The organism is Streptomyces morookaense (assembly GCF_013030945.1).
Classification (GTDB): domain Bacteria; phylum Actinomycetota; class Actinomycetes; order Streptomycetales; family Streptomycetaceae; genus Streptomyces; species Streptomyces morookaensis.
Genome location: NZ_JABBXF010000090.1, coordinates 1 through 48,854 on the forward strand (window position 1 = coordinate 1; position 48,854 = coordinate 48,854).

General features: G+C 71.5%; 48 protein-coding genes, 1 tRNA gene, 1 pseudogene and 1 riboswitch. Of the genes and pseudogenes, 22 read left to right on the forward strand and 28 right to left on the reverse strand.

Going from position 1 to position 48,854, the window contains the following annotated elements:
* The 3 genes from HG542_RS29235 to HG542_RS29245 form a co-directional block, all read left to right on the forward strand.
* Positions 1–157 (forward strand): TerD family protein (locus tag HG542_RS29235; RefSeq protein ID WP_171086682.1); only part of this gene is annotated, 157 nt, incomplete at its 5' end.
* A gap of 49 nt (positions 158–206) precedes the next feature.
* Positions 207–1,355, forward strand: a complete 1,149-nt coding sequence (locus HG542_RS29240; RefSeq protein ID WP_171086683.1) for a DUF475 domain-containing protein — start codon at positions 207–209, stop codon at positions 1,353–1,355.
* Positions 1,356–1,466: 111 nt separating this feature from the next.
* Complete coding sequence (locus tag HG542_RS29245) at positions 1,467–2,213, forward strand: TerD family protein (RefSeq protein ID WP_373313190.1); 747 nt, start codon at positions 1,467–1,469, stop codon at positions 2,211–2,213.
* A gap of 10 nt (positions 2,214–2,223) precedes the next feature.
* Here the strand turns inward: HG542_RS29245 and HG542_RS29250 are convergent, their stop codons facing one another.
* The gene (locus HG542_RS29250; RefSeq protein WP_171086686.1) at positions 2,224–2,934 is read right to left on the reverse strand and encodes a TerD family protein; all 711 of its coding nucleotides are present in this window, start codon (positions 2,932–2,934) and stop codon (positions 2,224–2,226) included.
* Between the two features lie 209 nt (positions 2,935–3,143).
* On the opposite strand from HG542_RS29250, the gene HG542_RS29255 reads away from it, so the two are divergent.
* The 4 genes from HG542_RS29255 to HG542_RS29270 all read left to right on the forward strand — a co-directional run bounded on the left by HG542_RS29255 (position 3,144) and on the right by HG542_RS29270 (position 8,280).
* Positions 3,144–4,304, forward strand: a complete 1,161-nt coding sequence (locus HG542_RS29255) for an HpcH/HpaI aldolase/citrate lyase family protein (protein ID WP_171086688.1) — start codon at positions 3,144–3,146, stop codon at positions 4,302–4,304.
* Positions 4,305–4,353: 49 nt separating this feature from the next.
* A complete protein-coding gene (locus HG542_RS29260; protein ID WP_373313191.1) occupies positions 4,354–6,747 on the forward strand; it encodes a phosphoribosyltransferase in 2,394 nt (797 codons plus the stop codon).
* Positions 6,744–7,541 carry an HAD family hydrolase gene (locus HG542_RS29265; RefSeq protein WP_308438085.1) on the forward strand — a complete coding sequence of 266 codons (798 nt, stop codon included), beginning with the start codon at positions 6,744–6,746 and terminating at the stop codon, positions 7,539–7,541. The genes HG542_RS29260 and HG542_RS29265 overlap by 4 nt, the downstream gene beginning before the upstream one ends.
* Before the next feature lie 70 nt (positions 7,542–7,611).
* Positions 7,612–8,280 carry an O-methyltransferase gene (locus tag HG542_RS29270; protein WP_171086690.1) on the forward strand — a complete coding sequence of 223 codons (669 nt, stop codon included), beginning with the start codon at positions 7,612–7,614 and terminating at the stop codon, positions 8,278–8,280.
* Between the two features lie 24 nt (positions 8,281–8,304).
* On the opposite strand, the gene HG542_RS29275 is transcribed toward HG542_RS29270, so the two are convergent.
* The 3 genes from HG542_RS29275 to HG542_RS29285 are packed head-to-tail and all read right to left on the reverse strand — an operon-like array spanning position 8,305 to position 10,760.
* Positions 8,305–8,514, reverse strand: coding sequence for an FmdB family zinc ribbon protein (locus HG542_RS29275; RefSeq protein WP_171086691.1), 210 nt, complete (start codon positions 8,512–8,514; stop codon positions 8,305–8,307).
* A 17-nt stretch (positions 8,515–8,531) separates the two neighbouring features.
* Positions 8,532–9,941, reverse strand: coding sequence for a coiled-coil domain-containing protein (locus HG542_RS29280; RefSeq protein WP_255316305.1), 1,410 nt, complete (start codon positions 9,939–9,941; stop codon positions 8,532–8,534).
* Between the two features lie 51 nt (positions 9,942–9,992).
* On the reverse strand, positions 9,993–10,760 hold the full coding sequence (locus HG542_RS29285; protein WP_229922825.1) for a DUF4097 family beta strand repeat-containing protein: 768 nt from the start codon (positions 10,758–10,760) through the stop codon (positions 9,993–9,995).
* 170 nt (positions 10,761–10,930) lie between these two features.
* Here HG542_RS29285 and HG542_RS29290 point away from each other — a divergent pair.
* From HG542_RS29290 to HG542_RS29300, 3 genes are all read left to right on the forward strand, one after another.
* Positions 10,931–11,005 (forward strand) — tRNA-Val (locus tag HG542_RS29290).
* A gap of 252 nt (positions 11,006–11,257) precedes the next feature.
* Positions 11,258–11,650 (forward strand): hypothetical protein, encoded by a 393-nt coding sequence (locus HG542_RS29295; protein WP_229922826.1) that lies wholly within the window; start codon positions 11,258–11,260, stop codon positions 11,648–11,650.
* 114 nt (positions 11,651–11,764) lie between these two features.
* Entirely contained in the window at positions 11,765–12,562 is a 798-nt protein-coding gene (locus tag HG542_RS29300) for a DUF6585 family protein (protein ID WP_171086698.1), read from the forward strand.
* On the opposite strand, the gene HG542_RS29305 is transcribed toward HG542_RS29300, so the two are convergent.
* The 3 genes and pseudogenes from HG542_RS29305 to HG542_RS29315 all read right to left on the reverse strand — a co-directional run bounded on the left by HG542_RS29305 (position 12,550) and on the right by HG542_RS29315 (position 14,409).
* Positions 12,550–12,753, reverse strand: a complete 204-nt coding sequence (locus tag HG542_RS29305; RefSeq protein ID WP_171086700.1) for a hypothetical protein — start codon at positions 12,751–12,753, stop codon at positions 12,550–12,552. The two genes, HG542_RS29300 and HG542_RS29305, sit on opposite strands and share 13 nt — an antisense overlap.
* Before the next feature lie 178 nt (positions 12,754–12,931).
* Positions 12,932–13,471, reverse strand: a pseudogene (locus HG542_RS29310) (RraA family protein); the annotation flags it as partial.
* A gap of 119 nt (positions 13,472–13,590) precedes the next feature.
* Entirely contained in the window at positions 13,591–14,409 is an 819-nt protein-coding gene (locus HG542_RS29315) for a class I SAM-dependent methyltransferase (RefSeq protein ID WP_171086701.1), read from the reverse strand.
* Positions 14,410–14,638: 229 nt separating this feature from the next.
* On the opposite strand from HG542_RS29315, the gene HG542_RS29320 reads away from it, so the two are divergent.
* Entirely contained in the window at positions 14,639–15,085 is a 447-nt protein-coding gene (locus HG542_RS29320) for a hypothetical protein (protein WP_171086703.1), read from the forward strand.
* A gap of 138 nt (positions 15,086–15,223) precedes the next feature.
* Here HG542_RS29320 and HG542_RS29325 read toward each other — a convergent pair whose 3' ends face one another.
* The 3 genes from HG542_RS29325 to HG542_RS29335 form a co-directional block, all read right to left on the reverse strand.
* Positions 15,224–15,901 (reverse strand): VC0807 family protein, encoded by a 678-nt coding sequence (locus HG542_RS29325; RefSeq protein ID WP_171086705.1) that lies wholly within the window; start codon positions 15,899–15,901, stop codon positions 15,224–15,226.
* 144 nt (positions 15,902–16,045) lie between these two features.
* Positions 16,046–17,602: an AMP-binding protein gene (locus HG542_RS29330; protein ID WP_171086707.1), complete on the reverse strand. Its 1,557-nt coding sequence runs from the start codon at positions 17,600–17,602 to the stop codon at positions 16,046–16,048.
* Positions 17,603–17,731: 129 nt separating this feature from the next.
* Positions 17,732–18,703 (reverse strand): LysR family transcriptional regulator, encoded by a 972-nt coding sequence (locus tag HG542_RS29335; RefSeq protein WP_171086710.1) that lies wholly within the window; start codon positions 18,701–18,703, stop codon positions 17,732–17,734.
* Between the two features lie 228 nt (positions 18,704–18,931).
* On the opposite strand from HG542_RS29335, the gene snpA reads away from it, so the two are divergent.
* Positions 18,932–19,606, forward strand: coding sequence for a snapalysin (gene snpA / locus HG542_RS29340; RefSeq protein ID WP_171086712.1), 675 nt, complete (start codon positions 18,932–18,934; stop codon positions 19,604–19,606).
* A 100-nt stretch (positions 19,607–19,706) separates the two neighbouring features.
* Here the strand turns inward: snpA and HG542_RS29345 are convergent, their stop codons facing one another.
* Positions 19,707–20,345, reverse strand: a complete 639-nt coding sequence (locus HG542_RS29345; protein WP_190076297.1) for a DedA family protein — start codon at positions 20,343–20,345, stop codon at positions 19,707–19,709.
* A 203-nt stretch (positions 20,346–20,548) separates the two neighbouring features.
* Positions 20,549–21,046 (reverse strand): DoxX family protein, encoded by a 498-nt coding sequence (locus HG542_RS29350; protein WP_171086716.1) that lies wholly within the window; start codon positions 21,044–21,046, stop codon positions 20,549–20,551.
* 339 nt (positions 21,047–21,385) lie between these two features.
* Between HG542_RS29350 and HG542_RS29355 the strand changes: the two genes are divergently transcribed.
* On the forward strand, positions 21,386–21,967 hold the full coding sequence (locus HG542_RS29355; RefSeq protein WP_171086718.1) for a TMEM165/GDT1 family protein: 582 nt from the start codon (positions 21,386–21,388) through the stop codon (positions 21,965–21,967).
* A 155-nt stretch (positions 21,968–22,122) separates the two neighbouring features.
* Here the strand turns inward: HG542_RS29355 and HG542_RS29360 are convergent, their stop codons facing one another.
* On the reverse strand, positions 22,123–22,776 hold the full coding sequence (locus HG542_RS29360; protein WP_171086721.1) for an HAD-IA family hydrolase: 654 nt from the start codon (positions 22,774–22,776) through the stop codon (positions 22,123–22,125).
* Between the two features lie 252 nt (positions 22,777–23,028).
* Here HG542_RS29360 and HG542_RS29365 point away from each other — a divergent pair, with 252 nt between their 5' ends.
* Positions 23,029–25,122, forward strand: coding sequence for an MDR family MFS transporter (locus tag HG542_RS29365; RefSeq protein ID WP_171086723.1), 2,094 nt, complete (start codon positions 23,029–23,031; stop codon positions 25,120–25,122).
* Here HG542_RS29365 and HG542_RS29370 read toward each other — a convergent pair.
* Positions 25,104–25,631, reverse strand: a complete 528-nt coding sequence (locus HG542_RS29370) for a GNAT family N-acetyltransferase (protein ID WP_171086778.1) — start codon at positions 25,629–25,631, stop codon at positions 25,104–25,106. The genes HG542_RS29365 and HG542_RS29370 overlap by 19 nt on opposite strands.
* A 53-nt stretch (positions 25,632–25,684) precedes the next feature.
* Between HG542_RS29370 and HG542_RS29375 the strand changes: the two genes are divergently transcribed.
* On the forward strand, positions 25,685–26,641 hold the full coding sequence (locus tag HG542_RS29375) for an aldo/keto reductase (protein WP_171086725.1): 957 nt from the start codon (positions 25,685–25,687) through the stop codon (positions 26,639–26,641).
* On the opposite strand, the gene HG542_RS29380 is transcribed toward HG542_RS29375, so the two are convergent.
* Both HG542_RS29380 and HG542_RS29385 read right to left on the reverse strand, forming a co-directional pair.
* Positions 26,580–27,626: an ArsR/SmtB family transcription factor gene (locus tag HG542_RS29380; RefSeq protein ID WP_171086727.1), complete on the reverse strand. Its 1,047-nt coding sequence runs from the start codon at positions 27,624–27,626 to the stop codon at positions 26,580–26,582. The two genes, HG542_RS29375 and HG542_RS29380, sit on opposite strands and share 62 nt — an antisense overlap.
* 156 nt (positions 27,627–27,782) lie before the next feature.
* Positions 27,783–28,109, reverse strand: a complete 327-nt coding sequence (locus HG542_RS29385; RefSeq protein WP_171086729.1) for an antibiotic biosynthesis monooxygenase family protein — start codon at positions 28,107–28,109, stop codon at positions 27,783–27,785.
* Positions 28,110–28,323: 214 nt separating this feature from the next.
* Between HG542_RS29385 and HG542_RS29390 the strand changes: the two genes are divergently transcribed.
* Entirely contained in the window at positions 28,324–30,291 is a 1,968-nt protein-coding gene (locus tag HG542_RS29390; protein WP_171086780.1) for a bifunctional glycosyltransferase 87/phosphatase PAP2 family protein, read from the forward strand.
* Positions 30,292–30,335: 44 nt separating this feature from the next.
* Here HG542_RS29390 and HG542_RS29395 read toward each other — a convergent pair whose 3' ends face one another.
* The 4 genes from HG542_RS29395 to HG542_RS29410 all read right to left on the reverse strand — a co-directional run bounded on the left by HG542_RS29395 (position 30,336) and on the right by HG542_RS29410 (position 33,477).
* Positions 30,336–31,013, reverse strand: a complete 678-nt coding sequence (locus HG542_RS29395) for a hypothetical protein (RefSeq protein WP_171086731.1) — start codon at positions 31,011–31,013, stop codon at positions 30,336–30,338.
* Entirely contained in the window at positions 31,010–31,450 is a 441-nt protein-coding gene (locus HG542_RS29400) for a DUF6114 domain-containing protein (RefSeq protein WP_171086732.1), read from the reverse strand. The genes HG542_RS29395 and HG542_RS29400 overlap by 4 nt, the downstream gene beginning before the upstream one ends.
* A 1-nt stretch (position 31,451) precedes the next feature.
* A complete protein-coding gene (locus HG542_RS29405) occupies positions 31,452–32,072 on the reverse strand; it encodes a DUF6230 family protein (protein ID WP_171086734.1) in 621 nt (206 codons plus the stop codon).
* Between the two features lie 169 nt (positions 32,073–32,241).
* On the reverse strand, positions 32,242–33,477 hold the full coding sequence (locus HG542_RS29410) for a cytochrome P450 (protein ID WP_171086736.1): 1,236 nt from the start codon (positions 33,475–33,477) through the stop codon (positions 32,242–32,244).
* Between the two features lie 238 nt (positions 33,478–33,715).
* On the opposite strand from HG542_RS29410, the gene HG542_RS29415 reads away from it, so the two are divergent.
* Positions 33,716–34,885, forward strand: a complete 1,170-nt coding sequence (locus HG542_RS29415) for a steroid 3-ketoacyl-CoA thiolase (protein ID WP_171086741.1) — start codon at positions 33,716–33,718, stop codon at positions 34,883–34,885.
* On the opposite strand, the gene HG542_RS29420 is transcribed toward HG542_RS29415, so the two are convergent.
* Genes HG542_RS29420 through HG542_RS29440 form a run of 5 tightly spaced genes read right to left on the reverse strand, consistent with a single transcriptional unit; the run spans position 34,869 to position 40,455 of the window.
* A complete protein-coding gene (locus HG542_RS29420) occupies positions 34,869–35,717 on the reverse strand; it encodes an ECF transporter S component (protein WP_171086742.1) in 849 nt (282 codons plus the stop codon). The genes HG542_RS29415 and HG542_RS29420 overlap by 17 nt on opposite strands.
* A gap of 59 nt (positions 35,718–35,776) precedes the next feature.
* Positions 35,777–37,444: an ABC transporter ATP-binding protein gene (locus tag HG542_RS29425; protein WP_171086748.1), complete on the reverse strand. Its 1,668-nt coding sequence runs from the start codon at positions 37,442–37,444 to the stop codon at positions 35,777–35,779.
* Positions 37,441–38,523 (reverse strand): CbiQ family ECF transporter T component, encoded by a 1,083-nt coding sequence (locus HG542_RS29430; RefSeq protein ID WP_171086750.1) that lies wholly within the window; start codon positions 38,521–38,523, stop codon positions 37,441–37,443. The genes HG542_RS29425 and HG542_RS29430 overlap by 4 nt, the downstream gene beginning before the upstream one ends.
* Positions 38,524–38,539: 16 nt before the next feature.
* The gene (locus HG542_RS29435) at positions 38,540–39,196 is read right to left on the reverse strand and encodes an SCO2322 family protein (RefSeq protein WP_171086752.1); all 657 of its coding nucleotides are present in this window, start codon (positions 39,194–39,196) and stop codon (positions 38,540–38,542) included.
* Between the two features lie 2 nt (positions 39,197–39,198).
* Positions 39,199–40,455: an SCO2321 family membrane protein gene (locus tag HG542_RS29440; RefSeq protein WP_171086754.1), complete on the reverse strand. Its 1,257-nt coding sequence runs from the start codon at positions 40,453–40,455 to the stop codon at positions 39,199–39,201.
* Between the two features lie 148 nt (positions 40,456–40,603).
* Positions 40,604–40,718, reverse strand: a riboswitch (cobalamin riboswitch).
* Positions 40,719–40,837: 119 nt separating this feature from the next.
* On the opposite strand from HG542_RS29440, the gene HG542_RS29445 reads away from it, so the two are divergent.
* From HG542_RS29445 to HG542_RS29455, 3 genes are all read left to right on the forward strand, one after another.
* Positions 40,838–42,286 carry an aldehyde dehydrogenase gene (locus tag HG542_RS29445; RefSeq protein WP_171086757.1) on the forward strand — a complete coding sequence of 483 codons (1,449 nt, stop codon included), beginning with the start codon at positions 40,838–40,840 and terminating at the stop codon, positions 42,284–42,286.
* 153 nt (positions 42,287–42,439) lie between these two features.
* Positions 42,440–42,877: a DUF6193 family natural product biosynthesis protein gene (locus HG542_RS29450; protein WP_229922827.1), complete on the forward strand. Its 438-nt coding sequence runs from the start codon at positions 42,440–42,442 to the stop codon at positions 42,875–42,877.
* A gap of 16 nt (positions 42,878–42,893) precedes the next feature.
* Positions 42,894–44,237 carry a DUF1266 domain-containing protein gene (locus HG542_RS29455; RefSeq protein ID WP_171086758.1) on the forward strand — a complete coding sequence of 448 codons (1,344 nt, stop codon included), beginning with the start codon at positions 42,894–42,896 and terminating at the stop codon, positions 44,235–44,237.
* Between the two features lie 118 nt (positions 44,238–44,355).
* On the opposite strand, the gene HG542_RS29460 is transcribed toward HG542_RS29455, so the two are convergent.
* Positions 44,356–44,601, reverse strand: a complete 246-nt coding sequence (locus HG542_RS29460; RefSeq protein ID WP_171086760.1) for a DUF7848 domain-containing protein — start codon at positions 44,599–44,601, stop codon at positions 44,356–44,358.
* A gap of 294 nt (positions 44,602–44,895) precedes the next feature.
* Between HG542_RS29460 and HG542_RS29465 the strand changes: the two genes are divergently transcribed.
* Complete coding sequence (locus tag HG542_RS29465) at positions 44,896–45,726, forward strand: helix-turn-helix domain-containing protein (RefSeq protein ID WP_171086762.1); 831 nt, start codon at positions 44,896–44,898, stop codon at positions 45,724–45,726.
* On the forward strand, positions 45,716–45,931 hold the full coding sequence (locus HG542_RS29470) for a DUF397 domain-containing protein (RefSeq protein ID WP_171086764.1): 216 nt from the start codon (positions 45,716–45,718) through the stop codon (positions 45,929–45,931). Before HG542_RS29465 ends, HG542_RS29470 begins: the two co-directional genes overlap by 11 nt.
* A 40-nt stretch (positions 45,932–45,971) precedes the next feature.
* On the opposite strand, the gene HG542_RS29475 is transcribed toward HG542_RS29470, so the two are convergent.
* Both HG542_RS29475 and HG542_RS29480 read right to left on the reverse strand, forming a co-directional pair.
* On the reverse strand, positions 45,972–46,412 hold the full coding sequence (locus HG542_RS29475; RefSeq protein ID WP_171086766.1) for an SMI1/KNR4 family protein: 441 nt from the start codon (positions 46,410–46,412) through the stop codon (positions 45,972–45,974).
* A 35-nt stretch (positions 46,413–46,447) separates the two neighbouring features.
* Positions 46,448–48,854: RHS repeat-associated core domain-containing protein (locus HG542_RS29480; RefSeq protein WP_218039089.1), on the reverse strand; the 2,407-nt coding region annotated here is incomplete at its 5' end.

Consider the following 48,854-nt stretch of genomic DNA (forward strand, 5'->3'; position numbering starts at 1 on the left):
CCGCTACGACCTCAGCGAGGACGCCTCCACCGAGACGGCCATGATCTTCGGCGAGGTCTACCGCTACGGCGGCGAATGGAAGTTCCGTGCGGTGGGCCAGGGGTACGCCTCCGGCCTGCGTGGCATCGCTCTAGACTTCGGGGTCAACGTTTCGTAAAGCCGCGTCCCGTCGCGGCTCCCCGAACAGCGAAGGATTGGGTCGACCAGTGCTCCTGAAAACCTTTGGTTGGTCGTTCGCCGTGACCGCGGCCGGACTGGCCCTGGCCGGCGTTCTCTGGGGGTGGCAGGGGCTGGCGGTCGTCGCGATCCTCTCCGTCCTGGAGATCTCGCTCTCGTTCGACAACGCGGTCATCAACGCCGGAATCCTCCGGAAGATGAACCCGTTCTGGCAGAAGATGTTCCTGACGCTGGGCATCCTCATCGCCGTCTTCGGCATGCGGCTGGTCTTCCCGGTCGTCATCGTGGCCATCACCGCCAAGCTGGGCCCCATCGAGGCCGTCAAGGTCGCCGTCCAGGACCACGACCGCTACGAGCAGCTGGTCACCAGCGCCCACCCGGCCATCGCGGCCTTCGGCGGCATGTTCCTGCTCATGATCTTCCTGGACTTCGTCTTCGAGGACCGGGACATCAAGTGGCTGGCCTGGCTGGAGAAGCCGCTGGCCAGACTCGGCAAGCTGGACACGCTGTCGATCGTCGTCTCCCTGGTCGCGCTGCTGATCGCCGCGACCACCGTCGCCACCTCGGTCCCCGTGCACGGCGGTTCCGGCACGGTCGACAAGACGGCGACGGTGCTGCTGGCCGGCGTCGGCGGCCTGGTGACCTACCTGATCGTCGGCGGCATCTCGGGCTTCTTCGAGGACCGCCTGGAGGATGAGGAAGAGGACGGCGAGGAGAACGAGGAGAACGGGGCCGCGCTGCCGCAGAAGAGCGGCGCATCGGTCGTCGGACTGGCCGGAAAAGCCGCCTTCTTCATGTTCTTGTACCTTGAAGTCATCGACGCCTCCTTCTCCTTCGACGGTGTCATCGGTGCGTTTGCCATCACCAACGACATCTTCGCGATGGCGCTCGGTCTCGGCATCGGTGCGATGTACATCCGCTCGTTGACGGTCTTCCTTGTCCGTAAGGGCACCCTTGACGACTACGTCTATCTCGAGCACGGCGCGCACTACGCGATCGGAGCGCTGGCCGTCATTCTGCTCATCACGATCAAGTACGAGATCAACGAGGTCGTCACGGGTCTCATCGGCGTCGTCCTGATCGGACTGGCGTTCTTCTCCTCGGTGTTGCGCAACCGCCGCGAGAGCGGCACGGGCAATGGCTCCGAAACCAAGGCGGAAGTCGCCACCGGGGTGTGACCCCGGCACATTTGAGGAACGTTTCCCCTGGAGGCGGCCGCGAGGAACACCTCGCGGCCGCCTCGCGGGTTCACGGCACGGTCACGCTACGGACGGTGGGGGTACAGCGCGATGACGATCCGGGAAATGCTCTTCGGAAACTGGGGGTACGGGGCCGCGCGACAGTTCGATGTCACCGGCACCGGGGCGGTGGAGCTCACCAAGCGCCACCACACGTTCTCGCTGACCAAGCAGGGGGCCGCCACGGGCAATCTGCGCGTCAACCTGTCCTGGCGGATGCGCACCTCGGACTTCATGGACGACCGGTCCACCTCGCTCGGCGCCGGACTGCGGCACCCGTTCCGCAAGTTCACACCCGAGGTGGTGGCGGCACAGGGACCGGCCGTGGTCAACGTCGACCTCGACCTCGCCTGTATGTATGAGCTCCAGGACGGCACGAAGGGGGTGGTGCAGCCGCTCGGCAACATACTGGGCAGCATCAACTCCCCGCCGTACATCCAGCTCAGCGGCGACGACCGGTTCGGCTCGGGCGCGGGTGAGGACATCTACATCAACATGGACCACCGCGAAGAGTTCAAGCGCCTGCTGATCTTCGTCTACATCTATGACGGCACACCGGCGTTCGACCGTACCCACGCCACGGTGACGCTGTATCCCGGCAACGGCCCCCAGCTCGAAATCGCACTCCACGAGCGCGCCCCGGAAGCCCGCTCGTGCGCCGTCGTCATGATCGAGAACCGTGGCGGCGACATCGTGGTCCGCCGCGAGATGAAGTACGTCTACGGCTTCCAGAGCGAACTGGACCGGCTGTACGGGTGGGGGCTGCAGTGGGGCAGGGGCTACAAGTCCAAGGTGTGAACGCCCCGGCTCACCGGGCCAGGAACTGCGGCCCCTGAGGCGGCAACCGGAACCCCGGCGCCGGCCCGGCCGGCGCCGGCGGGTACCCGTACCCCGCCCCCGGCGGATACGACGGCACCGGCACCGGCGGCTCCGCCACCGGCTCCGGGCCCCCCGCAGGGGCCGCGGCGTCGTCCACCGAGATGCCGAACTCGGTGGCGAGGCCCACCAGCCCGGACGCATACCCCTGCCCGAGCGCCCGGAACTTCCACCCCTCCCCGCGCCGGTACAGCTCGCCGCAGATCATGGCGGTCTCGTCGCCCGTCTCCGGCTGCACATCGAAGCGGGCGACGGGCTCGGCGGCCGCCTCCGGTCCGCCCGCGGCCATGTCGTACAGCAGCACGGACAGGTCCTTGACCAGTCCGAAGGGGCCGCCGTCCGCGGAGGCGGCCAGCACGACGCGTGTCACCGAGCCGTCGAGCGCGGGGAGGTCGGCCTCCAGCGAGTCCGTCATCCCTTCCACGAGCCGCTTCTTCGGCAGGTGCCGGACCAGGCCCGAGGGGTGCCGGGGCTGGTTGTAGAAGACGAAGTCCTCGTCCGAGCGGACCCGTCCCGCATCGCCCAGCAGCAGGGCGGAGGCGTCCACGTCGGGGACGCCCGGGCCGGGGGTCCAGCGCAGTACGGCCCGTATCGTCAGGGCGTCCAGCGGGATGTTCGACCCCTTCAGCATCGCGTGCGTCATGTCCGCAATCCTGCCTTCCTCCGCGGGCGACGGACAACGCAGGGGGTGTCGCGCGTCCCGCTGCTCCTACTCGACATGTTGACGCCGGTCAGGAGTTTTTCTGTTGCTTGGGGAACTCTTGACCACCCGCCGGACGTACGATAACCAGCCACACTCCGGGCCCGGCAGCACTCCCGGAGGCGTCGAGGCGTGGCCCAACGGGGAGACTGATGAGGCATTTCGACCACCTTGCGCCCACGGTGCGGAATGGGCTGTTCCATAAGGAGCCGTGCAGCTTCGACGCCGGCTCCCCGGCCCGCACCCTCGCGGTCGCCCTCGGTGCCACGCTCTACAGCCCCGCCACCCGCAGCACGCTCGCCGCGGACATCGTCAAGCAGGCGGAGCGCGGCGTGGTGTCCATGGTCCTGTGCCTGGAGGACTCCATCGGGGACGCCGAGGTCGCCGGGGCGGAGGAGAACCTCGTCCGGCAGCTGACCGCACTCGCGGACTCCACCCGTGATCTCCCGCTGCTGTTCGTCCGCGTCCGCGAGCCCGGCCAGATCACCGCCCTGATGCGGCGCCTCGGCCCGGCCGGGCGGCTGCTGTCCGGATTCGTTCTCCCCAAGTTCACCGAGGAACGCGGCCTGCCCTTCCTGGAGGCGCTCACCACCGCCGAAGCCGCCTGCGGACAGCGGCTGTTCGCCATGCCCGTCCTCGAATCGCCCGAACTGCTGCACCTGGAGACGCGTACGGAGACGCTCGGCGGCATCGCCCGCGCCGTCGAGAAGCACCGGGACCGCGTCCTGGCCCTCCGCCTCGGCGTCACCGACTTCTGCTCCGCCTACGGACTGCGCCGCGCGCCCGACATGACCGCGTACGACGTGCAGCTCGTCGCCTCCGTCATCGCCGACGTCGTCAACGTCCTCGGCCGCGCGGACGGCAGCGGCTTCACCGTCACCGGCCCGGTCTGGGAGTACTTCCCGCAGCCCCAGCGGATGTTCAAGCCCCAGCTGCGCCGCAGCCCCTTCGCCGGCTCCGCGGAGGCGCTGCGCGCCGCGCTGATCGAGCACGACATGGACGGCCTGCTGCGCGAGATCCAGCTCGACCGCGCCAACGGCCTGCAGGGCAAGACCTGTATCCACCCTTCCCACGTCGCCCCCGTGCACGCCCTCTCCGTCGTCAGCCACGAGGAGTTCAGCGACGCGCAGGACATCCTGCGGCCGGATCGCGACGGCGGCGGAGTGCTGCGCTCCGCGTATACGAACAAGATGAACGAAGTGAAGCCGCACCGGGCCTGGGCCGAGCGGACGATGCTGCGCGCCGAGGTGTTCGGCGTCGCGCGGGAGGACGTGGGCTTCGTGGAACTGCTGTCGGCGAGCGTGCGGACGTGAACGCGGACGTGAACGCGGACGGGACTCGGACGTGAAGGAGCAACGGAGCGTGGTGGACGTGTGGTCGGGCCAGTGGGTCACGGACCGGCTCGGGGTCGGCCTGGAAGGGGACCGGCAACTGCCGGAGCTGCTGGGCCTGGCCCTGCGCCGCAACCCCCGGCGGGCGCACCTGCTGGTCTCGAACGTGCTCGGCAAGCATGTACCGGCCTCGCCCGCGCGGGTGTACGGGGCCGGGCTCGATCTGGGCCGCCGGGTACGGGAGTTGCTGGGCGGGGCCGGTGCGGCGGGGGCGGTGGTGCTCGGCTATGCGGAGACGGCCACGGGCCTCGGCCACTCCGTCGCGGACGGCCTCGGCACCGCCCCGTACCTGCACTCCACGCGCCGCGCCGTGCGCGGGGTCCGCGCGGTCGGCGGCTTCGAGGAGGAGCACAGCCACGCGACGTCGCACCTGCTGCTGCCCGAGGACCCGGAACTGCTGGCGTGCGACGGCCCGTTGGTGCTCGTCGACGACGAGTTCTCGACGGGCCGCACGGTCCTGAACACCATCGCCGCACTGCACGAGCGCTTCCCCCGCGACCGGTACGTGGTCGTCGCCCTGGTCGACATGCGCACCGCGCAGGACCGCGCGCGGCTGGAGGAGTTCGCGGCGGACCTGGGCGCGCGCGTCGACGTCGTCGCGCTGGCGAGCGGGACGGTCCGGCTGCCGGAGGGTGTGCTGGAGCGGGGCCGGGAACTGGTCGCCCGGCACGACGACGCCCGCGCCGAGGACCCGCCCCGCCGCGGCGAGGTCTCCCGCGTCGGCCTGCAGTGGCCCCTCGGCCTCCCCGACGGAGGCCGCCACGGCTTCACCCCCGCCCACCGCGCCCGCCTGGAAGCCGCCCTTCCGGCCATGGCGGCCCGTATCCGCGAGGCCCTCCCGCCGGGGGCGCGGCGCGTACTCGTCCTCGGCAACGAGGAGTTGATGTACGCGCCCCTGCGCCTGGCCGTGGAACTGGAGCGGTCGGTGGACGGCGTGCGGTTCTCCACGACCACCCGGTCACCGGTCCTCCCCGTCGACGACCCCGGCTATGCGATCCGGTCGCGGATCACCTTCCCGGCCCACGACGCCCCCGACGGCGAGCGCTACGCGTACAACGTGGCCGGCGCCGGCTTCGACGCGATCGTCGCCGTCGTCGACTCGGCCGGCGACACCCCCGCCCTGCACGCCCCCGGCGGCCTGCCGGACCGCCTCGCCGCCCACACCCGGAAGGTCCTGCTCGCCGTGATCCCCTCGCACCGCGCCGCCGGCGAGCCCCTGCGCGGCCCCGCCTTCTCCTCCTACGACCCCGAGGACGTCGGCTGGCTGCTCCAGGACCTGTCCTCCGTGGCACTCGAAGCCCCCACCGAGGAACGGGAGGAGGCCATCCAGAGCGGCGGCGCCCACTACGCGGAGTCGCTGCCCGTCGAGTACCAGCCCAGCGCGCGCTACCAGGCGCTCTACCGCACCGCCCTCGACGCCTCCGCGGCCCGGATCGCCCGCGCGGTCGGCGTCGTCACCGAGACCGTCCTCGCGGAGCGCTCGCCCCGCCCCGTCCTCGTCTCCCTCGCCCGCGCGGGCACGCCCGTGGGCGTGCTGATGCGCCGCTGGGCCCGGTACGCGTACGGCCTGGACCTGCCGCACTACGCCGTCTCCATCGTCCGCGGCCGCGGCATCGACGCCAACGCGCTGCGCTGGCTGGCCGGCCGCTACGACCCGGCGGACGTCGTCTTCGTCGACGGCTGGACCGGCAAGGGCGCCATAACCCGCGAACTCGCCGAGGCGATCGAGGGGTTGGAGGGATGCGACGGCTTCGACCCGCGCCTCGCGGTCCTCGCCGACCCCGGCCACTGCGTGGCCACCTACGGCACGCGCGACGACTTCCTCATCCCGTCCGCCTGCCTCAACTCGACCGTCTCCGGCCTGGTCTCGCGCACGGTCCTGCGCTCCGACCTCGTCGGCCCCGGCGACTTCCACGGCGCCAAGTTCTACCGCGAGCTGGCCGGCGCCGACGTCTCGCGCTCGTTCCTCGACGCCGTCACCGCCCGCTTCCCCGAGGTCGCCGAGGACGTCGCCCTCGACGCCAAGCGCTTCGCCGCCGCCCCCGACCGCACCCCCACCTGGACCGGCTGGGCAGCCGTCGAGCGCATCAGCGAGGAATACGGCATCCACGACATCAACCTCGTCAAGCCGGGCGTCGGCGAGACGACCCGCGTCCTGCTGCGCCGCGTCCCCTGGAAGATCCTCGCCAGGCGCGGCGCGGGCGCCGACCTCGACCATGTGCGGCTGCTGGCGGAACAGCGCGGCGTCCCCGTCGAGGAGGTCGACGGCACCGACGGCCTGCCCTACAGCTGCGTCGGCCTCGTCCACCCCCGCTACACGCGCGGCGCCACCGGCGCGGACGGCAAGGCGGTGCCGACGCCGTGACGCCGGTACTGGTCGCCAGCGACCTCGACCGCACCCTCATCTACTCGGAGGCCGCGCTCGGCCTCGCCGACAGCACGTCGCCGCTGCTGTGCGTGGAGACGTACCGGGACAGACCGCTGTCGTACATGACGCACACGGCCGCCGGGCTGCTGGCCGGGGTGGCCCGTACGGCCGTCTTCGTCCCGACGACGACCCGCACACGGGAACAGTACGAACGCGTCCGACTGCCCGGCCCCGCACCGCGGTTCGCCGTCTGCGCGAACGGCGGGCAACCCCTCGTCGACGGCGAACCGGACGCCGGCTGGCACGCGGCGGTACGGCGGAGGCTGGCCGCCGAGTGCGCCACGCTGGCCGAGGTCCGTACGCGGCTGCTGCGCACCGCGGACCCGGCGTGGCTGCTCAAGGAGCGCGTGGCCGAGGACCTCTTCGCGTATCTCGTCGTGGAGCGCGGGCAGTTGCCGGACGCCTGGGTCGCGGACCTGGCGGAGTGGGCGGCACCGCGGGGCTGGACGGTGTCCCTGCAGGGCCGCAAGCTCTACGCCGTGCCGGAACCGCTCACCAAGAGCGCGGCCGTCGCCGAGGTCGCCCGCCGCACCGGCGCGGCCCGGGTGCTGGCCGCGGGCGACTCCCTGCTCGACGCCGACCTGCTGCTCGCGGCGGACCTCGCCTGGCGCCCCGGCCACGGCGAACTGGCCGACCTGGACTGGACGGCACCGCACGTCACGGCGCTGGCGGCGCGGGGTGTGACGGCGGGCGAGGAAATTGCGCGCGCCTTCGCCGCGGCGTGCACGTAATCTCGTGGGCGGCCTGCAGTCGTCAGCAGTTGTCAGCAGCCGCCAGCAGTCGTCACAACGAGGAGACGTCGTGCCCGAGTTGAAGAACGCCCCGCTCACGCCCGAGCTGTACGCGTACGTCCTGGCCCACAACCCGCCGCTGGACGCGGTGCAGCGCGACGTGGTCGACACCACCCATGCCTTGTTGCCGGACGTGGCGGTCAAGCAGGTCCCGCACGAGCAGGCAGCGCTGCTGGCCTTCCTGGTCCGCCTGACGGGCGCCCGGCAGCTGTTGGAAGTCGGCACCTTCACGGGCCTGTCGGCCCTGTCCATGGCGCAGGCGCTGCCGCCGGGCGAGGGCCGGCTGATCGCCCTCGACATCTCGGAGGAGTGGACGGCCCACGCCCGCCGGGCCTGGGCCGAGGCGGGCGTCGCGGACCGCATCGACCTGCGGATCGCGCCCGCCCTCGACTCCCTGCGGGCCATGCCGGCCGAGCCGCACCTGGACCTGGCGTTCCTGGACGCGGACAAGGGCGGCTACATCGCCTATTGGGACGAGATCGTCCCGCGGCTGCGGCCGGGCGGCCTGCTGGTGGTCGACAACGTCCTGTTCGGCGGCTCGGTCGTGGACCCGGCGGTGACGGACGGCCCGGGCGCGGCCGTCCGCGCGTTCAACGAACACGCGGCGAAGGACGGGCGGATGGAGAGCGTGATGCTGACCGTGGCCGACGGGGTGACGCTCGCGCGGCGGGTGGGGTAGCCGGGGCACGCCGCCCCGTCACCCCTACGGGGCGCAGCAGCCGCCCCCGCAGCAGCCGCCGCCTCCCGCCCGCGGAGCGGGCCCGGCGGTGCCGGTCACGGAAACGGTCGAGAGCAGCTTCACCGTGTCCTCGTGCCCGGCAGGGCACACGGCCGGGGCGGACGACTCGGCCATCGGCCGGTTCAGTTCAAACGTGTCACCGCACGCCTTGCACCGGTATTCATAACGAGGCATGCCCGCAGCATAAGGCGTCAGCGCCCCTGCCCCCGCTCGTCCCGGATCGCCTGCACCACCCCGGCCGCGACCTCGCGCACGGCCTCCGTCTCCGTGAGGAACCGCCACCAGTCCGGGTGCCGTCCCTCCAGCCCCGCGACCGCGCGCTCCAGCCGCTCGACCGCCGCGTCGAGCGGCCCGGCATGCCGCGGATCGGGCGTGCTGCGCCCGGCCATCGCCAGCCGCTGCGCGTCGCGCACGGCGAAACGGGTGCGCTCGACCTCCTTGCGGTGGTCGAAGGACACCTCGTCCAGCCGCCGCAGCCGCTCGCCGGCCGCGGACACGGCCTCGTCGGTGGTGCTCAGCAGCGCCCGCACCGTCGCCAGCCGGGCCGTCGCGTCCGCCCAGCGCTGCTCGTCCCGCGCCTCCTGCGCCTCGCGCAGCACCTGCTCGGCGCGGGCCACGGCCCGCTCGGCCTCGTCCGGCACCTGCTGCAGGTCCTGCCAGCACGCCGCGCTGTACCGGCGGCGCAGCTCGCTGAGGACGGGGCCGACGGCGCCCGCGCGCGTGGTGAGCGCCTGGGCGCGGGTGCGCAGCGAGACGAGCCGCTTGTCGATCTCCGCAGCCTTCTGCGGCAATTGACCGGCTTCGTCCTGGATGGCCGCGGCCTCGCGCAGCACACGCTCGGCACGCTCGACGGTCCCGCGTACACCGTGCTGCCCGGCGCCCTGGTTGAGCAGGGTCAGCTCGGGGGCGAGCGCGGCCAGCCGGGCGGCCAGGTCGTCGGCGCGCAGCCCCACGGCCCGTGCGGCGTCCAGCGCGTTGCTCGCGGCGAGCAGCCCCTGCCGGGCGCGCTCCACCGCCGGGGCGACCTGCGCCAGCTCGCTCTCGGCTCTCGCGAGCAGCGGCCCGAGACTCTGCCCGAACCGCTCCAGTTCGCCCTTGACGCGGACGAGCTCGTCCTTGGCCCGCGTCAGGTCGGCGCGGGCACGGGAGGCGGCGGAGGCGTCGAGGTCCTCCCGGTCGAGATCATGAGCATCGACGGCACCGATGTAGGAGTGCGACACCTCGTCGATCCGCTGCCCGAACGCCTCGAAGTCGGCGGCCGCCTTGCGGGCGGCGGGGGAGGAGTCCACCGCGGTGATCGTCTCGATGGAGATGCGGAGTTCGCGCTGGGCGGTGTCGAGCTCGTAGAACGCGGCGGCGGCCGCGTCCTTCGCGGCCTGGGCATCGGCACGCTGCGCCTCGCTGCTGCGGCCCCACCCCCAGCGGCGCGTGCCGCCGCCGGCGAAGGAGGCGAGGGCGAGGGCGGCGAGCGGAAGCGGGAGCAGCACGAGCGCGGCGGTCTCGCGAACGGACCGTCCTGCGTGCCGTATGGATTGCGCGAAGGTCGCCGTCACGTTGCCGTCTGCCCTCTCCGGTGAGTCTCCCCAGGCCCGAGGGGCCATTCTCCCACCTGCCCGGGAGGGGACGGCTCGGCCGGTGGCCGTGCCCGTGGCTCAGCCGGCGGTGACGGTGAGGTTCCCGTTGCTGCTGCGGGCGGTCACCGCGTGCGTGCTGGCGGCGTCGCGCGGGACGTCGACGCCGACGTGCCCGTTGCCCGCGTGCGCATCGACGTTGTAGGCGGCGCGGGGGAGGGCGATGCGGGTGGAACCGTTGCCGGTCCTCGTCTCGACCCGGTCGGGCACCTGCTGCAACCCGAGCCGGATGGACCCGTTGTCGCTGGTGACGGACACCTGACGGGAGCGGATGCCCTCTTCGGCGGTCACGCGCCCGTTGGACGTACCGACCTCCAGCCGCCCGGCGGTGTCGCGCACGTCGACGGACCCGTTGCCGGTACCGATCTTCAGATCACTGTCGAAGCCGCGGGCACGGACGGACCCGTTCTTCTCCTTGACGTGCACGGCGATCCCGCGCGGCACCTCGATCCGGTGCTTGGCGTCGCATCCCACACTGATCCCGCGACAGTGCAGCCGCAGCTTGAGGGTGTCCCCGTCCATGCTCCAGGTGACCCCCGCGGACCCGCCCACGGCCCACCCGTCGAACCACCGCGTCACCTTCACCTCCTTGCCGCTGCCGCTCCCGCCGACGAGCTCGATGGCGGAACTGTCGCTGTCCACGGTGAGCTCCTTCCCACTGAGGGCGAACGTCCGCTCCTCGGGCGCGGCATCGTCGGCACTGGCCCCGCACCCGCTGAGGGCGACACCGGTGATCAGAACACCACTGATCACGGTGGCGGTGCGGGTGGCGGCGGTGCGGGGAGACATGGGAACTCCGTTCGGGGGGCCTGACTGATGTCTTCGACCCTAGAAACGGGGGCCCGGGTAGTGGATCCGGTGCGCTACCGGGTTCGGGGTGGGGTTTTCCCCACCCCGAGGGGCCTTGATCAGGTTTGCCGGGGTGCGGGCCAGGCCATGTAGGCTGTCTGTTCGTGCGAGGGCGCATAGCTCAGCGGTAGAGCGCTGCTCTTACAAAGCAGATGTCGGCGGTTCGAATCCGTCTGTGCCCACCAGTGACGAAGCCCCGGAGCGATCATGCTTCGGGGCTTCTGACGAGCTCCGCCAGGACGAACGCATGTCCGTCGGCCGACCGAAGCCACGCACTGCTGCGGGTCGTCGTTGACCAGGGCATGGGACGACACAAACCAGGCAAGCCCCGCCGCCGACGGCACCCGGCCGCCTACACGCTCCGCCAACTGGAGCCGCCGGGCGGGGGATACGAGGAATGGATCCGCGTACCGCGCGGCACGGACGCTTCCCACGCTGTGAACGATCCCAAACTGACGGACGACGCCAGGGACATGATGGTGCGGATGGCCAGGCTCGGGCCGCTGTACGACTCCGAGCTGCCGATGTGCGCGCTCGACCTCGACGTCGCGATCGACACCGGCAGGCTGGGCCTGATCACGGGAGACGACAAAGGCGTTCTTGTGGCCGTCGAGGAAATCGCCGGCTGGTTCGGCAAGGTCGACGCCGAGGCCGACGTCCGCGAGTCCATCCACCGGCTCCACGCGCACGGTGCGATGCTCGTCGAGTTCCACGGAGACGTCCCGCTGCTGCGCATCGTGGCCGGGAAACCCGAAAGACCGGGCGAGCCCTGGATCTTCCACGGATCGCCCGAGAGCACGAGCCGGGACCAACTCACGCCCACATCCTGACCTGTTTCATGGCTATTTCATCGACAGCTGCCACCCTGCGCTCAATCTTCGATCGACGCAGGCCTGTTGCCGCCCATGGCGGGCCCTCGCCTGCCGCACAGAGGTACGGGGGACATGGCAGACTCGCCGGGGGAACAGGCCGCATCCGGCCAGGACGCATACGGACGGGCGATCCATGAGCTGGCGGGACGGGAAGGGCTCGGAGAACACCGGGCCGCCTACCCGTCGATCGCTCCGGCGCAGCGCCAGCACCTGGGCCGGGTCAGGGTCGCCGCCGCGGTCCTCGCGGCTCTGGCCGTGCTCTGTGTCGTGACCGGCCACCCCGCCCTGTTGATCATCTTGGGCGGCCCGCTCGTGGTGTGCCTGATAGCGATGGCGCGGTACGGCCGCGTGTCCGACCGCAACGAAGGGTCGCGGCTGGACCTGTACGAGCGGGGACTCACGATCGCCCACCGCGGCCACGTCCGGGCGGTCCGCTACACCGATACCGACGTTCTGCAGGACATCACCCGGCACACCTACAACGGCATGACCACCAGGATCAGTTACGCCTACACGGTGACCGACACGACAGGTGAACGCGTCATCCTCCGCGGCGGCTTCGCCGACCCCCACGAATGGGGACCGGCCATCCAACGAGCCGTCACCGTCGCACGCTTCCCCCAGGCCCTCGCCCAGCTCGCCGCCGGGCAACGGCTCGACTTCGGCCCTCTGTGGATGACGGCCTCGGGAATCGGCTCCGGCGGCAAGTCGGTGCCGTGGCAGCAGGTCGAGGAGATCACGGTGAAGGACGGCTACGTGAAGCTGCGCGTCGCCGGCCGCTGGAGCAGCCTCACGACCACGTCCGTACGTCTGATCCCGAACTTCTTCGTCTTCCGCGCCCTCGCGGACCGCCTCCGTCACAGCACCTGATCACGCTGCCGGCTCCGCCGCTCCCGGCACGTGATGCCGGGCACCGCCCAGTCCCGGAAGGTGCCCGGCGATACGAGCAGGCTGTACCGGGTCAGGGTCCGGGAGGCGATGACGGCGCTGGTGATTCCGACCGTACGGAAGTGGGTGTCGATGGCGGCCCGGCCCCGGACGCCGTGGATGCCGCGTTCCACGACGCCGGAAGGCAGTTGGACGACATCGAAGTGCAGGCCGACCTTGAGTGTGGCGTTCAGCCTCCTCGCCCACAGCTCGCGGGCATCGCCCGGGGGAAGCGTTCTTGTGCCCGATCGTGGCGCGTATGAAAGGCATGCGAGAAACCTGTCGTGCCCGGGGGCGACGAGTCCAGCGAATTCAGCCCTCGAAGCCGTTCGCCCGCAGGATGCCGTCGATACGGGCACGGTGCGCCGCCTCCCACACGTCCAGGGACTCCGCGGCCTCCTTCGCCAACTTCGCCCTGGCGTCCAGGAGTACCTGCTCCCGGCGGTCGCGCGGCACGACCACCACGCCCTCCTCGTCCGCCACGACAACGTCCCCGGCGTGCACCCGCACCCCGCCGCACCGCACCGGCACGTTGAACGGCTCCACGGCTGCCTTCGTGCCCGGGATCGGGATGACGCCCCTCGCGAAGACGGGGAAGCCCATCGCCCGGACCTCCGCGAGGTCGCGGATCACCCCGTCGGCCACGAACGCCGCAATTCCCCGGCGCTGCGCAACGGCGCACACATTGCCGCCGGCCAGCGCGTAGTCCATGTCCCCCGACTCGACGACGATGACCGAGCCGGGCTCCGCGCGGTGGATGGCCGCGTGCAGCATGAGGTTGTCGCCGCGAGGGCACCGCACGGTGAACGCCGGTCCGGCGACGCGCTGCGGTGACGGCCACAGCGGGCGGATGCTTCCTTCCGGTGCCCGTGCAAACTAGCAGCCGGCCCGATCACTTGAACACGTAAATGCGGGCGCAAGTCCTCACCCACACCGGCGTGTCGTGAAGATGTGCGTCGCCGGACACCCCCCTAACCCCCCGTCCGCGCCAGGAACAGGCGCGTCGTCGCGCCCAGCCCCACCCTGCCGCCCTGCGCATCCACCAGCGACGTCACCTCCGCGAACAGCGCCTCCCGTGTTCCGGGCGGCATGATGCGGTACGCGGAGTGCGAGGACAGCAGGTCCACGAAACCCCCGGTGGAGTGCTCGTGTGCCGATGTGTACGTCCGCTCCTCCACGTCCACGAAACCGTCCTCCGCCGCCAGTTCCTGCCGGACCCAGGAGTCGGGGCCGTCCGTGCGGGAGCAGACGAATTCGTCCGGGAACCTCTGCGCGAAGTGCTGCCGCTCGTGGGCAGCGGTCAGTTCGGCCCGGAGGGCGGTGTCCTTCACATGCCAGTCCGTCCAGAACAAGGCGATTGTCCCGCCCCGCTCCAGCGCCTCACCGGCCCGTGCCCAGCGCAGTTCCGGGGCGATCCAGTGCCACGCCTGCGCGGAGTACAGGAGGCCGTAACGGCGGTCCGGCTGCCAGGTCTCGAACTCTTCGGCCACGACCGTCACCGGCGCCCCCGCGCACTTGCGTTTCAGCAGTTCCGCCATGCGCGGGTCCGGCTCGATGCACGTCAGCGGTACGCCGCGGGCGGCGAAGGCCAGCGCGGCCTTGCCGGTCCCCGCGCCGACCTCCAGGGCGGGCGCCCCGCGCAGGTCCGCGAACACCAGGATGTCGTCGACGAGTTGGTCCGGGTAGGCGAGACGCGCAGCGTCGTACGTCTCGGCGACCTCGCCGAAACTGCGGCTGCGGCGCCGCCACTCGCCCGGCTGCTCGCTCTGCGGTGTCGACTCCTCGCTCATGAGGGCACCTTAGGGCGTGCCCCACGGGAGCGCGGCACCCGCGCACGTACACCCGCGCAGGCGAATGCGCACCCCCGTGCACCCGATTCGCACTTGCGGACGAGCAGTCCCCGCCGTATCGGACTTGGCGGCATCCGGCCCTTCTCCGCGCCGGGCGCAGCCCCGATGGTGGTGTGCGGGTCGGCGGCGTCCCGCCGCCGACCGAACCGAGTGAGAGGAAGTCGCGCGCATGCCTCCCATCCCGGTAAAGCCCGGTGTCTACCGGATCCACGCCCACATCATCGGCCCCGGCGCCCAGGTGACGGCCACGGAGCACGCCGTCAAGTACGGTGCGCCCATCATCACCGACCGCGCCAACCCGCTGCCGATCGAGCAGGAATGGGTCATCGAGCCGGCCCAGCCCGTGCCGGGCTCCCCGTATGTCATCCGGCTCGCCCTGCAGGAGCAGGCCGGGATCGTCCTCGCCGAGGACAAGCTCTGGGTGAACAACGTGCCACGCGAGGAATGGGCGAAGTTCACGTTCGAAACGGTCCTCGGCGGGGTCAAGATCCTGTCGGACAAGGGCCTCGCCCTGCGCGCGGGATACCGCGGTTCGCAGATCGAACTGGTGCCGCCCAAGCCCGACTTCCAGGAGACCTGGACGCTCGAGTTCATCCGTCCTCTCGACGGGGAGTGAGCGCGTAGCTCGTAGCTCGTAGCTCTTAGCACGTGGCACGTATCAAGTGGCCTGCCCGCCGGTCGCGGCGACCGGCGGGCAGGAGGCCTGCCTCCGGCGGGCATACGCCGTGGGCAGCCCCGGTGTGCGGCGTACCGCTCAGCCGGCCGTCGGCTCGGCGACGGGCGCCGCAGCGGCGGCCTTCGGCCGGGAGCGGCGCGCGTAGGTGATCGTCCAGAAGATCAGTGCGCCGGTGACGGCGTACGACAGCACCGAGTTCAGCGTCACCATCGAGGCCGTGTCGAGGGCATAGGACAGGGCGATGCGCAATGCCGCCTCGGCGACGTAGGCCAGTCCCCAGCCGATGGTGAGGTTCCGCTGTACGCAGCGGAACCCCTCGTACTGCCACAGGCCGTTCCACCAGGAGATGGCGGCCGGTGTGCCGTCGGTGGCGAATTTGCGGCCGAAATAGAACATCATCGGGCGCGGGGCGGCCAGGGAGGCCAGGCAGGCGATTCCGAAGATCCCGGTGACGAGCGAGTCCTTGACCAGGAGCAGCCGGGCCGACTGCGGACCGGCCAGAGTGACCACGATGGTCAGCGCCATGAACACCAGGCTGATGACCGCGAATTCATCCACCCGGCGATGCCAGGCCAGATGGACGCCGATGTCCACGACCGGCCACGCGGCGGAGGCGAGAAGTGCGGTGACCTCGCCGTATCCGGCCGAGGTCAGGTGGTTGTACGTCATGATCGGCGCAACGATGTTGAAGGCGATGGTCAGCGCCCAGCCGATTGCTGCGGTTCTGCCCTTGCGGGCAGGCGCCTGCTCCGACACGGAATTCCCCCGATGATCTTGAACGAGTGTCGGCTGGACAATAGCCAATTCCGGCCAGGTACGCGTACTTCCCCCGGCCGCCGGGGGGGGTACGCGTACCGGCCTCCACGAGAGGTTCGGCGACTCGGGGGCTGCCGTGAGGACTCAGGCCGACGCGGCCGCTTCCGCCTCCTGCCGCAGCCGCTTCTTGTCCGGCTTGCCCGCGTCCGTCAGCGGCAGCGCCTCCGTGAAGACGATGCTCGCGGGCACGTACATCGCGCCCCGCTCCTCCTGGACCAGCGCGCGCAGCTGCTCCGCGTCGACACCGCTGCCCGGTACCGGGACGACCACGGCGTGGACCTGCTCCATGCGGTCGGCGTCGCGGACGCCGAAGACCGCGCTCTGGAGCACCTCCGGGTGGGAGTTGAGGACGTCCTCCAGTTCGCTGGTGTACACATGGCCGCCGACCACGACGATCATGTCCTTGAGGCGGTCGACGACGGTGATGTAGCCCTCCTCGTCGACGAACCCGATGTCGCCGGTGTGCAGCCAGCCGTCCCGCAGCACCTCGGCGGTCAGTTCGGGCTGCTTCCAGTAGCCCTGCATGAGCCGCTCCGAGCGGATGCATATCTCGCCGTGCTCGCCGGCCGGCAGGTCGCGGCCGTCCTCGTCGCGGATCGCGACCTCGACGCCCTCCAGCGGCTTGCCCGCGGAGCGCAGGCGCTGCAGGTGGCGCGGGTGGTCCAGGTCGTGGTCCTCGGCGGTGAGGATGCTGATGCCGCCGGCCTCGTTCTGCCCGTAGAACTGCAGCAGTACGGGGCCGAAGCGGCGCACCGCGTCCGCGATGCGGGCCGGGGAGGACTGGCAGCCGCCGTAGGCGATGCAGCGGAGGCTGGAGGTGTCGGTGCGGTCGGCGTCCGGGTGGTCCATCAGCTGGTAGAGCAGCGGCGGCAGCAGGAAGAGGTCCGTGATGCGCTCGCGCTCGATGGCGGCGAGGACGGCCGCGGGGTCGAAGTCCTCCAGCAGGACGACGACGCCGCCCTCGCGCAGGGTGGCGTCGGCCATGTGCCCGGCGGCGTGGGCGAGGGTGGTGCAGACGAGCAGGCGGACGTCGGCGTTGTGCTCCATCGCGCGGAACGGGTTCTGCCCGAACGTGCTGCAGATGCCCTTGGGGTGGCCGGTCGTTCCGCCGGTGTGCCGGATGGTGCACACGTCGCCGGGGTGCGCCTGGTTGGGGAACGGCTCGGCGGATTCGCGGGCGGCCAGCTCCAGCAGGTCGGTGCCCGCGTCCGAAGGGCCGAGGACGAGCACGGACTTCACCGGGGCCAGGGCCGTGACCTCGGCGGCCCGTGCGGCCAGGCGCGGGTCGACGATCAGGGTGTGCGTCTCGACGTCGCGGACGATGGTGGCCTGGACGTCGGCGGACAGCTTGTTGTAGAGGTGGTTGACCTTGCAGCCGAGCAGGTTGGCCGCGTAGCGCGCGGCGATGATCTCGGGCAGGTTGCCGCTCAGCAGGGTGACCGTGTGCCCGCGGCGCAGGCCCTGGGCCACGAGGGCCCGGGTCATGCGGTAGACGAGGTCGCGGATTTCGCCCGCGGTGACGCGCCGGTCCCCGTGGATCAGGGCCTCGCGGCCGGGGTCGGAGCCGAGGGCGTCCAGGTTCTCCTCGACGTAGGTGCGGAAGGCCGGCGCGGTGTCCCCGCCGGTGCTCGTGCTGGGCATTGCGGATCCTCCAGTGAGGTTGCTCTAGGCAACCAGACTGTCGTGACTGTTTCGGCTTGAGCAACCCTGGTGCGTAACTTGTCGTGAAAGCTCCGGAAACTCGTCGGAAATGTGGCGGCCGGGAGCGCCTCACCGTCCCGTCGGCAGCGGGAGCAGGCCGCCACCCTGCTCCCGCAGCCATAAGCGGTATGTCTCGTTCCGCTCTGCCGCCTCCGCGTACGCCTCCATCAGGTCGCCGAACAGGGCGTCGAGTTCGCGCATCGGCAGCGCACCGCGCCGCGACGCCAGTGACAGCTGCGCCGTCAACGGGTCGCCGAGCAGCGGGCGGACGACCGTTCCGGCCTCCGGTGCCGCCGTCGGCTGGCAGCAGCGCACCGCCTCGCCGGAGGCGACCAGTTCGGCCGCCGTCGTGGTGTCGCGGACGTGGAGGATGCGGGGGGCCGTGCCGGCGGCCGTGAACGCGCGGTGCAGGGCCGTCGCCTCGTCGTCGGCCGCCGGGTCGGTGATCCAGTCGTCGCCGGCGAGTTCGCCCAGCGGCACCACCGGGCGCGCGGCCGCCGGGTGTCCGGCGGAGAGGGCGACGAAGCGCGGCTCGCAGGCGATGAGCACGCGGCGCTCGACCCCGGCCGGGACGGGCAGGGGGAAGCCGGTCGTCTCGTGGACCAGCGCGACGTCGAGCTGGTTCGTCGCCAGCAGCTGCAGCAGCACGCCGGAGGAGACGTCGATGTGGATCGTGGTGTCCGTCTCCGGCAGCCGCCGGTGGATGCGGTGCAGCCAACCGGTCACCGCGCGGCTGCCGATGCTGCCGATGCGTAACCGTGCGCCGCCGATGCCGAGGGCCGCGTCCCTGGCGGCGGTCACCAGGGCGCTCATCTCGGCGATGATGGGGCGGGCGCGGGCGAGGACGGAGTGGCCCAGGGGAGTGGGGCGGCTGCCGGTCCGGCCGCGGGTGAACAGCAGCCCGCCGATGCAGCTTTCGATGCGGTGGAGCTGGGTGGTGAGCGAGGGCTGGGTCATGCCCAGCTGCAGGGCGGCCTTGCGGACGCTGCCGGTGTCGGCGATGGCGCAAAGTGCACGGAGGTGCCTGACCTCAAGCTCCACGCAGGGAGCATAACTTCGCCTCGTACGTCACACCAGACACATAACAGAGGTGATGCGACTACGGAGCGCGAAGGTTAGGTGATGGGGCGGTGCTATGCCCAATTGGCATCATCCGCACCGGCGTTAACGCGTCACAGACTCAAGGGGAACAAGCGTTCACCCGTTGAACTCCGGTCGCCGGCCCACCCCGTGCGGCCCGGGGTTCTCGGCACGAATGGAGTCCCCCACATGAACCGCTCCACTGCAGTGCTCTCCGCCGCCCTCGGACTGGGTCTGGCGGCCGCCATGACGGCCGTGCCCGCCTCGGCGGCGACCACGGCACAGCCGGCCGCATCGGCGAAGTCCACGGCGTCCTCGCGGGCCGCGTACGTCGGCTCGGCCCGCGAACAGGCCGACACGAAGGCGTTCTTCGAGGCCGTGATGAAGTCCGCGAAGGCCAAGCAGGCCGCGTCGCCCGGCCTGCGCACCGTGACGGTGACCTACGACCCCAGCCAGGCGCCGAGTTTCCAGAACGAGATAGCCAACGCGGCGCAGATCTGGAACAGTTCCGTCCGCAACGTCCAGCTGAGAGCGGGCGGCAACGCCGACTTCAACTACTACGAGGGCAACGACTCGCGCGGCTCCTACGCCAGCACCGACGGCCACGGCCGCGGGTATGTCTTCCTGGACTACCAGCAGAACCAGGAGTACGACTCGACCCGTGTCACCGCGCACGAGACCGGTCACGTCCTCGGCCTGCCGGACCACTACTCGGGCCCGTGCAGCGAGCTGATGTCCGGCGGCGGCCCCGGCCCGTCCTGTACGAACCCGTACCCGAACGCCGCCGAGCGCAGCCGCGTGAACCAGCTCTGGGCGAACGGGCTGAAGTCCCTCGACCGGGACGTGTTCACCAAGGTCCGGTGAACGGGCGGCTCTTGGGACGGCCCTTGAGCGCGCACGCGTGATACGACAGCGGGCCGGCTCCGTCGATCGGAGCCGGCCCGCCGGCCGTTGTCGCGTGGGGTCACTGCGGCTGCGCTTCCGGTTCCTCCGGGCGCTTCATCAGGTACACCGCCCCCGCCCCCGCCGCGAACAGCGCCAGGACCGAGACCGCCGTGCCGAGCCAGGTCGCGCCGAGCCACATGCCGCCGAAGTAGCCCAGGCTCACGCTGTATGCGGCCCAGGTCACACCCGCCAGTGCGGACCACGGAAGGAACTCGGTCACCCTGCGGTGCATCACGCCCGCACCGAGGCTGACCACCGAGCGGCCGGCGGGTGCGAAGCGGGCCAGCACGACGAGCGGTCCGCCGCCGCGCAACAGGGCCGTGCCCAGCTTGGCCTGGGCCGCGGTGAGGCGGCGGGAACGGGCGATGGCGCGGTCGAAGCGGTCGCCGCCGCGCCAGGCGAGGCGGTAGGCGACCATGTCGCCGAGGACGGACGCGGTGGCCGCGCAGGCGATGAGCGCGAACATGTTGGGGAAGTCGGCGTGCCCGTGGGCCGCGTCACCCACCGCACCGGCGGCGGAACCCGCGGCCGTGGTGGCGGCGGTGATCACCAGGACCCCGCTCGGCAGCACCGGCAGGAAGACGTCCAGGAGGACGGACAGCCCGACGATCACGTATATCCATGGTGTGTCGGCCAAGGCCCCCAACTGCTCCAGCACGTCCTGATCTCCCGGTACGGTCCCCCGCCGCGACGTCGCAGGGGAGCGGCAGGGGCGGCCTTCACAACCGTACAGCGTACGCCTGAAGGAAACGGGAGATGTGCGCGGGACGCGTGATGTTCTTCGCATCCCGCGCCCGAAGGTGCACATCGGTCGTGCGCATCACATCAGTTGAGCGCACTGCGCCCCGGCCGGGGCGGCCGTCAGGCGGAGTTGCGCGCGGAGCGGCCGAAGAGGCGGTCCAGAGCGAACGCACCGGGGCCGGTGAAGACCAGCAGCAGGAAGGCCCAGCAGAACATCGCGGACGCCTCGCCGCCGTTCTGGATCGGCCACAGGGCCACCTTCTGGTGCACGTTGAAGTACGCGTAGGCCATGGAACCGGAGGCGATCAGCGCCGCGGTGCGGGTGCCGGCACCGAACAGGACGAGGACGCCGGCCACGAGCTGGATGACCGCCGCGTACCAGCCGGGCCAGGTGCCCGCCGGGATCGTGCCGCCGTGGGTGCCGGCCGCGCCGCCCAGGATGCCGAAGAGCGAGGCGGCGCCGTGGGTGGCGAAGAGCAGGCCGACGACGATGCGGAACAGCGACAGGACGTACGGGCGGGCCGCGTCGAGGCGTCCGGCGAGCGAGTCGGGCGCGGGGGCGGTGGCTGCGGCGCTGGTGGTGGCGGCCGGGGTGGTGGGGGTCGGTGTGGGGGGCATGAGCGGTGCTCCTCGTGCGACGGGGACGGAAAGCGGAGTACTTCAGGTTAGGGGCGCCTAAGAGTGCTTGCAAGTTCAAGTTCTTGATTTTCGGCACCGGCGCCGCGTCGCGTACCCTGAGGGGAGCAGAAGGGGAGTAGCTCTTCGCCGGAACGTCGACATACTGCCGGGCCTCGTGCCCGGCCGGCGCCCGGAGGCCGGTCGCTTGCGCTGTGCAGGCCCGGCCAGCGAGACCTTCGGCAGCAGTGTCCGTCCACGACGCTGCCGTGCCGAAGCGACCCCTGAACTCGTCGGTGCGGTACGACAGCGTCGCCCCTCCGACTCGAGGAAACCGCTCCTGTGTTCAGCTTCACCGTCGCCGCGCTGGTCTTCGGCGTGATCTTCCTGGCCGAACTTCCCGACAAAACCGCCCTGGCGTCCCTGATGCTCGGTACGCGCTACCGGGCCTCGTATGTCTTCGTCGGCGTCGCGGCCGCCTTCGCCGTGCATGTGGCCCTGGCCGTCGCGGCGGGCAGCCTGCTGACGCTGCTGCCGCAGCGGTTGCTCCAGGCCGTCGTCGGGGTGGCGTTCCTGGCGGGCGCCGCCGTGCTGCTGCTGAAGAAGGACGACGACGAGGAGGAGATCAGGAAGCCTGCGGACCAGTCCTTCTGGAAGGTGTCCGGGGCGGGCTTCATGCTGATCCTGGTCGCGGAGTTCGGCGACCTCACGCAGATCATGACGGCCAACCTGGCGGCGCGCTACAACGACCCGGTCTCGGTGGGCGTGGGCGCGACCCTGGGCCTGTGGGCGGTCGCCGGCGCGGGCATCGTGGGCGGCAAGGCGCTGATGCGGTACGTACCGCTGTCACTGATCACGAAGGTGGCGGCCCTGGTGATGCTGGCCCTGGCGGGCTTCAGCCTGTACGAGGCGGTGGCGGCCTAGGCGAGGCGCCCCGTAAGGGGCGCGGGGAACTGCGCGACCGGCCACAACCGGCCCGCAGCGGAAAAAGAATCCCCGCCCACCCGCTCGTCGGTCCCGAACCCCCGGAGGGGGTTCGCTGTGCGCGGACCGTCGAGCAGGCGGACGGGGAAGCCTGATCAGCCGACCGTCAGCACGATCTCGCCGTCCGCCCCGCGGGCGACGCCCACCTGCGTGAGGTCGGCCACGGCCACGTCCGGCGCATGCGCGGCAGCGCGCGGACCGATGCCCACGACTCGCATCCCGGCAGCCCGAGCGGCAGCGATCCCGGCCTCCGAGTCCTCGAAGGCCACGCACTCCCCAGGGGCGAAGCCCAGCTCGGCGGCCCCCTTCAGGAAGCCCTCGGGGTCCGGCTTGCTGGCGCTCACGGACTCCGCGGTGACGCGGACACCCGGCATCGGCAGGCCCGCCGCCCCCATCCGCGCCTGCGCCAGGCCGCTGTCCGCGGACGTGACCAGGGCGTGCGGGAGACCGGCGAGGGCGGCCATGAAGGCGGGCGCACCCGCCACCGGCACGACGCCGTCGACGTCGGCCGTCTCGGCCTCCAGCATGCGCCGGTTGTCGGCGTGGTTGAGCTCCATGGGGCGGTCCGGCAGCAGGACGGCCATGGTCGCGTAGCCCTGGCGGCCGTGGACGACCTTCATGACCTCGTCGGCGTCCAGACCGTGTTCCCCGGCCCAGCGGCGCCAGCAGCGCTCGACGACGGCGTCGGAGTTGACGATGGTCCCGTCCATGTCCAGCAGCAGTGCGCGGGCGGTGAGCGTGATGGTCATCCGAGGACTCCAGAGCGCGGGAGAAAGACAAGCGGCCCCGTCCGCCGGTCAGGGAGTGCGGGCGGGGCCACTTTGTTTCTCAAACATACAAAAAGCACCGCCAGAAACGCCAATGCCCCAGGTCGCAGCCGCTGCGAGGGCCCTTTCCGGAGCCGCCCGAACGGGTGTCCCGGCAGGCCGTACGGGCACTTCCGGCTCACGATGGAGCTTGACGGAACCCCGACCCCGGCCGCTCAACGGAGGGGAGTTCCCATGGCGCAGGACAAACCCGCACTCCCGCCCGAATCCGCCCCCGGCCCCGCCGCGGCCACCGCCCCCGGGGCCGTGCCCGGCGCGGGTCATGTGCAGCGCAGCGTGCCGGTCGCCATCGGCGCCCTGCTGCTGGGCATGCTGCTGGCGGCGCTCGACCAGACCATCGTCTCCACCGCGCTGCCCACGATCGTCAGCGACCTCGGCGGGCTGGAGCACCTGTCGTGGGTGGTCACGGCCTATCTGCTCGCCTCCACCGCCGCGACCCCGCTGTGGGGCAAGCTCGGCGACCAGTACGGGCGCAAGAAGCTCTTCCAGACCGCCATCGTCATCTTCCTCGTCGGCTCCGCCCTGTGCGGGGCCGCGCAGAACATGCTGGAGCTGATCGGCTTCCGCGCCCTGCAGGGCCTGGGCGGCGGCGGGCTGATCGTGCTGTCGATGGCGATCGTCGGCGACATCGTGCCGCCCCGCGACCGCGGCCGCTACCAGGGCCTGTTCGGTGCGGTCTTCGGCGGTACGAGCGTGCTCGGGCCGCTGCTCGGCGGGCTGTTCGTGGACCACCTCAGCTGGCGCTGGGTGTTCTACGTCAACCTGCCGGTCGGCGCCGTCGCGCTCGCCGTCATCGCCGCCGTGCTGCACATCCCCGTCCACCGCACCCCGCACCGCATCGACTACCTCGGCACCTTCCTCATCGCGGCCGTCGCCGTCTGCCTGGTGCTGATGACCTCGCTCGGCGGCACCACCTGGGCCTGGTCGTCCTGGCAGATCGTGTTCCTCGGTGTGCTCGGCGTGGCCCTGCTCGTCCCCTTCGTGCTCGTCGAGCGGCGCGCGGCCGAACCCGTCCTGCCGCTGGGCCTGTTCCGCAACCGCACCTTCGTGCTCTGCTCGGTCATCGGCTTCATCGTCGGCTTCGCGATGTTCGGCTCGATGACCTACCTGCCGACCTTCCTGCAGGTCGTCCACGGCGTCTCGCCGACCCTGTCCGGCGTGCACATGCTGCCGATGGTGGCCGGCATGCTCATCGCCTCCACCGGCTCCGGCCAGATCGTCAGCCGCACCGGCCGCTACCGCGTCTTCCCCATCGCCGGCACCGGCGTGATGACGATCGGCCTGCTCCTGCTGCACCAGCTCGAACCCGCCACCGGGACGGGCGAGATGAGCGTCTACTTCTTCGTCTTCGGCTTCGGGCTCGGCCTCGTCATGCAGGTGCTCGTGCTCGTCGTGCAGAACTCCGTCGACTACGCGAACCTGGGCGTCGCCACCTCCGGCGCCACCTTCTTCCGCTCCATCGGCGCCTCGTTCGGCGTCTCGGTCTTCGGCACGATCTTCTCCAACAAGCTCGGCCCCCGGATCGCCGCGGCCCTCGCCGGGGCCGCCCTGCCGCCCGGGCTCACCCCCGGCGCCCTGGCGGCCGACCCGCGGGCCGTGGGCCGGCTGCCGGCCGCGGAGCGCGCGAGCGTCCTCGGCGCCTACTCCCAGTCGATCACCGATGTCTTCGTCTACGCCGTGCCCCCCGCCCTCCTCGCCTTCGCCTTCGCCTGGCTGCTCCGGGAGGAGCCGCTGCGCAGCGCCGTCACCGCGCCGGAGGCCGGCGAGGTCGTCTCCAGCAACCCCGTCCAGCGTTCCTCGCACGACGAGGCCGCCCGCATGCTGTCGCTGCTCGGCAGCCGCGAGGGCCGCAGGCAGGTCTACGAGAAGATCACCGAACGCGCCGGGCTCGACCTGCTGCCCGCCGCGAGCTGGATGCTGCTGCGCATCAACCGCTACGGCTCCGCCGAACCGTCGCTGCTCGCCGAACGCGCGGGCATCCCGCTGCGTGTGGTCACCGAGGCCGGGCGCCAGCTGGAGATACGCGAACTGGTGCGGCGCGAGGGCGTGCTGCTCGTGCTCACCGAGGAGGGGAAGCGGCAGGCCGGACTGCTCTTCGACGCGCGCAAGGAGTCACTCGCCGAACTGCTCGGCGACTGGTGGACGCCGGACCGGCCCACCGACCTCAATGTGCTCGTCCGCGAACTCAGCGCCGAACTGTGCGGCTCCGACGCGGAACAGCCGCGCAACGGCGGCGAGTCCAGGCGGGATCACGACGCGCGGCCATGAACTCCCTCCAGCCGCTTGGTCATCCAGACCTCCGCGTATGCGCCGTCGTTGTGGGCGGGCGTCTCGCGGAAGTCCTGGCGCGCGTACAGCGCCCGCGCCTCCACCAGGTCCAGCCGGGTGTCCAGCACCATGCGCTCCGCGCCCCAGGAGCGGGCCAACTCCTCGGCCGCGCCCAGCAGGACGGGCCCGCCGCCCCGCCCGCGCTGCGCGGGCCGGACGAACATCCGCTTCACCTCGGCCGTTCGCGCGTCCAGCCGCCGCACCCCCACGCAGCCGGCCGGCCCGCCGTCGTACCGGCCCACCAGGAACACGCCCTGCGGCGGGACGAGATCGTCGCTGGGGTCCTCGGCCAGGTGCCGCTCGATCTCCTCCGGGGTGCACCGCCGGCCGTGGTGCAGCAGATACCAGCGGTCGGCGACGTCGACGAGGTACTCGCGCAGCAGCGCGGCCGATCCGGCGGAGCCGACGGGCTCCGGGGCGACGGTCCAGGAGGACGAGTTCGCGATCATGGTCATGGCGAGGATCGTCGCACGCGGCGCCCGCGCGAGGGAGGGGTACGGGCATGAGAACCAGGACCTTCCCGCCCACCGGACGCCCGCTCGGTGCCGTCGGCCTGGGCTGCTCCGCGCTGAGCCCCTGGATGTACGCCCGCCCCGACCTCGACGACACCGAGGCCGCCGCCCTCCTGCACACCGCCGTCGACCGCGGCGTCACCTGCCTCGACACCGCGGGCGTGTACGGCGAGGGCCACAACGAGAGCCTGATCGGCCGCGCCCTGTCCGCCCGGCGCCACGAGGTGTTCCTGGCCACCAAGGCCGGCTTCGTCGTGGACGACCTGGCCGCCATGACCCTGCACCGCGACGGCAGACCCGCACAGCTGCGCGCCGCCGTGGAGGCGAGCCTGCGCCGGCTCCGCACCGACACCGTGGACCTCTGCTACCTCCACCGCATCGACCCGGACGTCCCGCTGGAGGACAGCTGGGGCGCCCTGGCCGCACTGGTCCGGCAGGGCAAGATCGGCCACCTCGGCCTCTCGGACGTCCGGGTCCGCGACGCCGAACGGGCCCACCGCATCCACCCGGTCGCGGCGGTGCAGTCCGAACTCTCCCTGTGGGCCCGGCAGTCGATGCCCATCGTCCGCTGGTGCGCCCGCAACGGCGCGGTGTTCGCCCCGTACGCACCTCTGGGACGCGGCTTCCTCACCGGCACCATCACCCCGCGCACGGACTTCGCCCCCGGCGACGTCCGCGCCCGCCACCCCCGCTTCACGCGCCGCGCCCGCGCGGCCAACGAGCGCATCCTCACCGTCCTCCGCACGGTCGCGGCCCGCCACGCCGCGACGCCCGCCCAGATCGCCCTCGCCTGGACCCTCGCCCAGGGCCCGCACGTCATCCCCGTCCCCAGCACCACGCGGCTCCGCCACCTCCACGACAACATCGCCGCAGCGGCTCTCGACCTCACCGCCCAGGACCTCGCCGATCTGGGCGGGGCGCCTGCGGCGGTGGAGGACGCCTGCTGAACCGGTCGTCCGCCGCGGCGGCTTCGAGCAGGCCGATGCCGGCGGAGGTCGGCGTGTGCAGCATCGCGTTGCGGTGGCGCACCGCGGCCGTGAGCCCCGCCGAGCGCAGGACGGAGGCGTGTTCGCTGGCGCTGGCCGGGGCGATGCCGGTGCGGGCGGCGAGCTGGGTGGTGCTGCTGTTCGGGTGGGCGGCGATCGCGCACAGCACGGCGGCACGCGTCCGGCCGAGGAGCGCGGCCAGGGACGGGGGCAGTACGGCGCCCGGGAGCCGGGGCGCGGCCGTGGGGTGCTCGCCGTGGCGGACCGGGTAGGTCAGCCAGTGCTGCGCGCTGCACGGGTCCACGCCCACGACCGGTCTGTCGCCGTACAGCGTGGGGACCAACAGCAGCCCGCGACCGCCGAGTCGGACTTCCAGCTCGACGTGGAAGTCGACCTCGAGCACGGGAGGGCGCCAGCGGATACGGAGCGGGTCGAGGCCCGCCAGCAGGCTCTCGACACCGCCCGTGGCCAAGTGCTGGATCCGCAGCGCCCGATCGGCGCTCGCCAGCGAGTCGACGCGCGGCCAGTCGGCGCCTTCGTCCCGGTCATGGATGCGCACCAGCATGTCGAAGTACTGGTGCAGGGGCTCCGGTCCCGTTTCGTGGCGGAGCACCCAGTGCTGCTGGGTGAGGTCCGCCAAGTGCTTGCGGATCTGCATGTGGGATGTGGAGCGCAGCCGCTCCAGCGCCTCCCGGGGATGACCGCAGTCCACGGGCGACAGCACGAACGCGGGGAGGCGCCCCTTCCAGGGATGCCGGCCGACGAGCCTCAGGAGCGGGGCCGACAGCGGTTCGAACGGTTCGTCACGCCGGCTCCCGAGGCGGCGGGCACGGGCCGGCTGCCCCTTCGCCCAGGTCATCATGCCGAGCTCGACCAGGGGACGGGGCCCCTCGGCCAGGCGGGTGCGGGAGAGGTCGTCGGCCGTGAAGTGGATCCGTAGGGCCACGGATCGATTGTGGCCGGGTCCGGGACATTCGGACCACGCCGAATCAGGTCAACAGGGGTGGCCTGATCGGCAATTCTGGGGCGCGGGGGGTGATGCGGGGTTCCCCGCCTCTTACGGGGGTGGAGGCGGGGGACACCGGCCGGGACGCGGACTGCGTCAGCCCTGCTTGGGCCCCGCCTGCTGCACGACCTCGAACGACCACAGCGTGGAGTCCGCCGCAGCCGGCCGCTGCTTCGGGGCGCCCTCGCCGCCGCCCTGGTGGGCCGACCGCATCGGGCCCTCCATCCACGCCTTGAAGTCCTCCTCGCTGCGCCAGCGCGTGTAGACGAGGTACTTGTCGGTGCCCTCCAGGGGGCGCAGCAGTTCGAACCACTCGAAACCGTCGGAGTTCTCCACGACACCGGCCCGCGAGGCGAAGCGCTGCTCCAGGACCTCGCGCTGCTCGGCCGGGACGGTCAGGGCGTTGATCTTCACGATGCTCATGGGGCCATCCTGCCCCAGGGGTCTCGCGCGGTCGCCGCGGGGCACGGTGTCCGGGGATGACCCGCCTCCCCACCCGCGGACTCAGTAAGGTCTCACAGAGCGCGGCGAACTCGACGAAGACGACCGATCTGGGCGACCGGAGGAGCGGCGGAGCGTGGCGGAAGCAGAGCGGAGCGGGCTCGGGGGGCCGCTGGGCGCGGGCTCTCGCACCGGCATGGTGCTGGGGGTCCTCTGGGGGCTCGCCGGGCTGCTCGCCGTGCGGCAGGCCGCCGCCGTGCTGCGGCTCCCGCCCGAGCGGCGGTTCACCGACCTGGCGACCTGGATCGGCGACCACGGCGTGCTGCATGTGCGCGGCTCGCTCTACGACACCGACCGGTTCACCGGTACCCCGTTCGCCGGACTCGTCCTCAAACCGCTGAGCCGGGCCGCCGAACAGAGCCTCGGCATCGCCTGGACCTTCGGCACGCTGCTCCTCGTCGTCGCCCTCGCGCTCGTCGCCGCGCGCGCCGTGCCGCAGCCCGTCTCCCGGCGCACGGCGCTGCTCGCCGCGCCGGTGGCCGTCATCCTGGCCGTGCTCTCGCTGCCCGTGCGCAACACCTTCACACTCGGGCAGACCAGCATCATCCCCGTCCTGCTCGTCGTCCTCGCCTGCTGCCGGCCGCGCCTCGCGCAGGACGACGGGCCGGCCGCGGGCGTCCTCGTCGGGCTCGCCGCCGCCCTGCAGCCCGCCGTGCTGCTCTTCGCGCCGCTGCTCCGGTTCACAGGGCGGCGGCGCGCTGCTTTCGCCGGCGGTGCCACCTTCGCCGTCTGCACGGCCCTCGCCTGGGCGGCCCTGCCCGACGACTCGTGGGCCTACTGGGTGCACCACATCGCCGGCGCCGGCCTCGGCAGCCACCCCGACGGGCTCGCCAACCAGTCCCTGCACGGACTGCTGCTCCGCATCGGCCTGCGAGGCCCCGTCGAACTCGCGCTCTATGCACTGCTGTCCGCCGCCGTGACCGTCACCGGCCTCCGCCGCGCCGTGCGCTGCGCCCGGGACGGGCAGCTGCTGCTGGCCACCGCCCTCACCGGCTGCGTCGCCGTCGCCGTCTCGCCCACCGCCTGGCAGCACCAGCAGCTGTGGATCCTGCTCGCCGTCGTCGGCCGGGTCGGCCGGCGGCGCGCCGGCCGGCTGGTGTGGCCCGTGCTCGTCGTGCTCGTCATGACGCTCCCCAGCGCCGTCCTCGTGCCGCCGAACCCCGTGTTCGGGCCGCTCGGCGACAACGCCCCGCTGCTGGCCGCCCTGCTGGCCGCCTGCGCGGTGCCGTTCCTGTCGCGCGGCGCGGAGCTGTGGGAGCGGCCCGAGCCGACCCCGGTCGCCGAGCCGCAGCGCGGGCGCTGGTCCTGGGTGCCGCTGCTCGGCTTCTGGAAGCGCCCGCTCAACCGCCCCAACATGCTGCTGGAGCTGATGCTGATACGGGTCGGCTACTGGGCCTACTCCTACGTCCGCGCCCAGGCCCCCGACTCGCGCAGCCTGGCGGAGTCGCACGGCCGGCAGATACTCGGCATCGAGAGATTCCTGCACATGGACGTCGAGCACGCCTTCAACCACTTCGTGGCGGGCACCGACCGGCTCGCGGACGCCATGGACTACTACTACGGCACCTTCCACTTCATCGTGCCGGTGTCCCTGCTCGCCTTCCTCTACGTGCGCCGCCCCGCGCTCTACCGTTGGGGCCGCACGGCGCTGGCCCTCGCGACGCTGATGGCGCTCGCCGGCTTCTGGCTCTACCCGCTGGCCCCGCCGCGGCTGATGCCGGGCCTCGGCTTCATCGACACCGCCAACGGGCCGCAGGACCTGTCCCACCCCGACTTCGGGCCGCTGACGGAACTGTCCAACCAGTACGCGGCGATGCCCTCGCTGCACATCGGCTGGTCGCTGTGGTGCGGGATCGTGATCGCGGTGATCGCGCCGAAGCCGTGGATGAAGGCGGCGGGCATGCTCTACCCGCTGCTCACCTTTTCGGTGATCATCGGGACGGCCAACCACTATGTGCTGGACGCGTTGGGCGGGGTGCTGGTGGTTGCCTGCGGCTTCGGCATTCAGTACGTGCTGACCGGGCCCGGACGGCCTGCCCTTGCCGTGATTCCCGGGGCGCGGGGGCCGAGTGATCCCGTCGCGCCCGAGCCCGTTCGGGCCTGATGATGTCGCAGCCCCGCGCCCCTTTCAGGGCGCGGGGAAGGCCGTCAACTGCCCACCGTTATCTGCTGCGTCGCGTCCGTCGTGTCCGTCACGTCGTACGTCGCGTTGAAGACCGACGCCGTGGCGGCCGTCGGACAGCCGAAGCCGCCGCTGACGGTGACGGGTACGGAGGCGCCGCTGACGACCAGTTGCGACGGCGCGCCGTTGGTGAACGTCGCGCCGAAGGACGCGCTCCCGCCGGGTGCCGCGGTCACCGTGCAGTTGGCCAGGCCCGTGGTCTGCAGGACGAGGCCGCCCTGGGGGATGGTCATCGTGGCGGTGATCGGCGACCCGTTCTGCATCGAGATGCCCCAGGTGCCGGACGTGGTGACGGTGACGGTGACGCCGGGGATGCTGGCGCTGCAGTCGGAGTACGTGGGGGCGTTGACCGAACTGGCCACCGGACCTGCGGCGTTGGTGTTGCCCGGTGCCGCGGGTACCTGGTTGTTGGTGGTGGTGCCGTCGGGCTGGCTGGTGGAGGTGTTGCACGTGACGGTCACGGAGCCGGCCTGGAAGGTGGCCTGTCCGTTGAGCGTGGCGGCGAAGGAGTGTCCGGCGGGGGAGACGGTGGTGGACCCCGCGTCGGCCGGTCTGGCACCGGCCGACCCGGCCAGGCCGAGTGCGGCGAGAAGGGCGAGGCCGGCACCGGAGGCGACGAGCGGGCGCGCACTGCGGAGGGTCATCGGATCTCCTTGGATGGGGACGGTGGGTGCATGGGCGGTGCGGGCTCGCCCGCTTCCCGGTCCGCCGGGGTCCAGGCGAAGGTCATGGCCCCGCCGACGATGCCGAGGACGGTGCCGATCAGGAAGCCGCCGAGGTTGGACATCACCAGCGCGGCCGTGGCCATCAGGACGGTGAGCACCCCGGCGAGCGAGCGGTACTGCGGGGCGAACCAGGCCGTCAGGCCCATGACGACCATCACCAGGCCCATGAGGACCGAGGGGATGCCCGCGATGCCCTGCTCCAGCATGATCTTCAGCGGGGCCAGCGGGAGGACGCAGATCTCCGTGCCCGCGACGACGGTGACGAGGCCGCCCCAGAACGGGCGGCCCTTGCGCCACCGTCGCCACGTGGTCCAGGGGTGACGCCGGGCGGGGGATTCCGACGCGGACCCGGCCACGTCAGAAGCACTCCTTCCTGCCCAGGCCGATCTTCATATCGAGGCCGGACAGCTTGAACGTTCCTGCATTGGTCGCCCAGGCGGTCTGCCTGACGTCCGAGATCTCGATCCGCTTGGCCTGCTGGCCGAACGCGTCCTGCAGGCCCTGGGCGTTGGCCGGACCCTTGTTGAGGGTCGACGCGTCCCGGCCGATCTCGATGTCCTTGAACGACGCGTCGCCGGACATCTGGGTGGCGTCGATGAACAGGTTCTCGGCCTCGACCGGCTTGCTGCCCCCGCCCGCGGTGAGCTGCAGCGAGATGTCGCCGAGCATCGGCAGGGTGGTCACCACCGACTGGCACAGCGAATGGATCCTGGCGCTCTTGATGGCGGTGACCGCGACCGGCAGCAGCTTGCCGCGGGCGTTGCGGTCCACGCCGCCGTACTGGGCGAAGCCGTCGCCCTCCATGCTCTGGGCGCGGATCTTGAACTCCTGCCCGGAGACCGCGAACGAGGCCGCCAGGGCACCGTCGGCGAGGGCGACGGCCAGCGCGGCCGTGACGGCGAACCCGGGCACGGCCAGGACGGCGAATCTGCGCCACCTGACCTTGCCGGTCACCTGTCTTCCTTGATCGTCCTTCATGTTCGATTCCCCTCGGATGGGGTGGGGTTGGCGGTCGTGGGGTGCGCGTCGCATGCGCGGAAGGTGCCGCCCCGGAAGGTGTACCCGAGGGTAAGTCCGCCCTTATCGGCCTGACAAGGGGTCAGGTCCAGTCCAGATCAAGGGAGTTGTGGATCTTGGACGAGGGGCGTCATGGCTCGTACACCACCTGCAGTTCCTTGATCCCGTTCAGCCATGCCGAGCGCAGCCGCCGCGGCTCCCCGGCCGCGCGGATGTTCGGCACCGCGTCGGCGATCGCGCGGAAGACGAGGTCGATCTCCAGCACGGCCAGCGACTTGCCCAGGCAGAAGTGCGGGCCCCCGCCGCCGAAGCCCAGGTGGAAGTTGGGGTCGCGGGTGATGTCGAACTCCCCGGGGCGGTCGAACACCTCGGGGTCGTGATTGGCGGAGGCGTAGAAGAGGCCGACCCGCTGCCCCTCCCGGACGGTCACGTCCCCCAGCTGCACGTCGTGCGTCGCGGTGCGCTGGAAGGAGACGACCGGGGTGGCCCAGCGAACGATCTCCTCGGCCGCGGTCGCGGGGCGTTCGCGCCGGTAGAGCTCCCACTGGCCGGGGTGGGTGAGGAAGGCGTGCATGCCGTGGCTGATGGCGTTGCGGGTGGTCTCGTTGCCGGCGACGGCCAGCATCAGGACGAAGAAGCCGAACTCGTCGGAGCCGAGGCTCCCTTCGTCCTCCGCCGCCACCAGCCGGCTGACGATGTCCCGGGCGGGGCGGGCGGCGCGCGCGCCGGCCAGGTCCATCGCGTAGGAGATCAGCTCCATGGCGGCGAGGGCGCCGGTCTCCTCGGTGACGGCGAGCTCGGGGTCGTCGTAGGCGATCATCCGGTTCGACCAGTCGAAGATCTTCGCCCGGTCGTGCTGGGGGATGCCGATGAGCTCGGCGATGGCCTGCAGGGGCAGTTCGCAGGCGATGTCGGTGACGAAGTTCCCGCTGCCGCGCTCGCGGGCCGCCGCCACGATGGCGCGGGCCCGTTCCCGCAGGGCCGTCTCCAGGGCGCGGACCGCCCGCGGGGTGAAGCCGCGCTGCACGATCTGCCGGACGCGGGTGTGCTCGGGCGGGTCCATGTTGAGCATCATCAGCTTCTGCGCGTCGATCGCCTGCGGCGTGATGCCGGGGTGGAAGCGGATGACGGAGGTGTTGCGGGCGGAGGAGAAGTCCTCGGGCCGGGTGGAGACCTCCCGGACGTCCGCGTGCCGGGTCACCACCCAGTAGCCGTCGTCGCCGAAGCCCGCCAGGCCGTGCGGCTGGGCGTTCCACCACACCGGAGCGGTGCGCCGCAGCCGGGCGAACTCCGGGAGGGGGACGCGCCGCTGGTAGAGGTCGGGGTCGGTGAAGTCGAATCCGTCGGGCAGCGCCGGGCAGTCCATCGCGGTCACCTCGCAGTAGCTGACGGAGCGTCAGAAAGGTGTGCCGTGACCGTACTGACGGGCCCGGGGAGCGGCAAGGGAGACGACGCCGTCTGTTGCGCGGCAGGAGGCCTGCGCGACCCTTGCGTACCGGGGGTGGCAGTCATAAGACTGCGAGCGGGACGAGAAGACGAGAACACGTACTACTTCTGCTGCCGCGGGCACCGGGAAGCCCGCGGACACGAGGAGAGGGCGAGTCATGGCCGCGGAACCCGTCATCGTCGAAGCCGTACGCACCCCCATCGGCAGGCGCGGAGGGGCGCTCGCCAACCTCCACCCCGCCTACCTGCTGGGGGAGACCTACCGGGAAGTCCTCGCACGCACCGGCATCCAGCCCGACTGCGTCGAGCAGATCGTCGGCGGCACCGTCACCCACGCCGGCGAGCAGTCCATGAACCCCGCCCGCACCGCCTGGCTCGCCATGGGGCTGCCCTACGAGACCGCGGCCACCACCGTCGACTGCCAGTGCGGCTCCTCCCAGCAGGCGAGCCACCTCGTCGCCAACATGATCGCGAGCGGCGTGATCGACATCGGCCTCTCCTGCGGCGTCGAGGCCATGTCCCGCGTGCCGCTGGGCAGCGGCTCCCGGCACGGGCCCGGCAAGCCGTTCCCCGACGAGTGGAACGTCGACCTGCCCAACCAGTTCGAGGCCGCCGAGCGCATCGCCCGCAAGCGCGGCCTGACCCGCGAGCGCGTCGACGCCCTCGGCCTGCTCTCCCAGCAACGGGCCGCTCGCGCCTGGGCGGAGGAACGTTTCAAGCGGGAGACCTACGCGGTCCAGGTGCCCACCACGGAGGAGGAGCAGCACGCCGGGCAGGGCATGTGGCGCCTCGTCGACCGCGACGAGGGCCTGCGCGACACCAGCATGGAGGCGCTCGCCGGGCTCAAGCCCGTCATGCCCACCGCCGTCCACACCGCGGGCAACACCTCGCAGATATCCGACGGCGCCTGCGCCCTGTTATGGGCGTCCAAGCGCATGGCCCGCGCCCTGCGGCTGCGCCCCCGGGCCCGTATCGTCGCCCAGGCGCTCGTCGGCGCCGACCCGCACTTCCACCTGGACGGGCCGGTGGACGCGACGCGGGCCGTGCTGGGCAAGGCGGGGATGTCGCTGCGCGACATCGACCTCGTGGAGATCAACGAGGCGTTCGCCTCGGTGGTGCTCTCGTGGGCGCACGTCTTCGAGCAGGACCTGGAGAAGGTCAACGTCAACGGGGGCGCCATCGCCCTCGGTCATCCGGTCGGCGCGACCGGCGCCCGGCTGATCACCACCGCGCTGCACGAACTGGAACGCACGGACAAGGAGTTCGCCCTCATCGCGATGTGCGCGGGCGGCGCGCTCGCGACGGGGACGATCATTCAGCGGCTGTGAACCGTGCGGGCGCCTCGAACGCGGCCCGCCGGGTCGCCCGGCGCAGCGCCCTGAGGACGACCGGGCCCAGCGCGAGCGTAGCCGTCACCGTGACGAGCGCGCGCGGCAGGTCCCAGCCGAGGGACGTGGCCAGGCAATAGGCCGCGAAACGCGTCAGGTTGGCGGAGAGCGGGTCGCCGGGGACGAACGACACCCCGGAGGCGAGGGACCCGATGTACGGCCAGCCCTGGAGGTTCATCACGGTGCCGTAGAGGACGGACGCGACCGCCCCGTACGCGGCCAGCATCGCCGACTCCCGCCGCCCGCGCAGCCGGTCGGGCGCGGGCAGCAGGCCCGCGCCCATCGAGACCCAGCCCATGGCCAGCATCTGGAACGGCATCCACGGGCCGACCCCGCCGGTCAGCAGGGCCGACGCGAACATCGACAACGAGCCGAGGACGAACCCGAAGCCGGGGCCGAGGACGCGGCCGGAGAGCACCATCAGGAAGAACATCGGCTCGATGCCGGCCGTGCCGGCGCCGAGCGGCCGGAGCGCGGCCCCGGCCGCGGCGAGGACGCCGAGCATGGCGATGGCCTTCGCGTCCAGGCCGGAGTCGGCGATCGTCGCCATGACGACGGCGAGGAGGAGGGGGAGGAGGGCGGCGAAGAGCCAGGGGGCGTCACCGGAGTGCGCCAGCCCCGACGCCTGTGCGGCGAGCAGCGGCCATGCGAAGGCGGCGACGCCGACGGCGGAGACGAGGAGGAGCGCGGCCACCGATCGCGCGCCGAGCCGGATGGCTCGCGCTTGGCGGTCGGCCGGACCGGCCGGTTCGGCACCGCCGGTCACCTTCATCGTGGTTGCCCGGCGTTGCGGCGGAGGACAAGTGGCCTCAGGCCCCTCGGCGAACCCCTTCACGCCATCACCCCCAGCGCATCGCGCACCTGCGGCACCGTGAGCCACGGCTGCGGGGCCAGGATCTTCGACACCTGCGGGGCGAAGGACGGGGACGACACCACGACCTCCGCGGTCGGGCCGTCCGCCACGATCTCGCCCTCCGCCAGGATCAGGACGCGGTGCGCCAGTTCCGCCGCGAGTTCCACGTCGTGCGTGGCCAGCACGATGGCGTGGCCCTCGGCGGCGCGGGCCCGAAGAATCTCCACCAGGCGGGCCTTGGCCGCGTAGTCGAGGCCGCGCGTCGGCTCGTCCAGCAGCAGGAGCGGGGGACGGGCGGCGAGCACCACCGCCAGGGCGAGCGCGAGGCGCTGGCCCTCGGAGAGGTCGCGAGGGTGGGTGGTATCGGATATGTCCGGCAGCAGCTCGGTCACCAACTCCCGGCAGGTGCCCGGTGTTGCGCCCGCGTCCTGGTCGGCGGCGGTGCACTCCGCGGCCACCCTGTCCGCGTAGAGCAGGTCGCGCGGGTCCTGCGGGACGAGGCCGACGCGCCGGAGGAGCCTGCGCGGGCTCGTGCGGTGCGGTACGGCGTCGCCGACGCGCACCGTGCCGCGGGCGGGCTCGTGCATGCCGACGAGGGTGCGCAGGAGGGTGGACTTGCCGGCGCCGTTGCGGCCCATGAGGGCGACGGTCTCGCCGGGCCGCACGGTCAGGCCGATGTCGCGCAGCGCGTCGACGCGGCCGTGCCGGACGGCGAGGCCGGACATCTCGGCGACGGGGGCGGGGGAGTCGGGTCGAACCGGCTTGCGGAACAGGCCCGTTCGGCGCGGCTGTGCCGGTACGGGGACGGGCGCCGGTTCCTCCGGTACCGCCCCGGCGAGCCGCTCGCGCAGCGGCGCCGCGCGGCGGCGGGCGTCGCGGACGGAGAGCGGCAGCGGGGACCACCCGACGAGCCGGCCCAGGTCCACCACCGGCGGCCGGACCGGCGAGACCGCCATGACCTCGGCCGGGGTGCCGCAGACGGGGGCCGCGCCGGGGGCGGGCAGCAGGATCAGCCGGTCCGCGTACTGGACGACGCGCTCCAGGCGGTGTTCGGCCATCAGCACCGTGGTGCCGAGGTCGTGCACCAGGCGCTGGAGCACGGCCAGCACCTCCTCGGCGGCCGCCGGGTCCAGCGCGGAGGTGGGCTCGTCCAGGACCAGCACCTGCGGGTGCGTGGTCAGCACCGAGCCGATGGCGACGCGCTGTTGCTGCCCGCCGGAGAGGGTGGCGATGGGCCGGTTGCGCAGGGCGGCGAGCCCGAGCAGGTCCAGGGTCTCCTCGACGCGGCGGCGCATGGTGTGCGGCGGGAGGCCGAGGGACTCCATGCCGTAGGCGAGTTCGTCCTCGACGGTGTCGGTGACGAAGTGCGCGAGCGGGTCCTGGCCCACCGTGCCGACCACGTCGGCGAGTTCACGGGGCCGGTGCGTGCGGGTGTCGCGCCCCGCGACGGTGACCCGGCCGCGGAGGGTGCCGCCCGTGAAGTGCGGGACGAGCCCGCTGACGGTGCCGAGGAGCGTGGACTTGCCGGTCCCCGAGGGTCCGACCAGCAGGCACAACTCGCCCTCCGGGACGGTGAGTCCGACGTCGCGGAGGGAGGGCTCGGCGGCGCCGTCGTAGGTGACGGTCACGTTCTCGAACCGGATCACTGCGGTGCCTCCTCCGAAGCGTCATGACGGGTGGCCGGGGCGACGAACGCCGGCAGCAGGCCGATCAGCACCGCCCCCGCCGCCCCCAGCGGCAGCACCGGTGCCGTCAGGGGGACGACTCCCGGGTGCAGCGGCGCTTCCGGCGCGGCCGCCATCAGGGCCGCGACGGCCGCTCCCGACCCCGACACCAGCCACGCCCGCACCCCCCACACATCCGGCCGGTACCGGGTGCGCACCGAGCGGCGGCCGCCCAGCAGCAGACCGCCCAGCGCGGCCGCCAGACCGAGCAGCAGGACGGGGACGCCGTACCCGGCACCCTCGTCCGCCAGCAGACCGTAGGTGCCGGCGCACACCCCGGTCAGGCCCCCGAGCGTCAGAACGTTCGTCAAGTGCCGTACGGACCGCGGGACTCGGGCCGTGCGCCCGTAGCCGCGCGCGTCCATCGCCGCCGCCATGGCCACCGACCGTTCCAACGCGCCCTCCAGCACCGGCAGCCCCACCTGCAGCAGCGCCTTCGGGCCCCGGTCCGGGCGGCCCCGCAGACGCCGGGCGGCGCGCAGCCGGGCCACGTCCGCGACCAGGTTCGGCGCGAACGTCATCGCGACCACCACCGCCACCCCGGCCTCGTACAGCGCACCCGGCAGGGACTTCAGCAGCCGGGCCGGGTTGGCGAGGGCGTTCGCCGCGCCCACGCAGACCAGCAGGGACGCCAGCTTCAGCCCGTCGTAGAGGGAGAACACCAGGCCCTCCGCGGTCACCCGGCCGCCGATGCGCACCCCGCGCGCCCAGTCCGGCAGCGGGACCTCGGGGAGCGTGAACACCGTGTGCGTACCGGGGATCGGCGAGCCCAGGAGCACCGCGAAGACCAGGCGGATGCCGATGACGGCCAGCCCGAGCCGGAGGAACGCCCCGTACGAGCGCGCCCACGGCGCGTCCGTCCGCCGGGCCGCCACCACATAGCCCGCGACGCCGACGAGCAGGCCGAGCAGCAGGGGGTTGGTCGTCCGCGATGCCGCGGCCGCCAGCCCCAGGGCCCAGATCCACCATGCGCCGGCGTGCAGTGCGCCGCTGTTCCTCATCCGTGCCGTCTGTTCCTCACCCGCGCCGGCGGCGGCTCTGCCAGACGGCGGCCGCGCCGAGGACGGCCACGGCCGCGATGCCCGCGAGCAGGCCGGCGGAGGGCCCGCCGTCGTCCTTCTTCTCCGGCTTCCTCTCCGGTCCGGCCGCGGTCGTGGTCCTGTCGGAGCCCACCTGCTCGCCGCAGCCCGACTCCGGGTACCCGGCGATCGCGCACAGCAGCGCGGCGGAGTTGTAGCGCAGCGGCTTCGCCACCGCGGCCAGCGCCTCGCCGGCGCTCGCGTCCGTGCCGACCTGGGCGCACGCGCTGCGCGCGGCCGGCGGGGTGGCGCCCGCGGGGGCGTCCGCGGCCGTGCCGAAGTCGAGGACGACGGCCACCCGCTTGCTGCCGTCCTTCGCCGCCGTGGATCCGCACACCGCCGCGAAGTCGGCTGCCCCGCGCGGCTTGGCGGCCTGCGCCGAGTCCTCGCCGACGGCGAAGCGGAAGCCGATCGTCTCCCCGTCGCCGGGGCGCGCGGTGGCCGGGCCCTGCGTGGCGTACGTCCAGTCCTTGCCGCTGCCCGCCGCCTGCCAGAAGGACCAGTAGCGGTAACCGGCCGCCTGCGCGGGCGCCGCGCCGAGCACGGCGAGCAGCCCGGCCGCCAGAAGCGCGCAGACTCCGCGCATCGCACGCATCACTACTGCTTCTTCTTCATACGGCCGCTGAGGAGGATGCCGACGCCGACGCTGGCGACGAAGGCGGCACCCAGGACCCACCAGCGGCTGGAGTCGCTGCCGCCGTCCTTCTTCTCCTCCTTCGCCTGGGGCGTGGCCGTGGCCTGCGGCTTCGGGGCCGTGTCCGCGAGCTGCCGCACCAGGTCCGTGCCGCCGAAGGCGCGCGGGTCGGCGCCCGCGGTGTGCGCGGCGAGGATCAGCTTGGCGAGGCGGCCCGGGTCCCCCTTGGCCCACTCGGCCGTCTTGCTGTCCTTGGACTCCAGCCACGCCAGCGGCTTGCCGGCCGCCTCGCGGTGCCCGCCCGCGGCGAGGGCGATGACGGCGTCGGCGGTGGCGCCGAAGTCGGGGCCCTCCGGGGCGCCCGGCATCGAGGACTTCAGCTGCCCGCCGTCGGCGTCCAGCTTCTTGGCCAGGTAGCCGGCGACGGCGTCGGCCGCCGCCTCCGCGTCCTGGGGCTTCGCGTTCTCGTCGCCCGTGCACTCCAGCGGCTTGACGGGCTTGTCGCCCTGCTTCGGCGCCCCGGCTCCGAAGCCCTTGCCGAGGGCGGCCAGCGCAGCGGCGGCCGAGGCGAGGTCGTTGGCCTGCAGTTCGCCCTTCTGCGGCATGTAGGCGAACGCGCCGCGCTCGTCCTCCTTCTTGTCGCAGCCGAGCTGGAAGGACAGCAGCGCGTCGTACGGGCTCTTGCCGCTCTTGGCAACGGCCTTGGCGGGGTCCTGGCGCGCGGCGGCGAAGGCGCCGATCGCGATGGAGGTGGAGTTGGCGTCGCTGGCGGCGCCGGGGGTCATGCCCCAGCCGCCGTCCTCGTTCTGGTGGCCCTTGAGCCAGTCGAGGCCCTTCTGCACGGCAGCGGACCGGCCGCCCGCGGCCGCCAGGCCCTGCACGGCGGCGGAGGTCGCGTCCGTGAACTCGCCCGCCTTCGGGTCGCAGGCCTTGCCGGTGTCGGCCCGGTACCCGGCGAAGCCGCCGTCGGAGCACTGCTGGTCCGCCAGCCAGTTCACGGCCGCCTCGTCGGGCAGGCCCGTCGTGCCCTGGGCGACGAGGACGAGCGACTGCCGGAAGACACCGTCGAACTTGGGGTCCTTGGTGCCGTACAGCCCCGGTGCCGCCGGCGACGGGGAGCCGTCGGCGAAGGCCGCGGGCGCTGCGGCGGCGCCCAGCACGGCGGCGGTGGCCAGGGCCGCGGCGCCGCGGCGCGCGTGGACGGCGAAGGAGGGGGCCATGGGGTCGGTGCCTCTCGGTGTCTGTACGGGAGTTCCGTACGGGGTCTGCACGGGAGGCCTGCGCAGCCGCGCGGCGGCCGCCGCGGCGGAGCGCGGGGCACCGGCCCGGCCCCGCATACCTCGACGGGTGAGCCTTTTCCTCCTCGGCGCGGGTGCTCCGGCTCGCAGGGCCCCGGGCCCTGCTCACGGTTGCGGGTCAGCGCCGGATTCGCACCGGCTTCCCCCGTTCCGAGGTGGGATGGAGTTGTCCCGGACACCTTAACCGGACGCCCGCTTGCGTGGCGGGGCGGATACGTACCGCTACGTCCCGCGGGCGCATTGCCCGGTCCGCGGGGAGCTGCTATCCCCATCTGATGGGACGTCAGATCTGGAGGGGATCACGATGACCGGAATCGTCGAGCACCGCCATCTCTTCATCGGCGGCACCCCGGCCGCCCCGGCGACGGACGCCGTGCTCGACGTCGTGTCGCCGCACACCGAGGAGATCATCGGGCGCGTGCCGCACGCCGCGCCCGCGGACGTGGACCGGGCCGTGGCCGCGGCCCGCACCGCCTTCGACTCGGGGGGCTGGCCGGGACTGCCGCCGGAGGAGCGGATCGCCGTCGTCACCCGCATCAAGGACGCGATCGCCGCCCGGCACGAGGAGTTCGCCCGCCTCATCTCCGCGCAGAACGGCTCCCCCTACTCCTGGAGCGTCCTCGGGCAGGCGCTCGGCGCGGTCATGGTGTGGGACTGCGCCATCTCCGTCGCCCGCGGCTTCCCCTGCGAGGAGCGCAGGGCCGGCGCGTTCGGCCCGCTGCTCGTGCGGCACGAGCCGGTCGGGGTGGTGGCGGCCGTGGTGCCCTGGAACGTGCCGCAGTTCACCGCGGCCACGAAGCTGGCGCCCGCGCTGCTGGCCGGCTGCTCGGTGATCCTCAAGCCGTCGCCCGAGACGCCGCTGGACGCGTACCTCCTCGCGGAGATCGCCGCCGAGGCCGGGCTGCCGGAGGGCGTGCTGTCGGTCCTGCCCGCCGGGCGGGAGACCGGCGAATACCTCGTCGGGCACCCCGGCGTCGACAAGGTGGCCTTCACCGGGTCGGTCGCGGCGGGCAAGCGCGTGATGGAGGTCGCCGCGCGCAACCTGACCCGCGTCACCCTCGAACTGGGCGGCAAGTCCGCCGCCATCGTCCTGCCGGACGCCGACCTGGACGCGGCCGTCGCCGGCATCGTCCCCAGCGCCTGGATGAACAACGGCCAGGCCTGCGTGGCCCAGACCCGCGTCCTCGCCCCGCGCACCCACTACGCCGAACTCGCCGAACGGTTGGCGGCGGCTGCCACGGAGTTGACCGTCGGCGACCCGCTCGACCCCGCTACCGCGGTCGGCCCCCTGGTGACGAGGCGCCAGCGGGACCGCTCGCTGGAGTACATCGCGCTGGGAAGGGAGGAGGGCGCCAAGGTCCTGGCGGGCGGCGGCCGCCCGGCGGACCGGGAGAAGGGCTGGTACGTCGAGCCGACGCTCTTCGGCGACGTGGACAACGCGATGCGCATCGCCCGCGAGGAGATCTTCGGCCCGGTCGTCTGCCTGCTGCCCTACGAGGACGAGGAGGAGGCCGTCGCGATAGCCGACGACTCGGACTACGGCCTGTCGGGCAGTGTGTGGACGGGTGATGTGGAGCGGGGGCTGGAGGTGGCGCGGCGGGTACGTACCGGGACGTACTGCGTCAACACCTTCAGCCTGGACATGATGGGCCCTTTCGGCGGCTACAAGTCCTCCGGGTTGGGGCGGGAGTTCGGGCCGGAGGGGTTTGCGGAGTATCTGGAGCACAAGACGATTCATTTGCCGGCGGGGTGAGCTTGGCGGTGCGGCGGTCGGTTCGTGTGACCGAGTGCGGGCGTTCGAGCGGTATGCGTGCGGGCCGGGTCTCCCGGGAGGCTTCCCGGCCTGCGTGGTTCTTGGCGCGCGACTGGGAAATAGCCTTCCGGAACGGCAGGGATCATGGCCACTATGGATACGACACCATCGGGCCAAGCCCTGGTCGAAGCGGGTTGGCAGGAGGTTTGCAACGACGGGCGGGTCCGTCCGGAATTGCTCGAAGCGGCCTACGCCGAACCCCGTCTACGAGAGCTCTTCCCGTGGACAGGAATGGGCGAACTGCACTTCAGCCGTTGCACCGAGCAGCGATGGACCTGGGACATTCCGTACATCCACCCCGCGGCAGAAGGCGGCTACTGGGTCTCTGGACCCTCACGCAGTGAGACCGTGGGACCGGCCGCGACGCCGCAACAGGCCATCGCGATGGTGGTCGAGCGCCTCCCTCCGAACTGCGGACCTGCCTTCGTCGGGACCCCGGAAGAACTCGCTGCCCACGAAGCCATCGTCCGGCCCGGGACCACCGGCGGTCGGCGGCCCGTCGATACTGCATCGGGTCTGTTCGATGTGTGATCGATAGGGTTGGAACATGGGGTTGTGGAACACGGGGGAGAGGCCTGTCGGCTGGGCGCAGCCGGGGGTCTGGGATCCACGGGCGGCCGCGGTATGGCAGGCGCCGAGCGATGTCGAGCAGGGGCTGTACGACGCGCTGCTCCGCGGCGACTGGGACGCGTACCTCCATGTGCTGGCCGGGACGCGGCTGTTCCTGCCCGTCCCGCGGGCAGGCGCGGACGCCGACCCTCCGACGGTGATGTTCACCCCCTGGCGGCACCCCCGGACGGGGATCGTCTGCCTTGCGGTGTACACCGAGGGCATGCTGCCCGCGCCGGTCCCCGACCCTGTCTTCTGCGGGTACTCCCTGGGCTGGTACGCGCGGGAATGGAACGATGCCGATCCGCCGTATCTGGCGGTCAACCCCGGGACCCCCTGCGAGGCCGTCATCCCGGCGACGTCGGCGCACCGCGCCGTCTGGAAGGAGCACGCCGAGCGCGCGCACACCAGGGCCTGCGGCTGCCCGGACCGGCACGGCCGGCTGCGCGCCCTGTACGTGGGCGGCCCCCTGCACGGCCCGCTCGCCCATGGACTCGCCTGCAGCGCGCTGCTCTTCGTCAAGAACGGGGAACTGTGGAACGCCATGGCCTATCACGGCGGCGGCTACTTCCACGAGAAGGACCGGCTCGAGGACTGGTGGGGGATCGACGGCCCGGAGGCGTGGCGCGACGCCCAGGAGCGGCTGCTGAACGCCGACATGGTCGGTGACGTATGGGAGTTCGCGCTCGGGGTCCGGCGGGCCATGGCACAGGACTACGTCGGGCCCGTCGAGGTGGAGCACTGGCGCCGCACGGCGGAGCACGTCCTGCGCAGGAGGATCGCGGAGGCGGGGGAGACCCGGATCACGCCCGACGGGGTCACCCGGGGGAGGACCCTCACGGAGGACGAGGTCGAGGAGCACGTCGCCGAACTCCACCGGCTGATTGGCGTGATCACGCGGTACGAGGCCCGTTTCCGCGCGGACGGCCTGCTGGCGGAGGACGCCTATGTGCGCACCACGCAGGCCTGGGACTACGGACGGGCCTCCGGGATGGCCCGCTGGGGCCTGGCCGCGAGGTACTGCACCCTGCACGAGGCCGAGGAGGCGGTCCTGCGCGCCGGTATCGCCGCCAGGTCCGTCTACAGCTCCTGGGAGGAGTTCTCCGCCGCGTACGCCCTCGGGCGCTGCCTCCACTTCGACGAGGAGCAGTTCGGCTCGTGGTACGAGGAGGTTCTCCAGGCACATCGCACCCTCACCACGGACCCGGGCAGTCCTTGGCTCAACATCCCGTGGGGGCGGGAGGGGGTTGGGCTCGGGCAGGGGCAGGGGCAGAGGGCGTGACGGAAGACCGAGCCCGGAGTGTGTGCCTCCGGTGACAGAAACCTTCGTGAACGACCCCTGAAGGTGAGGGTTTCTGACACCGGAAGGAGTGGTGGCGCTTGGCGGTGCGCCTGTCGGTCTACGGGGTGATCGGCCCTTCCGGGCTGGTCTTCCAGTGCCGGTGTGCGATCTCACGGTAGCCGGTGTGGTCCGGGTTGGCGCCGGAGTGCCGCATGGCCCAGTCAAGGGCAGTGCCGATCTCCGCGCATGGCCCCGAGCTCTTGGTGCAGGCGGCGCAGTGCAGTTCGTGCGTTACCAGGGGGTTGCCCGGCACCTTCACGGACGTGATCTTCCAGCGGGTGAATCGCATTGCGGAACGGGTCACTTGCTCCACCTCGGCTCGTCGTGGGGGAGCGGCGCTCCTGCCATCAGGTCGTCACGCCTGCGGGGCTCCCTGGCCCGTTCGAGCCGGCGGCGGATACGGTTGAGCACGTCAGCGCTCCTCTCAGCGTTGGCCATGCCCCGGGACCGGTAGGACGGTCGCCGGGGTCCTTTTCGTTTCGCGATCCCTGGAGAGTTGGGAATCGCGGGTCTCCACTTTGGCTCAACGGGCACACTGGGGACACACCTGCACTGTGACCAAATGCCGCTAGTGCACAGCAAGTTGAAGGGCCGTTCGATGGAGCTACAAGAGAACGAAGACAGGTCCACGCCGCGCACGATGCTGGGGCGCAGGCTGCGGCGCCTGCGTGAATCAGCGGGTCTGTCCCTGCGCGCCCTCGCAGAGCGAATTGGGTACCCGCACACGTACATCGGCCGGGTCGAGCGCGGCGAGCAGCTTCCCTCTGTGGCCCTCGCGGAAGCCTTGGACGTCCACTTCGACGCAGACGAACTGTTCGTCGAGCTGCTCGCCATGGCACAAGACACCCTGATCGCCGACTACAGTCGAGAGGTCGTTGCGCAAGAGCGAAAGGCTCTCCGAATCCAAGTATTCACGAGCAGCCTGATCCCCGGACTACTGCAGACGGAAGACTATGCGCGAGAACTGTTCCTGGCGGGAATGCCCGGCAAAACGCCCGATCAGATCAGTGCGCATGTGACAGCCAGAATGAACCGGCAGTGTCTCTTCGAGGCGGATGACCCGCCTTATTATTGGGCAATCATTGACGAAGCTGCGCTAAAGCGTCCAACGGTCAATAAAAAGTTCATGACGGCACAACTGGACCGGTTGTTGAGGGCGGCAGACAGCTCGCTCATCACGGTGCAGATCCTTCCGTTCCGGCAGGCGCTGCATCCGATGTTGGGTGGTAGCTTGACCCTGTTGACTCTCAAGGACGGCGGGACGGTGGCTCTGGTCGAAAGCTTCGACTCCGGTGAGGCAGTGGATGCACCGAAGAAGCTGGTTGAGCTGGTCCAGCGCTTCGACGTGGCGCGCTCAATGGCTCTGCCGGAGCCCGAGTCTCTCGACCTGATCCGCGATTACCTGGAAGAGTACACCGATGAAGGCTAGTCGAATACCGGATGCACCCATATTTAAGACGTGGAGAAGATCCACTTACAGTGGATCGGAAAACGGGGCATGTGTGGAGGTGGCCGACTGCTTCCAAGGCGCTATACCCGTGCGAGACAGCAAGGTTCCCCACGGCCCGGTTCTTGTTCTTCGCAGCGAGGCGTGGTCAGCTTTCTTGGCCGGCATCAAGGCCGGAAGCATCTGAGCGCCTTCGAACCGTATGCCAGCGGCCCATTGGCACCCACTCACGCCTGTCGGTACCAGTCCTCTCCGGCGCTTTCAAGGGCGCGTCGGAGATAATTTTCCAGAGACGGGCAAACCCAGTTCCGACTGTCGGTCTCGTGCTCCCAGACAAAAACGTCCTGTCGTTGAGGTGTACGCACAAAGGCAAACTGATCGCCGCCCCCGTTGTCGCCGAAGAACATGAGCGAGTCGAAGGGCATGTAGAGATCTGCATACGACTCATTAGTACGAAACGCGCGGTTGTCCTGGAGGATTCGTTCACAGCTCCAGATGATCTCGGATCCGAATTCGTCTTCGACTCCGTCAGTCTCCAGGAGTAGTTGCTTCAAATCATCCGGGACGGGTTGGCCGAGTCGGGACTCGATGTCGTCGAGCGTGGCTCGCGATGCAGGTTCGCGCAGTTCGACGGTGTGTCCAGTGGATTCGAGAACTTCACGCCACATTATTTTCTCCTTCTTCGAATGCGGTATGGCGAATGTTAGCGGATCCTGGGGTCGAACCAGTGCCCCAGTGTGTCGTCCACGTGTGTCACGTGGTCAAGTACTTCTTGGCGTGTTGGGTTCGGGTGGCTGTTGTAGAAGTCATTCCACTTTATTCGGATCTCGCTGAGGTGGATGCGGCTGTTGATGTCGCCCTTCGGGATCCCTCTCAGGTTTTCCAAGGAGTGGATCTCGTCCGGAGTGAAAAGTCCCGGGTATCGCTTCAGGACCTGCTGCTCGATTGCGTGGTGCACCACGACCTTTCCCTTTTGGTCGGGGTATGCATCGAAGAAGGTCTTCTTGTACTTGTGGTGTGCGGCACTGCCGACCGAGGCTTCTTCGCGCGCTGGTACGTCGGGCCCGAGTACCGTCTCATTGCGTGCGGCGGCGTTCTTTTCGGCGTCCTCGCAAGGAGTCAGCCCGAGGGGATCGGCCCATGTGTGCGGGTTGTGCACGTAGGACGCCGGGTTCGGTGCCGGCGCCAGCCCCAGCGGATCCGGTGACGTGTACCGCGCCGTCTCCGGGTCGTAGTGGCGGTGGAAGTTGTAGTGGAGTCCCGTCTCCGGGTCGAAGTATTGGCCCGGGAAGCGGAGTGGGGTGTAGGCCGTGCTGGACGTCGGCCACGTCGTCGTGCCCCACAGCGTGGTGCGGGTGCGCCACGCCGTTGTTCCCCGCTCGTCCACCAACTCCGTCGGCGCGCCGACCAGGTCCGTGACGATCGCGAAGAAGCGGCTGTCGATCTCCTCCTGCGGGGCCTCCGCCGCCGTTATGCGTTCCGTCTGGGAGACCGGGCGCAGGCCGTCGTGGTCCCAGGTCAGGATGACCGGGTTCGGCAACGCGGCAGACGTCGTCATCTGTTCCGTCAGGGTCGGGCCGTCCCAGGTGAAGTCCACCTGTTCCGCGACCTCGGCCCCGTCAGCCGTCAGGCGCTGCTTCGCTATTCGGCGGCCCAGTGGGTCGTAGAGGTAGCGCCAGCGCGTGCCGTCAGGCGTCACCACCGAGCGGAGGCGGTCCTCCGCGTCCCACTCGTAGCGCCACGTGTCCGGTTTCCTCGACAGGCGGACCTTCTGGCGCAGGACCACCCGGCCCTGCGCGTCGTGTTCGTAGCGAACCGTTCCTGCGCGCTTGATCAGCGTGCCTGAATACGTGCGTGTGCCCTGCGCTTCTGCACCGGGGAGCCGTTCAGGCCAGCCGGCCTCTTGCTGATTACCGGCGGAGTCGTAGGCATAACGTTCCTGCCATCCCGGACCCTCGACCGCCGTAACGCGGCCCACCGCGTCCAGTTCGAAGCTGCGGTCGTCGACCGCAGTCAGGTAGCCGTCGCGGCGGTAGGTGTACGAGTGGTGGTGCAGGCGGTCCTCGCCAGCAAGCACCGACTGGGAGATCACACGGCCCGCCGCGTCCCACTCGTGCGTCAGCGCGATGCTCTCGCCGAAGTGCCGCGCCACCTCCCTCCCCGCCGCATCGTGCTCGATGTCGAAGCGATGGCCTGACGCCGTCAGGGAGTTGCGCCGGCCCGCCGCGTCGTACGTCCACTCGCTCACCGCGCCGCTCGGCGTGATGCGGCGCGTGCGGCGGCCCAGTTCGTCGTACGTGAACGTCAGGGTTCTGCCGTTCGTCGTCTCCGACTTCACGCGGCCCAGGCGGTCCCTGCGGTAGATCAGTGTGGCGTCCGGGCACGTCGCCTCCAGCAGGCGGCCCGCCGCGTCGTGCGCGTACGTCGTGACGGCGCCGTCCGCGTTTCTCGCCACCATCCGGCCGAGCACGTCGTGCTCGTACGTGATCGTCTGGCCCAGGCCGTTCGTCCGGGCCGTCAGCCGACCCGCCGCGTCGTACGCATACGTGAGGCGCCGGCCGTCGAAGTCCGTCTCCTCCAGCAGGCGGCCCGCCCCGTCGTACCCGTAAGTCCACGTCAGGCCCTGCGGGTTGGTGACCCCCGTCAGCCTCAGTTCCGCATCGTGCGTGAATTCGTGGCGCACGCCGTCCGGGCCGGTCTGGGCCGTGAGCAGGTCGAAGTGCGTGTACTCGTACGTCGTCACGCCGCCCAGCGCGTCGACGTACCGCGTGCAGTTGCCCTCCCCGTCGTACGTCCAGGACTGCTCCGCGCCGTCCGGTGCGATACGGCGCAGCAAGCGGCCCTCGACCGACCACTGCAGGTGGGTGGTTGCGCCGAGCGGGTCGATGACGGTCGTCACGCGGCCGAAGGCGTCCCGGCGGTAGCTGGTGACCGCGCCCAGGGGGTCGGTCACCTCCGTCACCAAGCCGGCCGCGTTGCAGCGTACGTGCGTCGTGTTGCCCAACGCGTCCGTGACCGACGCCGGGTGGCCCAGCTCGTCGTAGGTGTAGTGGGTCACGGTGCCCGTGGGGTCCGTGAGCGACGTGCGGTTGCCGGCCGCGTCGTACGTC

Excerpts from the sequence above, each read along its gene's own strand:
- HG542_RS29315 (WP_171086701.1), bottom strand. The coding sequence starts at position 14,409 with ATGAGCGAGGAGTCGACACCGCAGAGCGAGCAGCCGGGCGAGTGGCGG.
- HG542_RS29435 (WP_171086752.1), bottom strand. The coding sequence starts at position 39,196 with ATGCGTGCGATGCGCGGAGTCTGCGCGCTTCTGGCGGCCGGGCTGCTC.
- HG542_RS29385 (WP_171086729.1), bottom strand. The coding sequence starts at position 28,109 with ATGAGCATCGTGAAGATCAACGCCCTGACCGTCCCGGCCGAGCAGCGC.
- HG542_RS29320 (WP_171086703.1), top strand. The coding sequence starts at position 14,639 with ATGCCTCCCATCCCGGTAAAGCCCGGTGTCTACCGGATCCACGCCCAC.
- HG542_RS29390 (WP_171086780.1), top strand. The coding sequence starts at position 28,324 with ATGGTGCTGGGGGTCCTCTGGGGGCTCGCCGGGCTGCTCGCCGTGCGG.
- HG542_RS29470 (WP_171086764.1), top strand. The coding sequence starts at position 45,716 with ATGAAGGCTAGTCGAATACCGGATGCACCCATATTTAAGACGTGGAGA.
- HG542_RS29300 (WP_171086698.1), top strand. The coding sequence starts at position 11,765 with ATGGCAGACTCGCCGGGGGAACAGGCCGCATCCGGCCAGGACGCATAC.
- HG542_RS29280 (WP_255316305.1), bottom strand. The coding sequence starts at position 9,941 with ATGGCCCCTCGGGCCTGGGGAGACTCACCGGAGAGGGCAGACGGCAAC.
- HG542_RS29465 (WP_171086762.1), top strand. The coding sequence starts at position 44,896 with ATGGAGCTACAAGAGAACGAAGACAGGTCCACGCCGCGCACGATGCTG.
- HG542_RS29250 (WP_171086686.1), bottom strand. The coding sequence starts at position 2,934 with ATGACGCACGCGATGCTGAAGGGGTCGAACATCCCGCTGGACGCCCTG.
- HG542_RS29350 (WP_171086716.1), bottom strand. The coding sequence starts at position 21,046 with ATGCCCCCCACACCGACCCCCACCACCCCGGCCGCCACCACCAGCGCC.
- HG542_RS29255 (WP_171086688.1), top strand. The coding sequence starts at position 3,144 with ATGAGGCATTTCGACCACCTTGCGCCCACGGTGCGGAATGGGCTGTTC.
- HG542_RS29370 (WP_171086778.1), bottom strand. The coding sequence starts at position 25,631 with ATGATCGCGAACTCGTCCTCCTGGACCGTCGCCCCGGAGCCCGTCGGC.
- HG542_RS29365 (WP_171086723.1), top strand. The coding sequence starts at position 23,029 with ATGGCGCAGGACAAACCCGCACTCCCGCCCGAATCCGCCCCCGGCCCC.
- HG542_RS29420 (WP_171086742.1), bottom strand. The coding sequence starts at position 35,717 with ATGAAGGTGACCGGCGGTGCCGAACCGGCCGGTCCGGCCGACCGCCAA.
- HG542_RS29475 (WP_171086766.1), bottom strand. The coding sequence starts at position 46,412 with ATGTGGCGTGAAGTTCTCGAATCCACTGGACACACCGTCGAACTGCGC.
- HG542_RS29445 (WP_171086757.1), top strand. The coding sequence starts at position 40,838 with ATGACCGGAATCGTCGAGCACCGCCATCTCTTCATCGGCGGCACCCCG.
- HG542_RS29410 (WP_171086736.1), bottom strand. The coding sequence starts at position 33,477 with ATGGACTGCCCGGCGCTGCCCGACGGATTCGACTTCACCGACCCCGAC.
- HG542_RS29285 (WP_229922825.1), bottom strand. The coding sequence starts at position 10,760 with ATGTCTCCCCGCACCGCCGCCACCCGCACCGCCACCGTGATCAGTGGT.
- snpA (WP_171086712.1), top strand. The coding sequence starts at position 18,932 with ATGAACCGCTCCACTGCAGTGCTCTCCGCCGCCCTCGGACTGGGTCTG.
- HG542_RS29360 (WP_171086721.1), bottom strand. The coding sequence starts at position 22,776 with ATGACCATCACGCTCACCGCCCGCGCACTGCTGCTGGACATGGACGGG.
- HG542_RS29375 (WP_171086725.1), top strand. The coding sequence starts at position 25,685 with ATGAGAACCAGGACCTTCCCGCCCACCGGACGCCCGCTCGGTGCCGTC.
- HG542_RS29455 (WP_171086758.1), top strand. The coding sequence starts at position 42,894 with ATGGGGTTGTGGAACACGGGGGAGAGGCCTGTCGGCTGGGCGCAGCCG.
- HG542_RS29275 (WP_171086691.1), bottom strand. The coding sequence starts at position 8,514 with ATGCCTCGTTATGAATACCGGTGCAAGGCGTGCGGTGACACGTTTGAA.
- HG542_RS29415 (WP_171086741.1), top strand. The coding sequence starts at position 33,716 with ATGGCCGCGGAACCCGTCATCGTCGAAGCCGTACGCACCCCCATCGGC.
- HG542_RS29450 (WP_229922827.1), top strand. The coding sequence starts at position 42,440 with ATGGATACGACACCATCGGGCCAAGCCCTGGTCGAAGCGGGTTGGCAG.
- HG542_RS29405 (WP_171086734.1), bottom strand. The coding sequence starts at position 32,072 with ATGAAGGACGATCAAGGAAGACAGGTGACCGGCAAGGTCAGGTGGCGC.
- HG542_RS29430 (WP_171086750.1), bottom strand. The coding sequence starts at position 38,523 with ATGAGGAACAGCGGCGCACTGCACGCCGGCGCATGGTGGATCTGGGCC.
- HG542_RS29330 (WP_171086707.1), bottom strand. The coding sequence starts at position 17,602 with ATGCCCAGCACGAGCACCGGCGGGGACACCGCGCCGGCCTTCCGCACC.
- HG542_RS29245 (WP_373313190.1), top strand. The coding sequence starts at position 1,467 with ATGACGATCCGGGAAATGCTCTTCGGAAACTGGGGGTACGGGGCCGCG.
- HG542_RS29395 (WP_171086731.1), bottom strand. The coding sequence starts at position 31,013 with ATGACCCTCCGCAGTGCGCGCCCGCTCGTCGCCTCCGGTGCCGGCCTC.
- HG542_RS29440 (WP_171086754.1), bottom strand. The coding sequence starts at position 40,455 with ATGGCCCCCTCCTTCGCCGTCCACGCGCGCCGCGGCGCCGCGGCCCTG.